At 33.4% G+C, this 57,671-nt stretch carries 51 protein-coding genes (1 of these 51 running past the window's edge); 18 read left to right on the top strand and 33 right to left on the bottom strand.

The window, feature by feature from the left end; translation table 11 throughout:
- Positions 1-415: 415 nt before the first annotated feature.
- From ABD745_RS21230 to ABD745_RS21295, 14 genes are all read right to left on the bottom strand, one after another.
- Complete coding sequence (locus ABD745_RS21230; protein ID WP_344834949.1) at positions 416-919, bottom strand: hypothetical protein; 504 nt, start codon at positions 917-919, stop codon at positions 416-418.
- Between the two features lie 12 nt (positions 920-931).
- Positions 932-1,429: a hypothetical protein gene (locus ABD745_RS21235; RefSeq protein WP_344834951.1), complete on the bottom strand. Its 498-nt coding sequence runs from the start codon at positions 1,427-1,429 to the stop codon at positions 932-934.
- Between the two features lie 35 nt (positions 1,430-1,464).
- The gene (locus tag ABD745_RS21240) at positions 1,465-4,209 is read right to left on the bottom strand and encodes a hypothetical protein (protein ID WP_344834952.1); all 2,745 of its coding nucleotides are present in this window, start codon (positions 4,207-4,209) and stop codon (positions 1,465-1,467) included.
- Positions 4,202-5,002, bottom strand: coding sequence for a WxL protein host-binding domain-containing protein (locus tag ABD745_RS21245; protein WP_344834955.1), 801 nt, complete (start codon positions 5,000-5,002; stop codon positions 4,202-4,204). The genes ABD745_RS21240 and ABD745_RS21245 overlap by 8 nt, the downstream gene beginning before the upstream one ends.
- A 101-nt stretch (positions 5,003-5,103) precedes the next feature.
- Positions 5,104-5,679 (bottom strand): hypothetical protein, encoded by a 576-nt coding sequence (locus ABD745_RS21250; protein ID WP_344834958.1) that lies wholly within the window; start codon positions 5,677-5,679, stop codon positions 5,104-5,106.
- Positions 5,680-5,915: 236 nt separating this feature from the next.
- Positions 5,916-8,261 (bottom strand): phosphocholine-specific phospholipase C, encoded by a 2,346-nt coding sequence (locus tag ABD745_RS21255; protein ID WP_344834961.1) that lies wholly within the window; start codon positions 8,259-8,261, stop codon positions 5,916-5,918.
- Between the two features lie 85 nt (positions 8,262-8,346).
- Positions 8,347-9,822, bottom strand: a complete 1,476-nt coding sequence (locus ABD745_RS21260; RefSeq protein WP_344834965.1) for a SusD/RagB family nutrient-binding outer membrane lipoprotein — start codon at positions 9,820-9,822, stop codon at positions 8,347-8,349.
- Between the two features lie 19 nt (positions 9,823-9,841).
- On the bottom strand, positions 9,842-12,982 hold the full coding sequence (locus ABD745_RS21265) for a SusC/RagA family TonB-linked outer membrane protein (protein ID WP_344834968.1): 3,141 nt from the start codon (positions 12,980-12,982) through the stop codon (positions 9,842-9,844).
- Positions 12,983-13,169: 187 nt separating this feature from the next.
- Positions 13,170-14,747 carry a BamA/TamA family outer membrane protein gene (locus ABD745_RS21270; protein WP_344834971.1) on the bottom strand — a complete coding sequence of 526 codons (1,578 nt, stop codon included), beginning with the start codon at positions 14,745-14,747 and terminating at the stop codon, positions 13,170-13,172.
- 186 nt (positions 14,748-14,933) lie between these two features.
- The gene (locus tag ABD745_RS21275; protein ID WP_344834974.1) at positions 14,934-15,734 is read right to left on the bottom strand and encodes an SDR family oxidoreductase; all 801 of its coding nucleotides are present in this window, start codon (positions 15,732-15,734) and stop codon (positions 14,934-14,936) included.
- 131 nt (positions 15,735-15,865) lie between these two features.
- Entirely contained in the window at positions 15,866-17,143 is a 1,278-nt protein-coding gene (gene aroA / locus ABD745_RS21280; protein ID WP_344835087.1) for a 3-phosphoshikimate 1-carboxyvinyltransferase, read from the bottom strand.
- 80 nt (positions 17,144-17,223) lie between these two features.
- A complete protein-coding gene (locus ABD745_RS21285; RefSeq protein ID WP_344834976.1) occupies positions 17,224-17,550 on the bottom strand; it encodes a nucleotide pyrophosphohydrolase in 327 nt (108 codons plus the stop codon).
- Positions 17,550-17,741: a hypothetical protein gene (locus ABD745_RS21290; RefSeq protein WP_344834978.1), complete on the bottom strand. Its 192-nt coding sequence runs from the start codon at positions 17,739-17,741 to the stop codon at positions 17,550-17,552. Before ABD745_RS21290 ends, ABD745_RS21285 begins: the two co-directional genes overlap by 1 nt.
- Positions 17,742-17,758: 17 nt before the next feature.
- Positions 17,759-19,168, bottom strand: coding sequence for a hypothetical protein (locus ABD745_RS21295; RefSeq protein ID WP_344834981.1), 1,410 nt, complete (start codon positions 19,166-19,168; stop codon positions 17,759-17,761).
- Positions 19,169-19,351: 183 nt separating this feature from the next.
- Here ABD745_RS21295 and ABD745_RS21300 point away from each other — a divergent pair, with 183 nt between their 5' ends.
- The 7 genes from ABD745_RS21300 to guaB all read left to right on the top strand — a co-directional run bounded on the left by ABD745_RS21300 (position 19,352) and on the right by guaB (position 25,684).
- Positions 19,352-19,603, top strand: a complete 252-nt coding sequence (locus ABD745_RS21300) for a type B 50S ribosomal protein L31 (RefSeq protein ID WP_002976190.1) — start codon at positions 19,352-19,354, stop codon at positions 19,601-19,603.
- Between the two features lie 166 nt (positions 19,604-19,769).
- Positions 19,770-20,930: a GlmU family protein gene (locus ABD745_RS21305; RefSeq protein WP_344834985.1), complete on the top strand. Its 1,161-nt coding sequence runs from the start codon at positions 19,770-19,772 to the stop codon at positions 20,928-20,930.
- A 97-nt stretch (positions 20,931-21,027) separates the two neighbouring features.
- Positions 21,028-21,537, top strand: coding sequence for an RNA polymerase sigma factor (locus ABD745_RS21310; protein WP_425549817.1), 510 nt, complete (start codon positions 21,028-21,030; stop codon positions 21,535-21,537).
- Positions 21,512-22,189: a hypothetical protein gene (locus ABD745_RS21315; RefSeq protein WP_344834988.1), complete on the top strand. Its 678-nt coding sequence runs from the start codon at positions 21,512-21,514 to the stop codon at positions 22,187-22,189. The genes ABD745_RS21310 and ABD745_RS21315 overlap by 26 nt, the downstream gene beginning before the upstream one ends.
- Before the next feature lie 65 nt (positions 22,190-22,254).
- Positions 22,255-23,523, top strand: a complete 1,269-nt coding sequence (locus ABD745_RS21320) for a DUF4252 domain-containing protein (protein ID WP_344834991.1) — start codon at positions 22,255-22,257, stop codon at positions 23,521-23,523.
- 26 nt (positions 23,524-23,549) lie between these two features.
- Positions 23,550-24,056 carry a DUF4252 domain-containing protein gene (locus tag ABD745_RS21325; RefSeq protein ID WP_344834993.1) on the top strand — a complete coding sequence of 169 codons (507 nt, stop codon included), beginning with the start codon at positions 23,550-23,552 and terminating at the stop codon, positions 24,054-24,056.
- A gap of 167 nt (positions 24,057-24,223) precedes the next feature.
- Positions 24,224-25,684 (top strand): IMP dehydrogenase, encoded by a 1,461-nt coding sequence (gene guaB / locus ABD745_RS21330; protein ID WP_344834996.1) that lies wholly within the window; start codon positions 24,224-24,226, stop codon positions 25,682-25,684.
- A gap of 158 nt (positions 25,685-25,842) precedes the next feature.
- On the opposite strand, the gene ABD745_RS21335 is transcribed toward guaB, so the two are convergent.
- From ABD745_RS21335 to ABD745_RS21345, 3 genes are all read right to left on the bottom strand, one after another.
- Positions 25,843-26,361 (bottom strand): DsbA family protein, encoded by a 519-nt coding sequence (locus ABD745_RS21335; protein WP_344834998.1) that lies wholly within the window; start codon positions 26,359-26,361, stop codon positions 25,843-25,845.
- 2 nt (positions 26,362-26,363) lie between these two features.
- The gene (locus tag ABD745_RS21340; RefSeq protein WP_344835000.1) at positions 26,364-26,831 is read right to left on the bottom strand and encodes a redoxin domain-containing protein; all 468 of its coding nucleotides are present in this window, start codon (positions 26,829-26,831) and stop codon (positions 26,364-26,366) included.
- Positions 26,832-26,949: 118 nt separating this feature from the next.
- The gene (locus ABD745_RS21345; protein ID WP_344835002.1) at positions 26,950-27,147 is read right to left on the bottom strand and encodes a KTSC domain-containing protein; all 198 of its coding nucleotides are present in this window, start codon (positions 27,145-27,147) and stop codon (positions 26,950-26,952) included.
- Positions 27,148-27,720: 573 nt separating this feature from the next.
- Between ABD745_RS21345 and ABD745_RS21350 the strand changes: the two genes are divergently transcribed.
- The gene (locus ABD745_RS21350; protein ID WP_344835004.1) at positions 27,721-29,595 is read left to right on the top strand and encodes an acyltransferase family protein; all 1,875 of its coding nucleotides are present in this window, start codon (positions 27,721-27,723) and stop codon (positions 29,593-29,595) included.
- A 408-nt stretch (positions 29,596-30,003) separates the two neighbouring features.
- On the opposite strand, the gene ABD745_RS21355 is transcribed toward ABD745_RS21350, so the two are convergent.
- The 7 genes from ABD745_RS21355 to ABD745_RS21385 form a co-directional block, all read right to left on the bottom strand.
- Positions 30,004-30,618: a hypothetical protein gene (locus tag ABD745_RS21355; RefSeq protein WP_344835007.1), complete on the bottom strand. Its 615-nt coding sequence runs from the start codon at positions 30,616-30,618 to the stop codon at positions 30,004-30,006.
- Positions 30,619-30,624: 6 nt separating this feature from the next.
- Positions 30,625-37,290, bottom strand: a complete 6,666-nt coding sequence (locus ABD745_RS21360; protein ID WP_344835010.1) for an RHS repeat-associated core domain-containing protein — start codon at positions 37,288-37,290, stop codon at positions 30,625-30,627.
- Between the two features lie 36 nt (positions 37,291-37,326).
- Positions 37,327-37,800 carry a hypothetical protein gene (locus ABD745_RS21365; RefSeq protein ID WP_344835011.1) on the bottom strand — a complete coding sequence of 158 codons (474 nt, stop codon included), beginning with the start codon at positions 37,798-37,800 and terminating at the stop codon, positions 37,327-37,329.
- Between the two features lie 6 nt (positions 37,801-37,806).
- Positions 37,807-38,670, bottom strand: a complete 864-nt coding sequence (locus tag ABD745_RS21370) for a cell wall anchor protein (protein WP_344835014.1) — start codon at positions 38,668-38,670, stop codon at positions 37,807-37,809.
- A 396-nt stretch (positions 38,671-39,066) separates the two neighbouring features.
- Positions 39,067-39,762 (bottom strand): T9SS type A sorting domain-containing protein, encoded by a 696-nt coding sequence (locus ABD745_RS21375; protein WP_344835017.1) that lies wholly within the window; start codon positions 39,760-39,762, stop codon positions 39,067-39,069.
- Positions 39,763-39,768: 6 nt separating this feature from the next.
- Positions 39,769-40,362 (bottom strand): phage tail protein, encoded by a 594-nt coding sequence (locus tag ABD745_RS21380; RefSeq protein ID WP_344835020.1) that lies wholly within the window; start codon positions 40,360-40,362, stop codon positions 39,769-39,771.
- Between the two features lie 121 nt (positions 40,363-40,483).
- The gene (locus tag ABD745_RS21385; protein WP_344835023.1) at positions 40,484-41,554 is read right to left on the bottom strand and encodes a DUF4407 domain-containing protein; all 1,071 of its coding nucleotides are present in this window, start codon (positions 41,552-41,554) and stop codon (positions 40,484-40,486) included.
- A gap of 169 nt (positions 41,555-41,723) precedes the next feature.
- On the opposite strand from ABD745_RS21385, the gene ABD745_RS21390 reads away from it, so the two are divergent.
- A complete protein-coding gene (locus ABD745_RS21390) occupies positions 41,724-42,134 on the top strand; it encodes a hypothetical protein (RefSeq protein WP_344835025.1) in 411 nt (136 codons plus the stop codon).
- A gap of 19 nt (positions 42,135-42,153) precedes the next feature.
- On the opposite strand, the gene ruvC is transcribed toward ABD745_RS21390, so the two are convergent.
- A complete protein-coding gene (gene ruvC / locus ABD745_RS21395; protein ID WP_047397391.1) occupies positions 42,154-42,708 on the bottom strand; it encodes a crossover junction endodeoxyribonuclease RuvC in 555 nt (184 codons plus the stop codon).
- Between the two features lie 102 nt (positions 42,709-42,810).
- Here ruvC and ABD745_RS21400 point away from each other — a divergent pair, with 102 nt between their 5' ends.
- Positions 42,811-43,299 carry a hypothetical protein gene (locus ABD745_RS21400; RefSeq protein ID WP_344835027.1) on the top strand — a complete coding sequence of 163 codons (489 nt, stop codon included), beginning with the start codon at positions 42,811-42,813 and terminating at the stop codon, positions 43,297-43,299.
- Positions 43,300-43,301: 2 nt separating this feature from the next.
- Positions 43,302-44,660, top strand: a complete 1,359-nt coding sequence (locus tag ABD745_RS21405; protein WP_344835031.1) for a T9SS type A sorting domain-containing protein — start codon at positions 43,302-43,304, stop codon at positions 44,658-44,660.
- Positions 44,661-44,722: 62 nt separating this feature from the next.
- Here the strand turns inward: ABD745_RS21405 and ABD745_RS21410 are convergent, their stop codons facing one another.
- On the bottom strand, positions 44,723-45,250 hold the full coding sequence (locus ABD745_RS21410) for a 2'-5' RNA ligase family protein (RefSeq protein WP_344835036.1): 528 nt from the start codon (positions 45,248-45,250) through the stop codon (positions 44,723-44,725).
- A 76-nt stretch (positions 45,251-45,326) separates the two neighbouring features.
- Here ABD745_RS21410 and ABD745_RS21415 point away from each other — a divergent pair, with 76 nt between their 5' ends.
- The 3 genes from ABD745_RS21415 to ABD745_RS21425 are packed head-to-tail and all read left to right on the top strand — an operon-like array spanning position 45,327 to position 46,989.
- Positions 45,327-45,650 (top strand): PadR family transcriptional regulator, encoded by a 324-nt coding sequence (locus tag ABD745_RS21415; RefSeq protein WP_344835039.1) that lies wholly within the window; start codon positions 45,327-45,329, stop codon positions 45,648-45,650.
- Positions 45,647-46,267, top strand: coding sequence for a hypothetical protein (locus tag ABD745_RS21420; protein WP_344835042.1), 621 nt, complete (start codon positions 45,647-45,649; stop codon positions 46,265-46,267). Before ABD745_RS21415 ends, ABD745_RS21420 begins: the two co-directional genes overlap by 4 nt.
- Positions 46,264-46,989, top strand: a complete 726-nt coding sequence (locus ABD745_RS21425) for a hypothetical protein (protein WP_344835045.1) — start codon at positions 46,264-46,266, stop codon at positions 46,987-46,989. Before ABD745_RS21420 ends, ABD745_RS21425 begins: the two co-directional genes overlap by 4 nt.
- Positions 46,990-46,992: 3 nt before the next feature.
- On the opposite strand, the gene ABD745_RS21430 is transcribed toward ABD745_RS21425, so the two are convergent.
- The 4 genes from ABD745_RS21430 to ABD745_RS21445 all read right to left on the bottom strand — a co-directional run bounded on the left by ABD745_RS21430 (position 46,993) and on the right by ABD745_RS21445 (position 53,172).
- Entirely contained in the window at positions 46,993-48,141 is a 1,149-nt protein-coding gene (locus tag ABD745_RS21430; RefSeq protein ID WP_344835047.1) for a serine hydrolase domain-containing protein, read from the bottom strand.
- Between the two features lie 217 nt (positions 48,142-48,358).
- Positions 48,359-49,069, bottom strand: coding sequence for a Dph6-related ATP pyrophosphatase (locus ABD745_RS21435; protein ID WP_344835049.1), 711 nt, complete (start codon positions 49,067-49,069; stop codon positions 48,359-48,361).
- Between the two features lie 57 nt (positions 49,070-49,126).
- Positions 49,127-49,741, bottom strand: coding sequence for a hypothetical protein (locus tag ABD745_RS21440; RefSeq protein ID WP_344835051.1), 615 nt, complete (start codon positions 49,739-49,741; stop codon positions 49,127-49,129).
- 65 nt (positions 49,742-49,806) lie between these two features.
- Positions 49,807-53,172 (bottom strand): methylmalonyl-CoA mutase family protein, encoded by a 3,366-nt coding sequence (locus ABD745_RS21445; RefSeq protein WP_344835054.1) that lies wholly within the window; start codon positions 53,170-53,172, stop codon positions 49,807-49,809.
- 186 nt (positions 53,173-53,358) lie between these two features.
- Between ABD745_RS21445 and ABD745_RS21450 the strand changes: the two genes are divergently transcribed.
- A complete protein-coding gene (locus ABD745_RS21450) occupies positions 53,359-53,691 on the top strand; it encodes a hypothetical protein (RefSeq protein ID WP_344835057.1) in 333 nt (110 codons plus the stop codon).
- Positions 53,692-53,730: 39 nt separating this feature from the next.
- Here ABD745_RS21450 and ABD745_RS21455 read toward each other — a convergent pair whose 3' ends face one another.
- Positions 53,731-54,849 carry a DUF3667 domain-containing protein gene (locus ABD745_RS21455; RefSeq protein ID WP_344835059.1) on the bottom strand — a complete coding sequence of 373 codons (1,119 nt, stop codon included), beginning with the start codon at positions 54,847-54,849 and terminating at the stop codon, positions 53,731-53,733.
- A gap of 272 nt (positions 54,850-55,121) precedes the next feature.
- Between ABD745_RS21455 and rplM the strand changes: the two genes are divergently transcribed.
- The 3 genes from rplM to rpsB all read left to right on the top strand — a co-directional run bounded on the left by rplM (position 55,122) and on the right by rpsB (position 56,935).
- The gene (gene rplM / locus ABD745_RS21460; protein WP_047397369.1) at positions 55,122-55,577 is read left to right on the top strand and encodes a 50S ribosomal protein L13; all 456 of its coding nucleotides are present in this window, start codon (positions 55,122-55,124) and stop codon (positions 55,575-55,577) included.
- 6 nt (positions 55,578-55,583) lie between these two features.
- Complete coding sequence (rpsI, locus tag ABD745_RS21465) at positions 55,584-55,970, top strand: 30S ribosomal protein S9 (protein WP_047397368.1); 387 nt, start codon at positions 55,584-55,586, stop codon at positions 55,968-55,970.
- 200 nt (positions 55,971-56,170) lie between these two features.
- Positions 56,171-56,935, top strand: coding sequence for a 30S ribosomal protein S2 (rpsB, locus tag ABD745_RS21470; protein ID WP_344835065.1), 765 nt, complete (start codon positions 56,171-56,173; stop codon positions 56,933-56,935).
- A 97-nt stretch (positions 56,936-57,032) separates the two neighbouring features.
- On the opposite strand, the gene ABD745_RS21475 is transcribed toward rpsB, so the two are convergent.
- Both ABD745_RS21475 and ABD745_RS21480 read right to left on the bottom strand, forming a co-directional pair.
- Entirely contained in the window at positions 57,033-57,491 is a 459-nt protein-coding gene (locus ABD745_RS21475; protein ID WP_344835068.1) for a DUF6759 domain-containing protein, read from the bottom strand.
- Positions 57,492-57,514: 23 nt separating this feature from the next.
- Positions 57,515-57,671 carry the final stretch of a DUF6759 domain-containing protein gene (locus ABD745_RS21480; protein WP_344835071.1) on the bottom strand. 494 nt of this gene lie beyond the right edge of the window, so 157 of the gene's 651 nt are visible here — the last part of the coding sequence; its start codon lies off the right edge, out of view; its stop codon occupies positions 57,515-57,517.

Consider the following 57,671-nt stretch of genomic DNA (forward strand, 5'->3'; position numbering starts at 1 on the left):
GGTTACCCCGCAGTAAGCTTCGGCTCTGAAAGAAAGTGTAGGAACGAGGAGTATGAGTGGATAGCAGGAGTAAGCTCCTTAAAAACTATTGCTTTGCTGACTAGGAGGGCATTAGAAATTAATAATTCCAGTGCAAAAAAATGATTACTGTTTTAAATAATGGAAATGTAAAAATTAGAAAAATAGCTCCTACGACTCTTCTACATATAAAAAACAATACAAGTCCGTGTAGATGGGACACAAGGAAGCGGAAAGATACTTACTTCTGATACAAATGTTAATACTTCATGGCAGATATTAGCTGTATCTGCAATTCCAGGAACTTGAGAAATTACAGTCAAAAATTTTACTTCTTACGGAACAGGAGCTCCTGCAAATATCAGTTTATATGAAAATAAATAAAATGTATTTTGAATTAAATAGCGCTTACGGTAAATATGATACTGCTTTGATAGGCTGTAGCAGGAATGGTCACAGAAACTCCGCTTAATTCCAGCTGTATATTAATTCCGGTATAGGAACCCAAAGCCAGAATTGCCTGTATTCTGAATAATTCAATAGCTGTTTGAGTAACTGTATGATAGGTGGTTCCCCCTGTTATAGTACATAAACCGCATGTAGTTGATCCATTATTTGTTCTTTTGGCGGATAAAATTAATGAATTGTGCCAAGTGGGGTTAGCTTGATAATGAACTGATACTTTTGCATTCCCTAATACTAAAGGAACAGTTACTGCCAGTATAATCTGATTGGTAGCACTTTCATAAAGACCTGCATAATTATTTCCTGCTTCTGTGATTGAAGGGATGCTTACTGTCCAGTTAGTGCCCGTAACTGTAACTGTCTGTGCCTTAAAACAGGATGTTAATAATATCAAAAAAATGATATAAAAATTATGAAATATAATATTTGTTTTCATTAGATTCTTCTTTTATTCAGTAATAGTATAGGTGATTATTACAGGAGTATTAGTTCGTGTATTAAGATTGGCATAATTGTTTACGACAAGGCTTATAGTCAATCTGTGACCGTTATTGGCTCCGTTCCCGGTAAAAGCTCCTCCGATTCCTGTGATAATATTTACCGCTGTTGTAGAAAGAGTAACCTGTGCTGTGGGAGTTCCTAATGTTCCTCCGCCTGAACCTGCGGCTGCAGCTGCCTGTAACCTGATGTCAACACCGGGAATAGTTTGGTTTACGGATGCTGTTACTCTTCTGGTAAGACCTGCCGGAGCGATGGCTGAAGTATAATTGATCCATTTAGTAATATTTTGTGCAGGAGCAGTTAAAGGCTGCCCTGCTTCGGTGGGAGCTGTAAAATTCATAGCAATAGTTCCGGTAGGTTCTATATCCAATAAAGTGACTATCGGTAAGGTTACGGCAACCGTTTTACTTCCCGTTGTTTGTGAGAATGATAAATTATATATCAAACAGAAAATTATTAATATTGTGTGAGTAGCTACTTTCATTTTTTCTTCTTTATTTCATTATACCCTACTTTTATACTTTCCTGTTGGTATTTAATTTCACTTTGTTGTTTTGTAATATGAATTGTTATGTTCTGTTTTTCTGAAGGTTTTAGAGTTAAATCAAAATTTTCTACGGAGATTTTATATCGTTTATCTAAACCGTTTCTGTAAATCTTCACTTTCCAATCTCCAGGGCGGAGATAAGTGAAATCGAAACTGTCACCGATAAATGCTATTTTTCGATAAGTCTGTTCACCGTTGTTTGCTTCAATGATAATGCTTTCCCTTTTCTTTTTATCTTTATTAAGCTGAAGTTTAGCAAAGCTATATGATCTTTCATTTTCAGAAAGCTGTATGGTTCCTTCAATGCTTGCTGCTTTCATTAATCCGAAATTAAAAATATTCTCTTTATTGGTAAGATTTAATGATACGGGTAAAGATATACTTGTAATGTCATTTATATCTGTTGTGGAACGATCTATTTCAAGATAATAATCTCCCGGAATAATATTTTTAAATGTATAATTCCCATTTTTATCAGTTATAGAAAGGTAACTTCCCAACATTAATTTTATTCCTTCAGTTTTGTTGACTCCTAAGTTGTTTATGTTTCCAGATAAGGAAGTGTAATCGGCAATTTTCTGTACCGGAACGCGAAGTCTTAATGTATATCTCAATGAGAATATGAAGTCTTTATTTCCTAATTCTCCTCTTTGAAGCGAATATCTGCCCGAAAGATCCAATTCATTTCCTAGAAAAATCTGCTGATGAAAAAGAAGTTCAAAAAGATTTCTGTCCTTAAAATATTCTTCCGGCATGTAATTATTCTGATAAAAAAGGCTGAAGTTAGTTTTGTCCGAAAATCTGCTGATAATTCTCGCACCGTAATATATTTGTTTTTGATTTTGTAATTGATAACGAGAGGTTATGGCATAGCTCGCATAAATAGTAAAAGAAGTTTTAAGTCTTTCAAAAGATAAATTAGCTGTATAAAAACTTGAATTTCCTGAAAATCCTGTGAGATAATTTTCTGTTTTTCCGAATTGTCCTTCAAGATTTACCTGAAATATTCCTATTTTCTGGTCTATACTTACCTTAAAAAAACGATCGTGATAATCAAATTGTTTCGGTTCGAGACGATCCTGATATTTTTGAAATCCATTATAAAGCATGAGGAATCCATTCGCAAGATATTTATATTGTAAACCGTATTGTAAGAAGTTTCTGTAAGGTGCTGCCAGAAATAAAGTATCCCGCTGGAAATTTTTGGCATCGCGCATATAATTAGCAAACACATTAAGGTTACTGGAAATTCGATATTGGAGGTTTCCATTGAAGGTACTGGTATTTGTAAAATAACCCGCAAACTGGGGACTGGATCTCATATACATAATATTTCCATTAAGCTTTTCGAATGTAGCTTGGGTTTGCACCATATAAGCACTGCCTTCCATTGTATCGGTCTTACTGTATGCGAGTTCACCTGATACCATTATATTTTTTGATATTTTAAATTTTCCTGAGGTGTAAGGAAGATGAGCTTCGGAGTCAAGTCGAATGTTTCCGAAATTCATTTCTCCTTTTCTGGGTATTTTGTAAAGATATCCTGCTGTAATTTCTGATTCCTTATGAATTTTAAATATTGAATACACATTCAATTCATCTTTAATATCGCGAAAAAACCTGGGATGATTATAAAATCCGCCCAGACTTACCTTTTTGAAATCATATCGTATTTCTGCTCCTCTTCCGTACCGGGCAAATTCCGTAAGGTATGAGGCAGAATAATTTTTATCTCCTAAATGAACAAAGAAATTCTCTCTTTTATAATTAATAAAATACTCTTCATATTGTGTAAACGAATTAAATTCCACAGGATTCTTAGTTACAGCATGAAATTCAAAATTGTTTTTATTTTCTTTATCAAGACTTCCTTTACCGTAAATTTCCCCCTGAAAACCATCCTGAAAAACTCCCATATTTTGCATTCCGATAAAAGACAAGGAAGTGGCAACTGAAAGTCTGTGGTAAATATCATCTTCAACAGGTTTTACGGAAATGATTTTTATACTTACATAAGCAGACTGATTTTCTGTGGGGTTTTCTTGAGAGGAAACGGAAAGATTAAGGTTCTGATATTCATTTTGTCCAAGCTCGGCACTTGTTACTTTGCGTATTGTAATTATTTTTGCTTCACCGGGTTGCATGTTTAAATAAGTATCATGATCAACTATTGCATTTTTACTTTCAAGGATAAGATTCTCAACAATATTTCCACTGTTTTTTAAAAGAAAAGAAGCTTGAATAGTTTCTCCTGCTCTGATGAATTCCGGAGCCTGAAGAGCCGTTAATGAAAGCTTTCTGCTTCCTGAAACAATAATATCCACATTTTTTGTGAAACGGCTTCCGTCATATTGATCAGTTCCATTAATGATAATGGAATATTTTCCCTGTGGTGCTTCTGTCGCAATGCGTAACGGGACAATGTAAGATTTGTTTTCACCAGCCGAAATGCTGAATTCTCCCTTAGATAAAATCGGGATTATATTCGGATTAGAAGTGGTAACTTCAATTGTGTATTTTTTATTTTCGGATTTAGGATTTTCTAAAATAAAGGAAATAGAAGTAGATGTTCCCGGTAGCAGACTATCTTTTTTATTAACAATTTCTCTGGATTGTTGTTGAGAAAAAATAAGTACAGGGAATAATAAGGAAATATATATAAACCAAATTTTAATCATTTTTTACTTCTAGTTCCACATTGAGGGCGAAAGCATTTTCGTTTTCATCAGTAGCTATGATGACCGCATTGTAATGATCAGGCGGTACTTTACTGATGTCAATAGGAAATGATTTGGAGGTATAAGGTAGTAATCCCATTTCAAGACTGGAAAAACTTCCTATCTTTTCTCCGGTTTTACGATTATAGATTTCAATGGTAGCGGAAGGTTTGCAATATAAGTTGCCGTTATTGGCTATGGCAATTTTTGCTAATTTAATTCCTTCTTCTTTATCAATTTTCACACTTTCAAATTTAAGATCCGGCTTTGCCTTTTCAGAATCGTAGTCCGTAATGACCTGAATAGCATATCGTACAATAGATGTGATGCTCACTCCTTGCTTACTGTCGCTTGGTTTTATATCATCCACAGGTTCTACCATGATTACGCTCCAATAGCTTCCCGGCTCAGAAATTTTATTGGGAACGGTAATTTCATAATAGACTTCAGTTTTTTGCTTGGCTTTAATTGTAACTAAATTTGTATTGAATTTTATCCAGTCGATATTCGTCCTGTTATTGGTATGTGGAACTGAATAATTGATCGTTCCATCAGATTTATAGCTAAAATCCTGAAGAAATAATTTTACATTTTGCGGTTGATTTCCAGTATTTTCTATAGCAATTTTTCCTTTGTAAACTTTTCCGTTTTCTACTTTGTAAGTATGAGAAAGACCATTAAGAATAACAATACTTGCTCTCAAAGAAGCAAACTGAAGGCTGAAAATTAGCAATAAAAGAATACGCTTTATCATGTTTATGTAAAGTTTAGGGTTTAAAATGATGATACAAGGCAAAGAAGAAACTTTTATGAGATTTCTTCTTGCCTGTACTTAAAGATGAAACTGGACGAGTATTAGTTGTCCGATATTGTGTAGGTAACTGTAGCTACAGTGGTAGCAGTTGCCTGCAAGTCAGCATACACTGCAACTCCACCAGGACCACTTCCCGGCGCTAATGCATACGTTAAATTATGACCATTATTGGCTCCGTTACCAGTATAAGCACTTCCGATTCCTGAGATAATTGTCTGCTCTGCAGCACTCAATGTAAGCTGAGCAGATGGAGTTCCCAAAGTTCCTCCTCCTGAACCTGTAGCTGCCGCTGCTGTTACATGGATATCAATTCCCGGAATAATAGCATTTAATTTTACAGATACGTTACGGGTAGGATCAGCAACAGATTTAATAGAAGAATAATTTAGCCAAAGCGTATTATTGGCAGCATTTGCCACGACAGGATTACCGGCTTCTGTAGGAGCTGTGAATCCTAAAGTAATGTTTTTGGTGGCAGCAGGTTCAATATCTACCAATGCGACTTCCGGTACAGAAATCGTTACTGTATGATTGTCTGTGTTTGTGTCTTGTGCGCTAATATTCTCGAATGTAAACGCAAATAAACATAAAGATAAAGTGAATTTAATTTTTTTCATGGTGGTATATTTAGAATGAAGTGAAGTTAATAAAATTCAACATACTATGAAATATTTTTAACAATATATTTTCATGTCTATCAGTTCGTTAATAATATTTTAATGCATGTTGTGTGAAAATTTTTTTGCATATTAATCAAAAATAAGGTTAAGATTTTATGACTATACTCAGTAAAATAAAAAGCCTTATACAAATTCTGCATAAGGCTTTAATTATTTCTTTACTGATGAGCTGTTTACCCCCAATGAGGATCTGAAACAGTAGGTTTTCCAGTTTCCAGCCTTCCTGCAAAGCACCAGGTATTGTTTTCTGATGTAATTTTCAGATCGTACCAGCCTTTCATTTTATTAACATTGATAATTACTTTTTCTTCATTTAGCTGTAATGGAATTTTCTTCTTATTTTTTAAATAGAAATCTTCTAAAGTGATGGAAATGTTATTTTTAGTATTCTTTTTAATAATTAACTCCACTTCATCGTTAGATGGATTATTATTCAACGAAATTTCTAGTTCGGGCTGGTTTTCTCCTTTAAAGTTTCTGTAAAAACCATTCGGACCGAAAATCTCATAATCATATTTTCCAGAATTTACAGGGTGTGATAATTCCTGTTTTGAATATAAAGCATAAGAAAAATGGAAATTGTCCGTATCAAATTTTGTTCTGTCATAAATTATCAACGGAACGGCTCTTTCTTTTAGATTGGTCATTTTAATTTTTCCATCCTCAAAATTGATATGATAATTATACGGAAGTGAGTTCGATGGCTTCAAGCCTCTCTCCTGAATTTCCAGTAAATTGTTATTCAATTCATTTTCGTCATACCATTTCAAATTCGGGACAGGTTTATTTTTCGCTGAATTGATGGTTTTGGCATAATCTTTTTGATCCAGATAATCCATCTTCGGAATTTTGACAGTAGATGAATTAAATGCTGAAATCAGATTTCCACAAATTGCCCTTCTCCAATCGCTGATATTATCAATCGTCACATCTTTATTAAATTTTTTCTGAATAAAATTTTCCAAAAACTGCAGCACAGAAGTGTGATCCGAAACCTCAGAATTCACAAAACCTCCTTTCGTCCACGGCGAAGCAATAATCATCGGAACTCTGAAGCCTAAACCAACGGTTCCTTCAATTCTTTCATGATCTTTCAGCTTTTGAGTCGACATGTATTCCTGAGTTTTATCCACATATTCTACACCGTCTTTTCCGTTCATATCAACAGGCTCACTAGGATTCATCGGTGGAGCAAAGGGTAAAACATGATCGAAATATCCGTCATTTTCATCATAATTAATAATGAAAATGGTTTTTTTCCAGGTTTCAGGATCTTTGGTTAAAATATTCAATACCTCAGAAATATACCACGCTCCGTACCAAGGCGAACCAGGATGATCGGAAAAATGTTCCGGAGCGACAAGCCATGAAACCAACGGCAATTTTTTATCTTCAACATCTTTTCTGAACTGAAATAAAACATCACTTTTCGGGACAACTAATTTTTCTCCTTTTTTATCTGTTCCGATTTCTAAATTCCAAAAATCGGGATCATCAGAATTGGTGGTGAATGCTTTTTCGTGAAGATTTTTTTCTGTCTGCGAAAGTTTTGCGTAATTATCAGGATGATATTTAATTTTATCTTCTTCAAGTTCTGCAATCATTCCTTCGAATCTTTCTTTTTGCTTCGGATTTTTTTCAATTTCTGCTTTTAAATAAGAAATGATATTCGGAATGTTCTGATAATATCCTTTAGAAAATTTTACATTAAATTTTGAAAACCATTCGATCGGATTGTCTGTAAAGTTGCTCAGCCAGGCTTCCTGTTCACCAGACATTCCTTTCGGAAGACTGATTTCATTCTGATAAATTTTCCATGAAATATTTTGCTCTTCCAGAATTTCAGGAAAGCTTTTCCATTTTGCCTGATGGTTTTTATCGTAATCGATATTTTCATTATAAACGTTGGCTTTTACTTTACCATTTTTCTGTTCACGCAACGTTCCCGACCAATGAAAAAGTCGGTTGGGTGTTGTTCCCGTTAATGATGAACAAAAATATTGGTCAAAAATCGTAAACGCATCCGCGAGCTGATAATAAAAAGGCAAATCTTCGCGATTATAATACCCCAACGTCAAAGGGATATCTTTGTAATCTTTATTTCCCGAAGCTTTTGCTTGAAGCCATTGATCGTATTTTCCTTTATTCAAAGCTTTTTGTTGATTGTCCCATGAATGCGGGAGCGAACTCATCCACGTAGATTTTGTATTTCTTAAATCTAAACGGGCAGGAGCTGCATATTTTCCGCCGTCATTTTTTTGAAAAAAAACAGAATGACCGTCTTGCTTTTTAAATGTTCTTTGATCTAAAAAACCTCTTACTCCTTTCAAAGCTCCGAAAGCATGATCGAAAGAGCGGTTTTCCTGCATCAAAATCACAACATGTTCAGCATCATAAAATGTTGACTGTGCAGTAGGTTCAATGGTTAAAGCTTTTAAAATAGCAGGATGTAAAACACCTGAAGTTCCCAATCCGGCTAATAAAATGCTTGATTTTTCTAAAAATTCTCTTCTGTCCATTTTATATTGTAATACAAAGAAACCGCAAGTTAAGATGAATTTTCCTGCGATTTCTTTTAATTGTTGTTAAAAATATCTTAGATTTTTATTGCAGCCACCACGGTTTAGAATTGATATTATCGCTTCCGCCGTATTGTGCAACCAAAGCAGCCTGAAGATTTGCATTGTTGTAATTGTACTCAGCTTGTGGATATCTGAATCTGAAAGGAGCAGAAACTCCCGTTTGTAAAGGATAATTCGGATAACCTGTTCTCAGATAATCGTAATAAGAAGTCCATTGCGACTGGTGGAACATCGTCATGTATTTTTGCGTCATGATTTGTTCTAATTGCGTTGCCAAAGGAGCAGAATTATTATAAATAACCAAAGGTGTAGCGAGATAATTATTCACATCAAATCCTGCGAAATATTGATTTGGGTTTTTAACATACGTTTGATAAAAACTGAAACTTGCCTTAACTGCATTGTCGTAATGTGTCTTTGCAGATCCGGAAATCCAGCCTCTCGCGGTAGCTTCAGCCAAAATAAATTCTAATTCGGAATAGCTTAAAACTGATGAAGGTTCATTGGTTGCATCCTTGTAGAAACGGTCGTTTACTTTAGAAATATTTTTTGCTGTGATCAAAGCAGCGTTGTCAGAATAAGGAGATATAGGATTTCCTCCGTTATATCCTGTAAAATCGGTAAGTGGCTTTCCTGCTTCTTTTGCACCCGTCGTCTGTGCTGCAAAAGTGAATAAACGCGGATCCTGTCTGGCTTTAAATAAATCAATGAAATAATTCGCCATATATAAACTCGAACCGTAACCACTGTTATTAAACATCGTGTATCGACTGTCTGCAGCGTCTGCAAATTTCAATTCTCCGTTGTCTGTAATCGAAGTCATTAAGGTTTGACTTCCTGTGATGGATGCGAATTCTGTCGCAACATTGTAGCTTCCGATTGTTGTTTTTTTAGACATTGTAATTAATATCTTTAGACGGAAAGAATTGATTAATTTTTTCCATTTTGTAGCGTCACCGTTGTAGATAATATCTCCTTCGATTTTATCGTTTGAGTTAATTAAATCGTTCGCTTCTTTTAATTCAGTTAAAATTCCTGCCATCACGGTTTCCTGAGAATCATATTTTGGCTGAGTGATTCCAGATTCCCCTTTTACAGCCTCAGAATAAGGAATACTTCCGAATTTTAAACTTAAATTAAAGAAATAATATGCTCTGTAAAATTTACCGATCGCCTGATAATTTTTATTGTTGATCTTTTCTGCTTCCTGCACCATTTTTACTGTATTCAGAAGACCTTTTGTGTAAACATCGAAAGAAGCATCGCTCCATTTCATGTACTGATAGGTGTTTTCTCCGTCTGTTCCGATCATCATTCTTGATGCGTACATGTTGTCGCCATTCACCTGGAAAGCATTGGAAGAAACGTAGGTCAATAAAAATTTAGGATCTACACTTGCCTGATCATTTGGGTTTTCGTTGATCGTGTCAAGATTGGATTCACAAGAAGTCAATGCCAATAATCCTACCACAAAAACTGATTTTATAATATTTTTCATTTTGATTTTCTGCTTTTAATTAAAATTTAAGATTAAATCCAACTCCGATCCATCTGCTTGAAGGATCCTGAATGTCATTCCCTGTTCCGATTTTGTAATCCGGATCTGAATACAGATTTTTAGATTTTTTCCATATTGCAAGATTATATCCTGAAATATTTGCGGTGAAACTTTTTATCATTCCTTTCGGATTTAAGAGATAAGAGAAGTCATATTCAAGAACAACGGATCTCAATTTCACGAAAGTTCTGTCGAAAACGTTGGCAAATAATTCACTTTCATCTTCTGTTACTCTAGCCTGATAAGGATAATTCTGTGCCCAATCCTGGAAGCTGATTGCTTTTGTGTGTGGAGTGTAAGTTCCGGTTGCAGAGTTATAATTCACACCATCCGGTACGAAATAATAAGTTCCCGGATTTGCGTATTCAAGATCTCTGTAAGCTGTGGAATTCGGATGTTTTCCGCCCCACCACATTTTTTCTACTACCTGCGATCTCATTACACCACCGACACTTCCGTCGATTCCGACATTTAAAGTAAACTTTTTATATTTGAAGGTATTGGTAAAACCAAAAGTCCAGTCCGGATTGAAATGCCCTAAATTTGTAGGAGTTGTTGCTCTTGTCGGCATTCCTGTATTCGCATTCAGAATTACTTTTCCATCCGGAGATTTTTGCCAGGTGTAGTCGTAGTAACTGTCCATTCTTTCGCCTAATTTGATGTTGTTGTAATTTGGCATGTCTGCATAAATGGAAGTCAGCTTTTGTTCGTACGTGCTCCAGTTGATTAACGATTTCCAGGTGAAATTGTTTGTCTTAACCGGTGTTAAGCCTAATGAAATTTCAAGACCTTGCGTTGTATATTCGTTTCCGTTTACATATTGAGAAGTGAAACCTGAAGATTGTGCGGCTGGAAACTGAAGAATATTATTATAATCTAACGTTCTGAAATAAGTAGCATCAAAAGTAATTCTGTTGTTGAATAATCCTGCGCTCAAACCTAATTCATAAGATTTTGTCTGTTCAGGTTTTAAGGTGTTTTCAACATTTAAAGTAGTAGGATAATAATACGTCGGATTTCCATTGAATGTAACTCCGCCATTGTTTACATAATAATTTCTGATCGAGTAGGGCTGAAAATCATACGCCACTTTTGCCCAAGAAGCGGATAATTTTAACATGTTAACAGCTTCCGGCATTTTAACTAAATTCGAAATCATGGCACTTAATGAAGCAGAAGGGTAGAAGTACGATCTGTTGGCTTTTGGTAAGGTTGAAGACCAGTCGTTACGTCCTGAAACATTCAGGAAAAATGCGTTGTACAAACCAACGTCAATCGTTGTATAAGCACTGTAAATTAATTTTTCTTTTAAATAATCATAATATTTTACAGCTCCGATTGAATTGTCTAATGTATATAATTCAGGAATTTTCAATCCGTCTGTGGAAGCATTATCAATATCATTTTTGTAATAAAAAGCTGAACCTCCGGCATTGATTGCAAAATCAAAGTTTTCTGAAATTTTCTTTTTATAGGTTGCTAAAACATCGTAGTTAAGATTCCATGTTTTGGTATCGTTCAAAATATAACCGCCACTTCTCGGCGCACTGTAATTGAAGTAAGAATAGGGACTCAGGATTTCCTGCTTGTTGTGATTTTCAACTAAGGAAATTTTTCCTTTTACCGAAAGATCATTCGTCGCTTTGTATTCTAAACCGGTTTGGGCATTGATAACGTTGGTTCTGTTTTTATTTTTATAATATTCAGCGCCGAACCAAGGGTTATTGTACCATGCGTAATTCCAGTTGGCTTGTGCAGTTCCGGTTTGTCCCGGAATCCACATATGGTTTTTAAGATCTCTTCCGTCTACATCACCTCCCATCCAAATCAAAATCGTGTACATGTGACCACTTGGATTGTAGTCGTAATTAGGGATATTTGGCGTAAAAGTCTGAGTAAAATTAAATTTAGTATCAAAAATTAATTTTTCACCCAAATGATTTTCAGAAGAAAAGTTCATTCCATAACGTTGTAAATAAGACTCAGGAACTCTGTCATCATAATTCATGAAATTCCCCGAAAGCCTGTAAACGTCTTTGTTATTTTTATAACTGATGGAAAAATTGTTATTGTTAATTACCGCAGGCTTCAGAAAGATGTCAAGATTGTCATGATATTGCCAGTCAATCGGAACTCTTTCATATCTTGATTTATCATTATACTGACTTCCAGATACACCACCATACCAAGGAATTATCTGTCCGGTAACTTTATCCCTGATGGGGCTGTTCCATTGAGCGATTTTTAAACCCGGAACGAATTTCGGTCCCCAAATCATATCTCCATCGTTTACACCTCCGTCTGCACCGTCCCAGAATTCATACTTTCCGTGAGATCCATTTCCGTATTCGGTCTGTGTTTTCGGAAGATTGGTAAATCCGGCTGTCACCATAGTGTTTTGAGAGAATTCAACGGTAAATCCTTTCTTTTTAGCACTTTTTGTAGTAATTAAAACAGCTCCGTATCGACCTCTTGAACCGTAAAGAGCAGAAGCTGTTGCTCCTTTTAATACGTTGATATTGTCAATATTATTCGGATCTAAATTTTGAAAAACTGTTTTCTCAACAATTACCCCATCGATAACGAAAACCAGATTTGAATTTCCTCTTAAAGTAAATTCCGGAGCCTGCTGCATTCCTGTGGGGTTTGAAACATTCAAGCCGGCAACCTGCCCTGAAAATAAATTTCCGATACTCGGCGTGGTAATCGTTTCAAATTGTTTTGTCCCGACTTCCTGAGTAGAATATCCGATTTTTTCTTTCTTTTTCGCGATACCAAGAGCGGTAATTACGACTCCTTCAATCTGTTTTTCATTTACCTTTTTCAGAACAACAGAATAATTTCTTCTGTTTGAAACTTCAATGGTGTAGGAAGAAAACTCAGGTGAAAAAAATTCAAGAATATCTTTGGGATTGGCTGAGATCGTAAAATTACCGTTTTCATCAGTAATGGCGGTCTTCCCTGTATTTTTATCAGTAATGTTTACCCCGGAAACACTGGTGCCGTTTTCAGATTTTACATTTCCGGAAATATTGACTTCCTGAGCGGTAAGATAGAGGGGGAGCAAAAAAATTGCAAAAGTAGCTAAAGTCTTCTTCATTTTTTTGAAGGCAAATTTAGCCCGACTCTGTTACCTCAGTTTTAATAGGGTATTACGATAAATATATCATTTGAAGGTGATACAAGAGAAAAAATTAATATAATAATAAAGCGAAAAACTGTGGTAGGTTCACAAATTTTTAGTTTTTTTTAATATACTATTATATAGAATTGATGATACTTTGAAGCTAGAATCTACTCAGAATTCCCCAGTGGATTTTGATATCATTAAATTTAAATGGGTTTCCAAATTCATTACCATTGGAAAGCTGGAAGCTCATCAAGCCGATCGGAATGAAGAAATTAAAACCGAGCCCGACACTGTAGAGTTTGGGTTTTACATTCAGAGATTTGTTGTTGAGCTGTCCGTATTGTCCGAAAACATCAAAGAAAGCCTGATTTCCGATGAGATACCGGTATTCTAAACTTCCGTAATAATAAAAGTCGGCGGCGAGAGAATTTTCATTGAAACCCCGCATGGAATTCCAGCCTCCGAAACGGTAGAGTTCGTTGGCAGAAAAATCAATTTTTGAATCCATCATCGCACCTTCCGCTTTTATATTGAGGAAATGATTTCCGTTGATATGATAATTATGTTCCCCGAAAAAGTAAAACTGATTTTGCGGAGATTTTATATTGTCTTTCGTGTAAGTCGTTGTCAGATAATCATATCCTGCGTTGATCTTTGTTTTGTAAAGGAAAAGATCAATATCGGTTGGTTCAACCATTTCAAACCAGATTCCGATTCCTTTTTTGTTATAATCTTTACCCTGAACGTATAAAGTGTCGATAATACTTGAGCTTTCGAATGTTCCTCTCAAACCAATTTTATTTCTGGAATTAATGTGATAATAAAGAGCCGGAAGTGCTTTTACATTGGCATAAGTAGAATCCTGTCTGAAAATATTTACCTTCATATTCAATCCGACATTGGATTTAAAAAGATAAGGAACATCGGTCTGAAGATCAAAAGTCTGCCCTTTATCAGGGTTTCTCTGCCAATATAAATTCACCGTTTCAAAACTGTTGAATATGTTTCTGAAATTAACATTCAGCGTTCCGTTTAAGGTAAATTTATCCGTTTTATCATTTCCGAAACCGATCACACCGTCAAAACTGTTCGTCTTTTTCTTTTCCATGAAAAGATAAATACTCGTAGAATCTTTTGTAAACAAAGTTTGTGGAGGTCTTTCCAACGTGACGAACTGATGACTCTGGAAAGATTTATTAATAGCAATAAGGTTTTTGTCGTCGTAAGTTTTACCCTTGAATTCCTTTTCAAGATTTTTCATAAATCTTTTGGGAACACTGGTATAACCTTTTACCACAAAATGATCGATAGTTCTCTTGTCATTTTTATTAATATCAAGTTCTACAATCGGATAGCCGTTTTTCTGACCTTTATATTTCGACTTGATTCTACTGAAAGCAAAACCGTCATCAATATAGACCTTGTTAATCTTTTTCTTGGTCGAGTCTAAATTTTTAGTAAAAAATTCTTTCTGAATTTTAGTTTTCTGAGAAATTGAATCGGAAAGATTAACATAAGTTTCGTTGAAATTTTTGCCTTTGTCGTAAATGATTTCTGTACTGTCGCCAATTTTCTTCACTTCTTTCAGTTGAGTAAAAAAGTAATTATTCTGAGCCAAAGAATCCAGAAATTTCACAGCAGAAGTAGAATCTTTTACCTTTTTTCTGACCTTCGTCTCCGAATCAATAAGAAAATAATGCTTCTTTTGCGCTTGGGTGAAAACGCAAAACAGCACAAAAAATATTTTTAGAAATAACTTCAACTAATACAAAATTTTAAATCTTGTTTTTGTCATTCCGTAGGAATCTCAGCAAAAAATTTAACATAAATTAGTTTAGATTCCTACGGAATGACAAAAATGCTGTTTTATTTAAGAAGATTTATAGTTAAAAATAAAAAGTTTAAATAAGTTTAACTGAAACTAAGCCAGCTTATTATATTTCTTCATTAAATTCTCATAAGTTCCCTGTGGAAGAATCCATTTCAAAGGCACTCCGATTTTCTGCCCGAATTTACCAAAATAATAATGAGCTTTCCATTTATTTTTATTTAAAAGTTGATTGACGTATTCTGCAACTTCCAAAGGTTCGGTTCCATCACCAACATGAGAATTCATCAAACCATACACTTTGTCGAAAACATTTTTATAGGGTTCAGAAACTTTTGTTCTTACTCGGTTTTCTGCAATATTGGTTTTAATATCACCCAAATGAAGCGAACAAACATTGATATTCCAAGGATAAACTTCATATCTCATTGCTTCAGTTACTTTATCCAAAGCTGATTTTGAAGCCGAATAAAATCCACGGAAAGGCAATCCCATTTCGCTTCCGATGCTGGAAACGTTGATGATCTGTCCGAATTTATTTTCACGCATTTTCGGCATCACTGCGCTCATCATCTGAACTGAACCGACCAAATTCAGATTGAATAACTTTAAAATATCTTCTTTTGAAGAATCTTCCACGGCTCCTACCATTCCCATTCCTGCATTGTTGATCAGAACATCGATTCTGGTTTCTGTTTTTAATACTTCAGCAATTGCATTTTGAATAGCTTCATTATCCGTAACATCTGTCGGAATAGATTTGAAATACTGACTTTCGGTATGTTTTCGGCTCAAACCATACACCTTGTGACCTTTCTTTCCGAAATATTCTGCTAACACGAAACCGATTCCTGATGAGGTTCCTGTGATGATTATAGTTTTATTTGATGACATTTTATTTCTGTAAGTGATATTATTTTTTCAGTCCTTTTGTCATTCCGAACGTAACGAGTGAAGAATCTATGCTTTTGAGATTTCTTCTTCGTTGAAATAACAACTGCAATATTGATATTCTCGAGTTAATTTTATTCTTTAATTAATACATTTTCCAAATCCTCCCAAAACATCGGGTAAGACTTTTCCACCACATCTTCATCTTCAATATTCAATTCTTTAATTAAACAAAACGGCGCAAAACTCATCGCCATTCTGTGATCCTGATAGGTTTTGATGGAAATATTGTCTTCCGGATCATTAAAACTGATGGATTTGATCGTTAAATCTGTGATTTCAGTTTCTGTTCCCAGTTTTTTCAATTCATTGTATAAAGCTAACAATCTGTCGGTTTCTTTTACGCGTAAAGTTCCCAATCCTGAAATTTCGAAAGGAATTTTCAACGCTGCTGCAGTTACACAAAGAGTTTGGGCAATGTCTGGACAATTATTCATGTCCAAAACGATTTTTTCCGGAAATTGAAAATTAGAATCTGACTGAAGCGTCAATTTATGTTCGTCTTCTGTGAAAGTTGTTTTAATCCCGAAAAACTCATCATAAATTTTTGCAATCGCAGAATCTCCCTGAGTTGATTCTTTGTAAAAACTTTTCAAGTGAATAGTTTCTCTTCCCAACGCTGCAAAAGAGTAGAAATAAGAAGCCGAACTCCAGTCACTTTCTACTTCATAGTTGATGGTTGATAGTTTATGGTTGATGGGTTCTATTTTGATCGTATTTCCTATGAAGCTGCTTTTAATTCCGAATTTAGTTAAAATGCTCAATGTCATTTCGATATAAGACCGTGAAGTAACTTCGCCAACCAAATTTATTTCCAATCCATTTTCTAATTTTCCTGCAATTAATAGAAGAGAAGTGATAAACTGGCTTGAAATATTTGCAGGAACATCCACTTTGATTTTGGTGATTTTTCTTCCTTTGATTTTAAGTGGGGGAAAACCTTCATTTTCCATATATTCGATCTCGACTCCCAAGTTTTGCAAAGCTGTGACCAGATTTTTAATTGGTCTTTCTTTCATTCTTTTCGAACCGGTAAGAATTGTTGTTTTCCCCTCTTGGATAGAATAATAAGAAGTAAGAAAACGCATCGCCGTTCCTGCATGATGAATATCGACAATTTCCGTGTTTTGTTCAGAAGATTCTTGCTTTTTTTCAAGGTCTTCACGAACCTCTGACGAGGTTTCAGACAATGCTTTTTTTAACAATTGCGTATCCTGAGAATTAGATAAATTCCCGATTTGTATGTTTTTAAACAAACTTTCTAAAATCAACAAACGATTCGAAATGCTTTTCGAACCGCTGATTTGTATGGTTTTGTTTCCTGTTAATTTTGATTTTTCAAGCTTCTTCATTATTTCTTCAGATTTTAGATTCAAGATATCGGATTTCGGACTTTTAATGATCTGGTGTCTGAAATCTGACATCTCATATCTTATTTTAATTTCTCATTATTCTGATGACGGTTCTTGTCGCGATCAGTTTTTATCTTCATTTTTTTATCGAAAGCTTCCTGCAGATTGACTCCGGTTTGATTGGCCAAACATAATGTTACAAATAACACATCCGCCAATTCTTCACCCAAATCTTTATTTTTATCACTTTCTTTTTCGCTTTGTTCGCCGTATCGTCTGGCTATAATTCTTGCAACTTCACCAACTTCTTCCGTCAACATTGCCATATTGGTCAGCTCATTAAAATAACGAACGCCAATTGTTTTTATCCATTCATCGACTTGTTGTTGCAGATTTGTGATTTCCATTATGGTATATTGTTAACTTTTTGTTCCAGAGTGATGATTTTTGTTTTTAATCTTTTTAATTCTTCTTCATTATTGGCTGATTTTCCAATGTTTTCAGTGAAATCTGCAAACTTTTTGAAAAGTTTTCTTACAATAAGATAAACTAAGATTAAAGAAATAAAACCTATAATTTTCACAATATTAAAATCCATCTTCTTTAGATATTATATTAAAAATACTGATAAGCTCCGATTGTCGGATTTGAAGTTCTTGAAACATTCGTAATATCTGTAGGAACCGTCGCTGCAACAGTTGTGCTTCCTTTTCCGATTGCCGGAGAATTCTGTTTTACTCTCAAATTCATCTGAGCCGCAAAATAATTAACAAACAAAGGATCCTCATTTTTAATCGACTGAATTACACTTGGCAATGTGTAATCAAAACCAGCTTCTGATGTGTTAGAATATTTAATTAAGCAGTTTTGAATTGTATAATTGAATAAGCTAGGCGGTACGTATTCAAGATTTATAGAATTATCTCTGTCAGAGTAAACAATACTATTTCTTATATTAAGAATAAGTGCGCCGGGATCACTCTGCCCGGATTCGTTCTTCCATTCATTGGTAGCAAAAATTCCTAATCTGTTATATGAATGGAGAAGATCAGAATAATTGGCAATTGTACAATGGGTAAAATTGTGGGTTCCACCTTTGACAATTCCTATTGCTGATTCTCCGCAATTATTCATAACAACGTTATTGGCAGTAATAGTGGAGCCGATAGCATAAATTCCGTATTCCTGGAAAGTATGAATGAAAGAATTGTTGATTGTAGCATTGGCTTGTTTCATTTCCAGACCTTTTGTACCTCCGAAAAGTCTTGCGTAGTTCATATTAATTGTAGAACCGGCATCCATTTTAATAGAATTCCAGTTTTTAGGAATTGTATCATAAGCAGGATCGTTTCTGTCGCCCCGAAGAGTTACGTTATTTGCAAGAGTTCCATTTATATTTAAAGTAGCACCGGTCAAGACTTTCATACCACTGTTTTTATGAAAGTAAACTTTTGTTCCCTGCTGAATATTTAAAATAACGTTTTGATCAATGGTAAGATCTCCGTAAATAATTTTAGCTTTATTATTTGTCCACGTTGCATCAGAAGTAATGATATTAGGATTTGTTGGGCTTTTGATAAAGAATTCCGCATCCTGAACCACAGAGAATAAAACAACCTGTTGCTGCCCTAGCGGACTCTGGAACAAAATTTTGTCTTCGGCAATAGCTTCCGGTCCGGTTGCTTCTGGTGCAATTTCAACGAAAATATATAAACTGTCTTTTTTTCTTAAAGGAACATCTTTAAAATCATAGCCGGGTTTTCCGTCTACATTGATCTTATATAAAGAGGTTGCCCCTTTTTCCAGATGAATTCTTGGGATCAGAATATCCTTGTCTTCATTATTGTATACTTTTACAGCATAGGTTTCAGAGCGAACCTGATGATAAACGGTGTCACAAAAAACCGTATCTCTTGAAAAGCTTAATTCCTGTGAAGGAGCATCAAAGCTAATGTCGTCCTTATTACAAGATACAGTCATGACAAGCATCCAAAAAGAAAAAGCCAGTAATAATTTGAATTTCATCGAAATTAAAGTTTAAATAGATTTCAAATTTAACGAAAATACTTTGAATTTCTTATCTAGAAAAAAATATTGAAAGCTTATTTGGAAATTTAAAAAAAAATTGTATTTTTGCACCCTAAAATTAGCAGAGAAATATCCATTACTATTTCGAAAGCAAACCTTAATTTTTTTAAAAATTGTATTATGAAAAACGGAATTCACCCAGAAAATTATAGACTTGTTGTTTTCAAAGATATGAGTAACGACGAGGTGTTTCTTTGCAAATCTACTGCAGAAACAAAAGATACTATCGAGTACGAAGGACAAGAGTACCCATTAATCAAAATGGAAATCTCTTCAACTTCTCACCCTTTCTACACTGGTAAAGTAAAATTAGTTGACACTGCAGGTAGAGTTGATAAGTTCATGAACAAATACAAAAAATTCGCGAAGTAATTTTTTGTCATTAAAATATTAAAAGTCTTCCAAGTTTTTGGGAGACTTTTTTATTCGTATTTTTGTTGTGACTAGAAATAAAAGTTGGAAATTAGAAGTTAGTATATCCAAAAACTTCAGGTTTCCATTCTCTAACTTCTAGTTTCTAACATCTAACTTCTATCAAATGCAATTAGTATTTTCAGATGCGCAATATTGGGAAGATTTTCTTCCGCTTACATTTACCCGTCCTGTTGCAGAAATGCGATGCGGAATTCTCACTTTTTCCGAAAGATGGCAGAAAATTTTAGAGAACACGGAAATTTCTTACTTCACAGAAACTTATCTTCAGAATAAATTTCAGGAACCTGAAAAAAAAGAAAGTCTTTTTTTGGTAACGAACTTTTTGCCGACGGAAAATGTTATCAGGCAAATTAAAGATTTGAAACAAGGAGAAGCTTTGGTTTATGAAGATGAATTAGTCGCGGCAAAAATTAATATGGATGGTTTTTCTTTGCATCAGATCGAAAAAATGACTGATATTAAGGAAGAACTTACTTTTTTTAAAAAACCGACTGACCTTTTTACTTATAATGATAAAGCCATCGATTTTGATTTTGAATTATTAACAAGAGGGAAAACTTCACAGGAACTTTCTCCAACCAACGGATTTTTGGGAGATAAAAATCATTTATTCATAGAAGAAGGTACTCAAATCGAATTTTCAACGATCAATACCAAAACAGGAAAAATTTATATAGGAAAAAATGCTGAGGTGATGGAAGGTTGTAATCTTCGTGGTCCGATTGCACTTTGTGAAGAATCTAAGTTTAATTTAGGATCAAAAATTTACGGTGCGACTACAATTGGGCCCCATTGTAAAGTAGGAGGTGAAGTTAACAATATCATTATTTTCGGTTATTCTAATAAAGGACACGATGGTTTTGTAGGAAATTCTGTAATCGGCGAATGGTGTAATTTAGGAGCAGATACAAATTCTTCTAATCTTAAGAATAATTACGGTCACGTAAAATTGTGGAATTACAGGACAAAATCTTTCGAAGATACAGGGCTTCAATTTGCAGGTTTAATCATGGGGGATCATTCTAAAACGGCAATCAATACCCAATTAAATACAGGAACAGTGATTGGAGTTGCTTCCAATATTTTCAAAGAAGGTTTTCCTCCTAATCTTGTAGAAAATTTTTCGTGGGGCGGTTTTAAAGATGATGAAAGATTCAAATTAGACAAAGCCTACGAAGTTGCAGAAAAAGCAATGGCAAGACGAAAAGTGCCTTTAACAGACGATGATAAGGCGATTTTTAAATATATTTTTGATACGTATTAATATAATTATATAAAAACTTCAAAATTTTTTGAAGTTTTTTTGTTTTTAATGTAATAAAATGTAAAATCTGGTTGTCTTACTAATAGAAACAAAACTTATGACTCAGGAAATTTTCAAGAATACGGTATTTATTCTCAAAAATGAGATGTATCGCTTTGCGAAAAGGTTTGTCATGAGCAGTGATGAGGCAGAAGATGTGGTGCAGGATCTGATGATAAAATTCTGGCAGAAGAGGGAAGAGCTGGAGCAGTTCGGGAATTTAAAATCCTATGCGTTGAAATCCGTCCGGAACGAATGCCTGAACAGATTGAAACATCACGATGTAAAGTTGGGTTTTGCAGATATGCAGCTTCATCGCTCAGAGCTTTACAGTATGGAGGTGAATAATTTAAAAGAACACATTATTGGTTTTATTAATCAGCTTCCGGAAAAACAAAAGACAGTGATCCATTTGAAAGATGTAGAAGAATATGAAGTCCCGGAAATAGCAGAAATGCTGGAAATGGAAGAAAATGCAGTAAGAGTAAATCTTATGCGGGCTAGACAAAAAGTAAAAGAACAAATTTCACAATTGATGAATTATGAGCAACGACAAATTTCAAGATAAATACGACGAAATCTTCCAAAGTATAAAGGAAGAAAAAATGGACTGGGATTTTGAAGATTTCCTGAAAAAAGCAGAAGGAAAAGATGATGAGGTTCAGAATGATGAAGCGCCAATTATCCCGATTGACAGTAAAAATAAACCTTCGTTTCCAAAATGGTTCTGGATGGCTGCAAGTGTGGTTTTGCTATTGAGTATCGGATTTATTTTTAATTATAATAAAGATTCTGATGTAGAAGATCAGGCGCAATTGGTTGAAAATCAAATTAAAAAACAGAAAAATGATTTCATCGAAGAAAATAGTGATCATCAGGAACAGGTAGCTTTGAATCATACTTCTGATTCTATTGCCGGAGCGAAGAAAGATTCGATTTTCCAGGAAAATACGGTTGCTGAGAAAGATGTTTTAGATGAAATTCTACCAAAAAGAGGAAGACTTAAGAAAGAAAGAAAACCAAAGTTTGTTTATAATTCCTCTTATAATAAAGCTTCAAAAGATTCTACAGGATACAAAGATTCTTACGTGATCGTAAACGGAAAAAGAATCGAAAATGTAGAAGAAGCCATTAATGTGACTAAGTATTCATTCCAAATATTTGCAAATAACGTCAGTGAAAAATTAGTAAAACCTACAGTCGTTGACGACGATTATTAATTAACCTTAAAAAAAGATTATGCACCTGATCAGGCAATAATAATCAAATAAATAAAAATTGACTCATGAAAAAAATATTCATACTATTCGCACTCGCTTTTACTCATTTTTTCAATGTGTATGGGCAAAAAGATAAACTAGACCAGCTTTTTGACAAATATCAGGAAGTGGAAGGAGTAACTTCCATCAAGATTGCAAAACCGATGTTCGGAATGTTAAGCAGCCTGGATTTGGGAGATGCAGAATTGGATCAGATCAAACCTTTATTGTCAAAAATTAATGGGCTAAAAGTTTTTATTGCCGAAAAACCTCAGGACGGAAGTTCTGCAAAAGGGCAGAAGCTGTCCCAGATCAGTAAAGATATTTCTTCTTATTTAAGCAATCTGAACTACAGCGAAATCATGACCATGAACAGTGGTGGTGCTAAAATAAAATTCCTTTCTGCGGAAGAAAAAAATGGAGTTCTTGATGATCTTTTGTTAAGCATCGACAGCGGTGGCGAAGAAAGCATCTTGGTAAAACTCGACGGGAAACTGTCGATGGATGATATCAACAGAATTGTAAACTCCTCTGAAACAAAAATTAACCCTGTTACCAACATAAGAAATAGCATTACGTCAGAAAATAATTCTTCTTATCTGAATGGTGAATCCAGAAATGTAGGCGAATTCTCAGGAATTCATGTGAGTACAGGTGTGAATTTGGTATTCAAACAGGAAAGTCCGACGAATGTAAAGGTGATTGCTGATGCGGATAAACTTCAATATATTATCACTAAAGTTGAGGACGGAGTTTTAAAAGTGTATGTTGATAATAAAGGACAGAAAAACTTGAAATTCAAAAATATCAACGTGAATGTTTCTTCTCCAAGAATGGATAATCTTAAAGCATCTTCAGGAGCGACCTTTACAACAATCAATTCTGTGAATGAAAATAATCTTACGATTGATGCATCTTCGGGTTCTGTGGTAAAAGGAAAATTCAATATTGCAAACAATACGAATGTTGAAGCAACTTCCGGAACAAATGTGAAAGTTGAGGTAAATTCTAAAAGTTTGGTCTTCAAAGGTTCAAGCGGATCTGATACAATTATTGGAGGACAAGCCGGAACGGCGACTTTCGACATCAGCAGCGGTGCACTTCTTAAAGGCGAAAACTTCAGAGTGAATCAGGTGGAGGCAGAATCAACCTCGGGAGGAAGCCTTTCTGTAAATGTGGTTGAAAAATTAAAAGCAAAAGCTTCTTCAGGAGGTTTGATCAAATACAAAGGAAATCCGGAAATCACTTCCGATATCAGCAAAATGTCCGGCGGATCTTTAAAGGAAATTAATTAAAAATTTAACAACAAATCCAAATTGCCATGAAAACAATAAAAAACATTTTTCTTATCGTTTGTACGATGTTTATGATGCAGTCCTGCATAGTTTCTTCAGGAAAAGGAAATATGGCTTATTTTTCAGATTCCGGGAACGATTTTAAAGGAGCGAAATTTACAAGCATCAATGTTCCTATGTTTTTAGCAAAGCCTGTTATTAAAAAAGCATTGCGGGAAGACGGAAAAGACAATGAGGAAATTATTCAGATGATTAAAAAAGTTTCTAAAATTAAAGTCCTGACAGTAGAAAATGGAGACAGAGAAATGCTTAAAGATTTTGCTAATTATCTAAATGATAATAATTACGAAGAATGGGCAACGATAAAACATGATGGCGACAATGTAAACATTCGAGTGAAACAAAAAGGAGATGCGATCAAAAATATGCTCATCACTGTAAATTCAGATAAAGAGTTGGTTTTTGTGGATGTCAGAGGAAATTTTACAGCAAATGATATCTCAAAAATGATTGCTTCAGCAACAGATAAATAGACACTTCATATTCATATCATATACTAAATTTTATTTTGTACAAGAAGACCGTTCCTGAATTTGGAGCGGTTTTTCGATTTAAGTTATTGATTATTAAGTTTTATTTAAACTATCAAAATCGATTTTCGTATCTCGCTGAAAAGTCTTAATTTTGCAAGAAAGTAAAGATGTCTATTCATAACAAAATTGTAGAGACAGCCATCACTTTCGATGACGTGCTTCTAGTTCCTTCTTATTCTGAAGTTTTACCTAATCAGGTTTCATTAAAATCAAGACTTACCGACAAAATTACGCTTAATGTTCCGATAGTTTCTGCTGCGATGGACACGGTGACAGAAGCTGAATTGGCAATTGCATTGGCAAGAGTCGGCGGTTTAGGATTTATTCATAAAAACATGACAATCGCTGAACAGGCTGCACAGGTTAATCGTGTAAAGCGTTCGGAAAACGGAATGATTTCAGATCCTGTTACCCTTTCTAAAGATCATACTTTGGCTCAGGCTAAAGAAACAATGGCGAAATATAAAATCTCCGGTCTTCCTGTAGTTGATGCTGAAAATACATTGATCGGTATCATCACAAACAGAGACGTGAAATATCAGGAAAACCTTGATATGAAGGTTGAGGAGATTATGACGAAAGAAAACCTTATCACTTCTGATAAAGATACCAATCTTGAAAAAGCGAAAGAAATTCTTCTTAAAAGCAGAATTGAAAAGCTTCCTATCGTTGATAAAGACAATAAGTTAGTTGGTTTAATTACGATTAAAGATATCGACAATCAATTAGAATATCCAAATGCAAACAAAGACGAAAACGGTCGTTTGATCGTTGGAGCCGGAGTTGGAGTTGGTGAAGATACATTGGATAGGATTGCTGCTTTGGTTCAGGCTGGAGTTGATATTATCGGTATCGATTCAGCTCACGGACATTCAAAAGGAGTTTTAGATAAAATTTCTGAAATCAGAAAGGCATATCCTGATTTGGATATCGTTGGTGGAAATATTGTAACGGCTGAAGCTGCAGAAGATTTGATCAAAGCTGGAGCAAATGTTCTTAAAGTAGGTGTTGGTCCCGGTTCTATCTGTACAACGAGAGTTGTTGCGGGAGTTGGAGTTCCTCAATTATCTGCTATTTATAACGTTTACGAATATGCTCAATCTAAAAATGTTGCCGTAATTGCTGATGGAGGGATAAAACTTTCTGGTGATATCGTGAAAGCGATCGCAAGTGGAGCAGGAGCAGTGATGTTGGGTTCTCTTTTAGCCGGAACTGATGAAGCTCCGGGTGAAGAAATTATCTTCCAGGGTAGAAAATTCAAGACATATCAGGGAATGGGAAGTCTTTCTGCAATGAAAAGAGGCGGAAAAGAAAGATATTTCCAAAGTGAGGCTAAGAAATTCGTTCCGGAAGGAATCGAAGGAAGAGTTCCGAGTAAAGGATCTTTAGAAGAAGTAATTTTCCAGTTGACAGGAGGGTTAAGAGCGGGAATGGGATATTGTGGAGCTAAAGATATTAAAGCTTTACAAACAGAAACAAAAATGGTAATGATCACAGGAAGCGGCTTGAAAGAGTCTCACCCACATGATGTTATTATTACGCAGGAAGCTCCGAATTATTCTTTATAATAATAAATTAAATATATTAAATAAGGCTATCTCAGTTTTGAGGTAGCCTTATTTTTTATCAATAAGAGCGGGCTTTAGCCCGCTTTCATTAATGGATGAACGAATTTGGCTTTAGCCAAAACTTATATTTTATTAAATTATTTAATAAAAATCTTCAACTAAGAAATTAGGTTAATAAAAGAATCATACGTTCCATCATAATCTTCCCACTTTTGGTTATTTACAAAAAATGATGGAGTTCCGTTTACACCGCTTCTTACGCCACCTTCAAAATCATTCTCAATTTTATCCTGAATATCTCCGGTGTTGATATCATTTTCAATTTTATTAAAATCTAATCGTAAACTTTTTACACACTCTTTCAGCATTTCATTGCTTAATTGATCCTGATTTTCATAAATAAGATCGTGCATTTCCCAAAACTTTCCCTGATTTCCTGCTGCTTCGGCAATCGTTGCGGCTGCCATTGCAAATTCGTGAGAATCCGTCAAAGGAAAGTTCCTGAAAACAAAAGCTACATCATCACCATATTCTTCAACGAATTGTTTCACCAAAGGAAAGGCATGACCGCAATAAGGACACTGATAATCTCCATATTCAACTAAAACGATTTTTGCTGTTTCCGGATTTCCCTGAACATGGTCGTTTGGACCGATTGGGATTCTTAATGTCGACATAGTTATGAGTTTTTATTTAAATTTTCTAGTGCATCGATAATTCCGTCAGCTCCGGGATTGATTCCGTCGGGTGAAAGGTAACTCCATTGAATCACTCCGTCTTTATCAATGACGAATAATGCTCTTTTTGAAGTTCCGTTCTCTTCGTTGTAAACGCCATATTTTTTTGAAACCTCACCTTTAGGATTAAAATCGGCAAGAAGAGGGTAGTGTAATTTCCTGTCTGCCATAAAAGCGTCGTGACACCAGGAGCTATCTACTGAAATTCCTAGAATATCTGCATTGTATTTGTGAAAAATGCTTAACATTTCATTATACAAAGCAACCTGATCTCCACAAACAGGGCTCCAGTCTGCAGGATAAAAAACTAAGATGAGGTTTTTGCCTAAAAAATCAGAACGTTTCAGTTTCTGATCGGGAGTAGAGCGGAGTTCAAAATCCGGTGCTGAGGTTCCTTTTTCTAATATCATATTTGTAGTGATTTTTGGTTAGAAGAATATTGAGTTTGATTATTATAAAATAAAATTAGCGATAAGTATTTAATTACATGCAATCGGTTTACTTAAATTAATATTAAATCAAACTTCCTTATTTAATCTTCGTGTATTTAAATTTTGGTTTGATAACATAGTTTAGAAATCTTCCTTTGGATTGTACGGTTTTGAATCGGTCAAAGGTTTCCTGAGGTACTTTCAGATAATCATAAACTGCTCCCGACTGATATATAATTCTCAATATTTCAGTCTCCGGAAAGTATTTATAATTATTAATTACTGAGGAAGGCATACGAAATTTTGTACAAAAAATGTTCCTTGATTAAAATAAACTTGTTTTATTTCTTTCCAGATATGAAAAAATGTAACTAGAACCAATGATTTTATAATCAAAGGAAAGAAAATCATCATCAAAGTCGCTAAAAGTATAAGTAAAGTCAGGAGTTTTATATTTACAGGAGCAAGAATATAAAACAAAGGTGTAAGAAGTATAATCCCAGTCGGTAGTTTTATACCCACAGGTATAAGAATTTAAATCGCAGGATGACACATTATCATCAAAGTTGCTAAAAGTATAAATGAAGTTGAAAATTTTACACTTAGCTGTGGAATATTTTTAATTGAAATTCTTTTTGTGATTTTGTAGAATTATTTTAAGTAGTCATAAATCCCCCCCTCCACATTTATAATAATTTTTTCTCAATCAAATGAAATATACTTTTTAGATTGTTACAATTTATAATAACAACTAATACGGGTTTATGGTTATATTTAAGATTTTATTTTATAAATTTTGAATATATTTGAGTTAAAATTAAATATTAAACCTGCATTTTAATATTTAAACATTCTTGTTAAATAATTCATGAAATTTAGAGACGATATTTCCTTTCTTCGAGCGATATCTGTAATTGCTGTCATATTATATCATTTTAAATTTACTTTTTTTAAAGGAGGTTTTATTGGTGTAGACATTTTTTTTGTGATATCAGGTTACCTGATGACCCGAATCATTCTAACCGGATTTTCTAAACATAATTTTTCTATTCTTGATTTTTATAAAAAAAGGGTTATAAGGATTTTTCCTGCATTGCTGGTAATGATAACTTTTTTTGCGATATCGATTTATTTTTTAATTCCGACTCAATTCCTTAATTATATTAAATTTTATTTTTCAAGTAGTTTATTTTTTTCCAATATTTATTATTATTTCAATGCAGGCTATTTTAATGCTCCTTCGCAGGTCAATTTTCTTTTGCATACTTGGTCATTGTCTGTAGAATGGCAATTTTATATGGTGTATCCATTGGTCTTGATGACTTTCAGGAAAATTTATATAAACAATAAAAAATTATTTCATTTGATTTTTTTGATGTTAATTTTCCTATCTATGGGATCAATGTATTTCCATTATATATTTAACAGGACTTATTCATTTTATATGTTTTACACAAGAGCATGGGAAATGATGTTTGGAGGATTGGCATTTTTATTTGCGAACTTATTTAAAGAAAAAAAAAGTATTACAAAAAAGATGTTTTTCTATTCCTCTCTGATAATTATTATCTTCTTTATCATATTTACAGATCAACATTCTGTAAGATGGCCATCTTTAATAACTATAATACCCGTTGCTTGTATAACACTAATTTTATTATTGAATCTGGAGCTTAAACTTTTTGAAAATAAAATAATACAGTACATTGGAAATATTTCCTATTCTTTATATTTGTGGCATTGGCCTTTATTTGTTTTCAGTTTATTTTTTGGATTGAATGAAAACTTAACATATAAAATAATTTTTATCTTATTTTCTGTAATTTTTTCGATAATATCTTATCATTTCATCGAAAAAAGAAATTATCAACATAATTATAAATGGATTTTAGGCTCTGCTATTATTCTTTTTTTATCATCATTTTTTATTTCGAAATTAAATCCGAAATATTTATTTAATGATAAAATTGCTAATTTGGCGTATGCTACAACGCATTATAAAAATAGTGAAGAAGCATATCGACAATTCAGTCATGGAAATAAGCATTTATTAGATGTTCAATCTTTTAAAGATTATGATTTAAATAATTTGAAAATTAATAGGGACCAAAAAAATATAATTTTACTGGGAGACAGTCATGCTGGTATGTTCTCTCAAACAATTAATAATATTTTTGATAAAAATAAATATAATCTGATACAAGTTACAGGAGATGCAACCTATCCGATAATAGACGCAGAAATAGGATACCCCGGTCCGAAAGCTCTTTTTAATTACTTTTTTAAAGATTATTTTCCTAAGAATTATAAAAGCATTGATCTTGTGATTATTAGTGCAAATTATTATGATTTTTATAAAGATGACCTGATAAAGAAGATCAATTTTAATGAAAGCTATTTTAATAAGTATAATGTTCCTGTGGTCTATTTAGGCCAAACTGATAATTACGCTGTAGATTTTCCGACACATTTTTATTTGAAAAATAGGTTTGGTGTAGAAAATGTAGAAACAGCTCATCTAACAAATAAAGTTCGTTTGGCAAATCAATATTTGCAAAAAAGGCTTGGAAATCGTTATATAAATCTGCTTGATTATAAAATAAAAAGAGTGGATGAAGCGGGGAGGCCTTATATTAACGATCAAAATCATTTAACGTATTATGGAACGGAGTTGTATAGGTGCCTTATTGCAAAGTTGTTGTTATCGAATTGTATTTGTCATCATGTCGTTAGTAAAAAGTGAAGATTAAAAATATTTTTTGCATGACCTGTTTCGCTCACGGAGCTTTTTGTGTTTTTCATATTTGTCTTTTTTATTGTAAAACAAATATATAAGATTATTCTATTAATTTGCCGAAAACGAAAATTAATCATTTAATTAACAGATAGTTGCAAAATTATTATTTGATATTATTTTTATTATTAAATGGATTAATTGTTTTTTGAAATTTTATAGAATAATTTTTTACAATGGATTATAATTCTTTGATTTTTATGAGATAAAAGATGTCTAGTTTTTGGGGAGACTTACAAATAACAAACCCCACCTTTTTTCGGTGGGGTTTGTTTTTATCCGCTCAAAGTCGGGAGACTTTGCGCAGCAGGCAACATTCGCTCCAATGAGGCTGTTCATTACATAAATATTTCTATTTTATCTATTGATATATAATGAATCTTTTAAATATATATTCTTTTTGTATATCACATAATTCAATTTATTATAATTAATTAAAGAATCTATACTTTTAACATCTTCATTTGTATAATTATCAAATCTTATTTTTGTGTTTTCATCGTTAAAAATCTTGTTACAATAAGATTTATTATCACAATATTGATAATTATTAAAAGCTAAGAATATTTCTCTTTTAGAATTTTTTGGGAAGAAAAATAACGAATTTGAGAATTCTTCATAATTTTTCATTATCGCCATTTTATAAGCTTCATGAGAAATCCCCTTATATAGTCTTTTTTCAGTAAATTCTTGTAACAAAAATTCCATCTTACTATCTAACTTATTTGTAGAATCTGAAGTTATAATCTGTGAAGGAATTGACTGTAACATCTTATTATCTAAATAAAAAGTTGGAGTTATAGGAATCAAATAATTTTTATTACCGTTGTTTTTAATAATTAGTTTGACCAGCAAGCAATGACTATTAAGTTGTTGCTTGCTTTCTACACAGATTTCTATATCCTTTTTTTCTTTTTCATTACACGATAAAACGAAAATTAACAATAATATTATTAAACTAAATTTTCTCATAATTTTCTATTTTACTAAATCTTTAATAGCATTATATATATGATTATATTGTTGACCTGGGGCATAATGATCACTCCAATAAATACCCCATGAATCATGTATTAGTCCAGATAAACCCTTTGAACCGTATTTATTTATAAAATCTCTTTCTATACCCCATATTGCGCCATGTTCAATACTGACGCCTGTCTTAAGTCCATTATGTAGTAACATTTCTGGCTCATAAACTTCTTTGCCATTTTTCTGAACTTTAACTTGTAGAAAGAATCGTAAAGATTCATTCATAAAAATTTTAGCATGAGCCACTTCATGTGTCATAACATATTCTAATCTTAACTTTGAAGCAAAGGCTGTTTTTGCTAAATTCATGGATGTAGTATTATTCCAATTATTAAATCTCGTATACCCACCTGCTCTACCTTTATCTACAGTATCATAATACCAGTCACCGTCTCTAATATACCTCTTAGTTGGATGATCAGCATAAAAGCTACGTGCTCCTGTACCATCTTCGTTCCAATGTTTCTCATAGAAAGTTTTCCACATAGTACGAGGTGATGCATCTACTGGAAAAGAATTATCTGATTCTAAGAATTTAAGATCCTCCTCTGTAATATTATGGTAACTATAATGAGGTGTTGTTAACATCATTAATACTTTACTAATACCGTAGCCTATTCCTGCCATTGCACCACCCATTATAGCACCTCTGTATAATCCTGTAAAGAAGTTTTGATGATTAAACAATGCATCAACTCCTCCACTAACAGCCCCATTCATACTTCCTACAACAACAGCCCCATTAAAACTACTGGCAGACATTCCGCCGGTTAATCCTCCTGTTGCTGCTCCCGTAACTGCACCTATCAGTAAGCTTTTGGCAAAGCCACTCCAAGACCATGTACCATTAACAATAGATTTCAATATATACATTCCTGCGGCAACCATTGTTCCTACGATTGCTCCTGCAAGCCATGATGCCATTAACACACCAAACAAAGGAACAAAACATTCTCCGTTAGGATCATTAAACATTAATGGATTGTTTAATACATATCCATATTTGTTATAGTTTTGGGTATTTGTAGGATCCTGAATATTTTCATCTGCATTTAAGAATCTTCTTAATAGCGGATCATATAATCTACCATTCATGTGAATAATGCCTACTTCAGGAAAGTATTCATGACCTGTATACCCTCTGTCTATTAATAAGTTTCCATTAGCAATAATCGTATTAATTTGATTACGATCCGTGACAATCGCGTTATTTCCTTTTTTATAATGGGTCATATTACCCCACGCATCAAAATGCTTTTGCTCTAAATTGTTTCCTGCTTCATCAGTTATAGCTAATATACTTCCAAGATAGTCTTTATGTAAGAATTTATATGAACCTGTTGTTTCAGCATAATTTTTAACAAAGATAATATTACTTTCATAAGGTGATCCTCCTATATACAGAATATGTTTTTCCGCCCCTGTTGTGTTATTTACCTGTACTTCAAAACTTCCGTCTTCACTGTAGAATTTGGTAAAGGTTCCGTCTCCGTCTGCAGAAAAGTTTCCTCCATAGGTTACTCTTTGTCTCATACTTGTCAACCCATACTGGAAGGCAATGTCACCTTTCATACCGTCAATAAATACAGGATCATTATTTTCATTATAAGTAATGGTCTGGATTAAATCATTATTATAATTTTGCTCTCCTGCTGTATTTAGAGTCATTCCGGTAGGCTGATAAATCTTCGAAGAATTTTCGTACTTCATTGTTCCCACCTGATCATTCTCTGTTATTCTTCCTTTAACATCATATGTATTGTATGACATTTGTCCGGTAACAGGATTCGTCCAGTTTACCAGTCTGTTATTATCATCATAATTAAATAATTCTGTGATGTTAAAATCTCCTCCTCTTGTTCTGCTTTTCAACTCGTTTTTAATAATATCAAAAGAATAAGTCTGCTGAAGGATTCCTCCATTGTTTTGAGTTGAATGAGTAATATTGACTAAAGATCTGTTATTAATATCATAACTATTACTAATATCAACTGCTCCTAACTTAGCGCTTAAAACCTGACCTTTTGCATTTGTTTCGTTAAGCTGCCAAAGTATTTTTCCTGAAGTCTGGTCTTTCAATTGATATAATTCTCCATTCCAAGGACTATAAACATTTTCGATCTTTACTTTTGTCATTGTCCCTGAAGAGTATAGCTGTTTTTCGTACGAAACTACTCTTCCTTTGTCATCATAAGTAATACCTTTTTGTATAAAATATTTTCCATTGCTACTTTCTGATGAAGAAACTGTTCTACCTTGTGGATCAAAAGTAATATTTGAGCTATATGCTTTCCCTTTTGATATCCCTGATTTAGAAATTACTCTTCCTTTATTATCATATGTGAAACTAATTGTTTTATTAGTAGCCTGTCCGCCGTCTAATGTTGATAAATCTTTTTGAGTAACAAGCTGACCAAGATTATTATAAGTAAATTCTTTGGTTCCTTTAGGGCTAATTATTTTTTTAGTTTCCCCTAAGCCATCATACTCATACTTATAAGTTCCATTTGATGGATCACTAAACTCTGATTTTCTTCCCCATACATCGTACTTTGTTGTTACAATATTTTCAGCATACTGAGCCTTAATCTGCTCTCCAGCTGCATTATATGTAAATACAATTGTGCCTCCTTTGTCTGATGAAGAAATTACATTCCCTAAGGCATCCGAAGTTTTCGAAGTTGTTCTAGCGTATCCATTATTCTCAGTTGTGGTTACTGTGTTTCCGGTATTAACAACTGTTAATTGTTTTCCAGCAAAAGACGTCATTACATCCTGATTACTGAATGTGGCTAAAGACGTTGTAGTTACTTTTGCGGGATATACAGAATCATCGTATGCTAAAGCATTCCATTGAGTGGGTGCCTGCCCTTCAAAATATGGTTCACTCTCTCTAAGCTTTCTTCCTAAGATATCATATTTAAAGTCTTGTGAAACAAATTGTCCTTGTACAAACGCTTTTGTCGATACTTTATATTCCTGACCTAATTTATTAGTATATTTTATGGAAATATCGCCGTCAGAATCATTTTGAGTTATTGCTATATTAGAATTACTATCTCTATTATATTGATAGGTAACTGTTCCAGACAAATTACTTTTGGATGTTAGTGTTTTTCCCCAATCATCATAAGTATTGGTAATGGTATTTCCTAGTGGATCTATTTGTGTTAAAATCTGTCCCCTATCATTATATGTGAAACTTGTCTCTAATCCTAAGTTATCTGTTGTTTTTTCAACAAATCTGCCTTTTGAATCATATGCAGTTTTTGTAGTTTGTGATTGTGAATCAATACTATTACTTAAAACTTTTTGTATAATATTTCCCTGACTATTGTAATCATAAGTTTCTAATAAATAGCCTGTATTATCTCTATTCCAAGTTTTTAATGTTTTTAAAAGATTATTTTCATAAATATATTCTTCTTTTGTAGATTTTGTATCACCATAGGCTTGTGTTACATCTGTCTTAGATTTTGGTCGACCAATATAATAATCTGAACCTAATCCTGAAGGATTATGAATATATTCAAAAAATGTATTTATAGTAGAAAAATTATTATTTAGATTTATCTGCGTACTAGCCGGCAGATAATAATTATCATACGTCACAGATTTTGTAGATACAATATTCCTTAGAAAATCTTTTTCAATAATTGTCTCCGGAAGAATAACATCAACTTTATTTGGCAGTTGCTGAATAGAGTAATTATTCTGTTTAAATGATAATAATTGTGTATTATTAACTGATAAATCTGTTGGGAAAACTAGATTTTCATCGTTTGTTCTTATAGTCCATTCTTTTACAGGCTGACCAAATTTTTGAGCGTCTGTTTCCACTCCACTCCAAATTTTTGTATTTTCCATACCATCGGCATACCATGAAGAACGAGCCATTTGTTGATATCCAATACTTCCTCGACCTTGTAGATGCCCGGTCATTCCTCTATATCTGAAATCCTGTTTCCTACCAACTTGTTGAAGCTGAGAAACTACAAATGTCTGATCTACTCTTTCTAATGAAAAATATGGATAGAACTCTTTTTTAGTCTTCTTATAGACATTATTTCCAGAAGCGGGTATAGCTTCTGTATAAAAAACTCCAGTAATAATACTTCCATTTCCTTGATTAATAGACTTAATTCTTGCTAATTCAGAAAGCGGAGTTGGTGCTTTTATTCTATGTAAATGCTGTTTCCAATATAAAAATACATTATAATAGTTATTATTTGCTTTTATAGGGTTAGTAAGAGGGGTAAACAATGTTAAATCTTCAATATCCTGTACTGCATATGTAGGACTTGAAAATGATGGAGCAGATGCAAAATTCAGCGTTCCATCGGATGCCGATCCATTTGCTAACCTCGTGCTTATAACATATCCGAAATCCCTTTGCCCTTGCGCACTGAAGTTATTAATTTGATTATATGAAAATATCTGAATAACATCCGATTTACCATCTTTATTCATATCTGCTACAGAAAAGAAATATTGTCTGGCAAATTGAACATAACTATTATTTGCTTGTGTCTGACGTTTTCTATATGAAAAGAACTCAACTTTCAGAAAATTGGTAAAACCTGTACCAGTTCCTATATAAAATCTCCAGTTATCTGGCTTTCCAATGGCATTATCTGTAACCGGAATAGTAAAATCAAGTTTTCCGTCCCCATTAAAATCCCCAAATAATACAGGAAATTCAGGATCTTTTGTCTCAACTAAATTATTTGTAAATCTAATTTTTTTAAGATATTGATTCAAAGCTGTTTTTACGAACTCCAATACCGTATAAGATGAATTAGAAACGTTAACAATTTCAACTTTACCATCTCCATCTATATCCATATATTGCTGGCTTTGGTAAGAACTTTCATTTACACCAAAATCATTACTAAAGGTAGATATAGGGTTATTAACATTCTTTAGATCAATTATAAAACTTCCTACTTCAGAATTATAGCATTGGGTTCCTATAGGAAGTTTACTTTCATCTTCAACTGGTTCTAATCCTATATCTGGTCCACCAGAAATATAACATTCTCTTTTGGTTAAAGTCAAAAATATATCTTCAATTCCATCTCCATCAAGATCTCCATTTTTAAGCTTTGTTGTAATACTACATAAAGCAGTGCCTGGATTACATTCTTTTTGATATACAAATTTGTTGAATACTTTTACAAAAGCATTGTTTCTAAAAATATATCCACAAATATATCCATCTTCATACTGTACAATTCCGTTACCATTATATATTTGCCCTTCTTCATCTAATAAAGTGCTTACAACTACTGCTGTACTATTAAATATTTTATTGGTAGCTATGGTGGCAAAACTATCATTATTAAATGCGCCTAATTTTAAAGACCCATTATTCATTGCAAAATCTATATAAGAATCTCCATTAAAATCTCCTGTTAATTTCACATTACTAAAAGGATCATCACTTTGCAAATAATCATAATCTACAGATATTTGTGTCTGCGATGGATATTCAAATGCTATTGGATTAGCAGATGCTCCCTGTGGGTTGGATTCTGTAATTTTATTTACAAATTGGTAATTAGTTCCATTTTGCCCATATTCTATAGCATATTTTTTAAAAATATTACCATTTGTTTTTACAGTGATATCTGTTAACAATTTATTTTGAACAAACTTAGATCCAGCTATATAAAATTCCTCGGCCAAATTTCGGGTTGTATAATTAAAATCTATTCTATTAAAATTTGGTTTATTTAAAATATCATTTCCTCCCCATTCTATTGCTGAAATACTAGAAACATTGTTTGCTTGGGAATACTGATAGTTGATATAATTTCCTTGAGCATCACGCCATTTAATAATATTATATTCTAAGGGTGTACGACCAGTACTAAACTCAACATTACTGTCACTTGCACCATACCATGCTTGAGATCCATCTTCAAATGTTACTTCCCAATATTGAGGTCCATTAATATTTTGAACTGGAAAGCCTTGCAATGATCCAATTGATTTTATCTTAACATTAGAATATTTCTCTGTCATGTACTCTGCACCGTCTTGACCATAATTTCCAGATTTTAAAATCAATCGTTGACCATTAAAGCTAAAATAATCAGAGTAATCTAATTTTATACCTGTAAGTTCTCCATCTTTTTCAATAGTTTTTCCAATTCTTGAAATACTTGTAACCGCAGACAATGTCCAACCAAACCCTGCTATACCGTTTCCTGAATTACTAAAGTAAATTAGACTTACATTAGGGGATACATTTTTTACCCCAAATGGTAAAGCGATAGGTAAAGTAAATTGCAACTGACCAGCTCCTGTTACTTCAATATTTCCTTTAGTATCATGGAATTTCTGTTCAGAAGAGGATGTAGTTGTTCCAGTGGGATTATTAGCTCCTGCATTTGAATCTATAGGTCCTCCTCCCGGACTTTCCGTGGTAGGTCCAATCTTAGCTATAAAAGGATTCGAAACATTTGAAGTAGCATAAAATCCTTGAGCTAGCAAAACAGTCTGCGGATCCTGTACTGTTCGGGTTGTACTTTCTGCCTGATACAATATGGTCTGCGAAAAGCCCATGACTGAACATAAGGACAGTATAAATGATGAAAATAATTTCATATTCATTGTTATTAGTAATATTTTTTAGTTATTAGTTTATCGTTTTGTGATGTTTCTGCTGAACACCCTTCCATCCTTCAGAGTGAAATTCAGTACATAAACACCCCAGTCATAACCGGTCATATTGATTTTCAACTGTCTGTTTAGGCTCGGAATATTTTGCTGCTGGAATTTCCAGTGAACGGTGCTGTGCTGATAAAGCGAAACAGATTCAATAAGGCTGTCAACTTCTTCCGTCCAGTCAATGGTAAGATAATCGTTAACCGGAACCGGATATAATCTGATTTGCTTCCAGAAAGCTTTTTCATCCATAACGGGGTCTTGTTTTACAGAAGCTACGGTCTTGATTTCTTCCACTTTTTTTATTTCCTCAGGAGCCGTTTTACCTGCTGAATTAGTCCCTCTGTATCTTTGGTTTCCGGCTTCGTCATACTTGAAGTAAACTTCTGTTTGGGAAAAGCCGAAGAAACCTATCAATAAAGAAAAAAGGGAAAGTATTTTTCTTTTCATGGGTGTTTATTTTTTTGTTGATAATAATTCCTGAACCTGTTTTTTAAGTTCTTTGATATCTGCAGCTTGAGATTTTAAAATTTTATTTTCTTCCTGAAGCTGTTTTATATGCTTGTTTTGCTCAATAGAATAAAGTGTCAACTCTTCGATTTTTTCAAGAAGCTTAGCGTCCATTTCTCCCAGATTAATCCCATTTTTCACCACATCCTCCGCTGCCGGAATATTAGGCAAATGACCCTTTTCTTCAATATGTTTTTCAACTTCTTCTAAGCTTCTAAGTTTGTATTCTTTTTTAAATACATAATCAGCCCAACCATTGGCAGATGATAATTCAACTTTGACTTTTTCAGCCTTTATACCATTTTTTACAAATAATTTATATTCCACACAATCAGCACATCCAGCTAAAGTATAATCTGTTCTTGAACCAATAAATACATTACCATTTGCTCTTACTGAAAAAATAGGTTTAGCCCAATCAGAAGCACTTGACGCAGATGATAATGTTAGCATCCCAATTTCATTTGGTTGATAATATTTGAAAGAAAGCCACATTAAATCTGACCCCGTTAAAATATTAGGAGCATCATTGAAGAAAATAAAACTATCTTCTGGTCTCAGTGAAGTAAACATAGTCTTTCCCTGTAGATTAATTGCCCAGTTAGGTTTAGCTTGAGCTCCAATTCCTATTTCACCACTTGATGTAACACGCATTCTTTCAATATTATTTGTTCTAATAACCAAATCTTTAGAGTCAGAGGTACCCATAAAATTAGTGGATGGATCTGTACCAGTATTTCCAGTTAGATTCCATTGTCCAAATACAAAAGACGATGCTAATAAAGCAAACGATAATAATTGTTTTTTCATAAAAGTTAAAAATATGTTAAATTTAATAAGTTGCAAAAGTATATTTTTTAATCCTCACTAAAAAGATCTATTAATGAGATTTAACGTGAATATTGTTATCTTTTTGCAAAGATATATTCACAAGGCGACGGAACTTGTCGTGTTATTTTTAAAGTGACTATTAATGATCATATAGAAAATCCATCTCTATAATAGTAGGTATGTAATTCATTTGTGTATTATTTAATTCTGCAAATTAAAAAAAACTATAAAAATATATTATAAAATAAATATATAATCATTTATTTATAATATTATACAAATCTAATAATATTCAAATAATTGTATGAAATTCAAAAATAAATAAAGCCTTCGAATTTTCGAAGGCTAGTATATAAATTAATAATCTTTAAAATATTACTTTTTCACAAACTTAAATTCGTGAGTCTGGAAATTCTTCGTATTAATTTTCAGCAAATAAACTCCTGAATAAAGTTCAGAAACATTTATTTTCTGATCAAATGCCTCAGATTTTACCAATTGACCAGCCATATTATAGATCTGAATCGATTGCCCGTTATTAATACCAGAAATTCTAATCACTTCAGCTACGGGATTCGGGAAAATCTGTATTTTTGAATTATCTGTTTTTACATCAGATGTTGCAAGAGATGAAGCATGCAGATCTCCTGTCATTGTGGAATTGGAAGTAGTAAGATTTCCTCCGCAAGCTCCGGATGTGACTGCAGTATTTTCAATCCAAGTTCCAAAGGTGATGGCAGGAGGGTTGGGTAGAAAATTATTATTTCCGGTAGAATTATAATAAATCAAATTTGGACTTGCAAAAGTTCCATTTCCTTCATCTGCAAGGAATTCCCATCTAGATAAGGTATTATTCCACTGGATTTTAAATTCACATGTTCCCAATCCTCCGCAATCCTGATCTCCGGTGACAGGGGTAGTAATGTAAATACTTTTATTATAGGCATCAACTCCTGTTTTGTTGAAAACATAAGTATTGTTGTCAAACAAATTATGACAGCCATTGAATGTAATGGTCTGCGCGAAAGCCAAACTTCCGAGAGCAAGACATAATAAATATAGACTTTTCATAATATTTTAAAATTGTGATGGGAAAACTCCTTGTAAAGAGATAATACATTTTAGTGTAATAAACGGTGGTCTATTTTCGTGAGGCTGGCTTCCTCCAGTTGGATTTACCATTGTTGATTTCATTGTTGTATTTGCGTTCGCATCGGAATATTCTTTGTCCAAAACTTTTGTATCTGCCGGAAGTGTGTTGGTAGGAGAGTTTTGGTTTCCGTCAGACGTTACAGCGTTTACTGTATGTGAGTGAGCCGGCATTTGTGTTACTAGTAGGGTAACAGATTCTGTTCCGCCGGTTTGTCCCATTGTGTAGTTAGTTGGTCCTCCGGGAGCCTGTCCTTCGTGAACAAGTACTCTTCCTCTCATATCAGGTAATGCAAATGTAGTTGTTCCATTTCCTCCATATTGAGTGCCTAAAAGAGAAAAAAGTGCTTGGTTTTGTGCAATTGATAATAATTGTCCGTTGCAGGCTGCCCAGTTTTTGGGTACAAAATTGTAAGGTACGAATGCGATTTGTCCTAGAAAAGGTTCAGAAGCTTGTGCTTTTAAAGCAGATGTAGATGCAATGCCCAAAAGCAATGTGCATGCTAGTGCTAGTTTTTTCATGATAAAAATTAGTTTTAGTTAGGTAATGCTAAGTTAAATATTATTCTACATATTTTAATTATGAAAATAAAAAACCTTTCAGAATTGCCTGAAAGGTGAGAATATAATAATATGTTTCTTGCTATTTATATAAGTTATCCTTAAAATCATCGATCCTGAAATCTGTTAAAGCATTTCCTTTTTCCACTTTTTCTTTAGAATACAGTCGGAAATCGTTTTCTGTTTTTTCTAAAAGATAATCATAAGGTCCGATATGAGAAATTAACTTAACCAAAACCGGAGAAATTTCCAGACAGATAAAAAGTCCCATAATGAAAGACGCTGCCAAACCAATGATCGCAGAATTTTTCCCCAATTCATCCAAAGCCTGCAGTCTCGCTGCAAATCCGTTGAATTTATCTTCAAATGTTTCCGTAGATTTTCTTTCTGTTTCTAAATTGGTATACACTTTCGAAATTTCTTTGTCCAAATATTCCATTCTTGAGGCAACTTGTTTTTGATAGCTTTCAAGATCCTGTCGTCTTTGTTCTTTCAGTTCCTGCTTGCGTTTTGCATTAGGTCCGAAACCTTCTTTCCCGCTCGTTAAGCCGGATTGCTTTCCTAAAATTTCTTTTTCAAGTTCTACGGATGCAGAGTCATAAGATTTTTGATAATTGGCAATTTTGTCGGCAATCTGTTTTTTTTCCGTTTCGAAAGGTCCGCTTTGCTGAAGAATCCTTCCGTTCATTTCACCCTGAAGTTGTTTTTTATTCCTTTGAATGATGGTGTTTAATTGTTTATTAACTTCCTTTTCAAAAATTTTAAGCTCTAAAGGTTTAGAAATAATAATTCCTAAAAAAGTTGCCAAAATCAATCTGGGAATTGCCATTAAAATCTGATTCCACCAGGTTCCTGTTTTTTTGATGGATGAAACAATATAACGGTCTAGATTGAAAATCATTAAACCCCATAAAACGCCAAACCCGATTGCTGTCCAGATGTCATCAAAAACGGTGTACATTGCATATCCTGCAGAAAGCGTAGCAAAAACAGCCGTAAAAAGAACGATTCCGCCGATTCCTGCAAACTTGTTCCATTCGCTCGGTGTTTTTCTTAAAATATGAATATTTCCTCCGGAACAGACCATCAGAAACTTCTGGAACCAATTTATTTTATGATTCACCTGATTTATAGTTTGTTGGTTATTTTTCATGATAGAAAATTTATACAAATGTAATACTAAAAATCATACCAATGTTAAAGATAGTATTATGTTTTACCAAGTATAATTATATGTAAATTTAAATTATTGAATTTCAATGATTTATTTTCATTAATTAAAATAATCTTATCTTTAAGTATCAATCCACAAAAAATTAGTTATGAAAAATGTAATCAAGCTTTCATTAATGTGCATGACATTGGTTTTAGTTTCATGTAAAAAAGAAAAAACTATTGACGATGAATTGAAAGAAGCTGCCGCAAGTATGAATAAACTGACACCGCAAATTCTCAATGACGGAGTTCGCCTCGACAGCGTTTCAGCGTTACCGAATAAAGTTTTTAAATATAATTATACTTTAACCGACGATGTGAAAGAGAGTGTAACGCCGGAAGAAATAGAAACTTTTAAAAGTCAGGCAAAAGAAGGTGCAATAAAGGTTGCGAAAACTTCTGCAGATATGGAAGAATTTAGAAAAAATGATGTAACTCTGCAATATTTTTATTCAGATAAAAACGGAAAACCAACAGCAGAATTTACAATCACTCCTACAGAATATAAGAGTAAATAATTGCAATATTAAATTCTTATTACTTTAAACGATTCGGATTTTGTTTTAAAAAACTTTCCCAACCGGTGTAAGCTTTTGTGTCTGCAATTGTTCCGGAATTAAAATGATGACAAACTGCCACCGCCAAACCATCGGAAGCATCAAGATATTTTGTCGGAAATTCTTTTAGGTTTAAAAGACTTTGCAGCATTCCGGCAACCTGCTCTTTACTAGCATTTCCGTTTCCGGTAATTGCCATTTTTATTTTTTTCGGAGAATATTCTGTGATCGGAATATTTCTGTGTAGGCTTGCTGCCATCGCAACACCTTGAGCGCGACCCAATTTTAACATACTCTGAACATTTTTCCCGTAAAAAGGAGCTTCCAATGCTACTTCATCAGGATGAAACTCGTCAATTAATGCTAAAGTTTTGTCAAAAATATATTTAAGTTTGGTTTCGTGATTCGGATATTTTTTCAACAACAATTCATGGATGGAAATCATTTCCATTTTGCCTTTTTTTACGGAAATAATTCCAAAACCCATTATGGTAGTTCCAGGGTCGATTCCTAAAATAATTTTCTCTGCGATCATTGGGTCAAAGATATGACTTTCTAACATTTTAAGTCATGAAAAAAATGAATACGGTTATATATCATAATTAAAATTCTTCTTAACTTAAACAAAATTATAGCTATGAGAAATTTGATTATTTTTTTAACCTTACCTTTTTATTTCTGCTGTAACATTTTGCAGGATAAATATTTAAATGGAAAATCTGAAAATGAAACTATCAGTATATTGAATAAAAATGCTCAGATTGTTTATCTTTTTTTTAAAATAGAAAAAACGGATTCCGGTTCTGAAAAAATTACTTTACAGGAAAAGAAAATCGTAGATGGAAAATTAAAATCAAATCCGATTTTTGATGAAAATGAAGGAAAAACGGGAGATTTCGTAGTTTCTATGACCGATGCAAACGGAAAAGAAATCGTAAAACAATTGGTAGAAGATCCGTTAAACCCAACAAGAGAAGTATATGGTGATAAAATCAGCAGACAGACGATTACATTACAAAATGCTGAATTCAGTATAAGATATTCACATTCTGCAGAAATTCAGATGGTGAGAATCGAGAAAATTACCAATTCCGGAAAACAATTACTATTCACTCAAAAACTATAACCATGAAAAAGACTTTATTATTACTTTTTATCGGAAGCTTTTGTTTTGCTCAGGTTTTTGATGTGGTTCCGGTTTTGCAGAACGGAACGAATGATAAACGAATCAATATTGCAGTTTTAGGAGACGGATTTACCTCGGCTCAGCTTCCTGCTTTTGTAACTTCGGCGCAGAATACAGTCAATTATCTTTTTACAAAAAGTCCTTACACGGAATATAAAAATTATTTTAATGCGTACGCCATCAAAGTAATATCTCTAGAATCTGGAGTAAAACATCCGGGAACTGCGACAGATGTTACAGAGCCTGTTTTTCCGGTTTCCAATCCCAACAATTATTTTAGTTCCACTTTTGACAACGGAGTTCACCGATGCTATTATGGAAATACAACAAAAGTTACACAGGTTTTGGCTGCCAATCTTCCGGATTTCGACATTGCCTATATCTTAGGAAATACTCCTGAATATGGTGGTTGTGGCGGAACGTATGCTTTTGCTTCACTAAATTCTTCTGCGAATGAAATCGTAGTTCATGAATTAGGGCATTCTTTTGGAAGTCTGGCCGATGAATATTGGTTTTCAGGGACAGGGGAAAGGGCTAATAAAACTCAGGTTTCCGATCCTGCAACGATAAAATGGAAAAATTGGGTAGGACTGAATGGAGTAGGAGTTTATCCTCATGCTGAAAGTCCGACTTGGTACCGACCGCATCAGAGCTGTGAGATGAGGTATCTGAATCAGCAGTTTTGTTCGGTTTGCAAAGAAGCTATTATTGAAAAGATTCATGCTCTGGTTTCCCCTGTGGATTCATATATTCCGGCAAATGGTTCGGCTGTGAGCGGTAATTCTTCAGTAACTTTTACCGTTACGGAAATTCTTCCGATCCCGAATACTTTGGTGAATTCCTGGACGTTGAACGGAACGGCGTTAGCTTCTACAAGCAATTCGATCATGATTGTTCCGGGACAATTGAATAATGGAAATAATACACTGATTTTTTCGGTGAATGATAATAACCCTTTGATAAAAGTAAATAATCACAGCACAGTTCATTTTACGAATATTACCTGGACTTTAAATAAATCAACATTGAAAACATCTGAAGTAAAGGCTGAAGAAAGAAGATATGCCATTTATCCGAATCCCGCTGAAAACGAGTTTTATATTAAAGGAAAACAGGATTTTTCTAAGAATATCAATGTTGTTTTATACGATGCTTCAGGAAAAATAATTCCTGTGAAGTTTGATTTAAGAGATTCTTTGACATTATTTGTTGATATTAATAATTTACCTTCCGGAACTTATACTTTGAATGTTGCTGAAAATAAAGGGCTAATCATTTCTCAGAAAATCATTAAAGAATAATCTTTTACTTAAAATAATAAGCTGAAAACCGATTCTTAGAGTCGGTTTTTGTATTTTAATAATTAAATGCTGCCCAGTTTTTTCTCTGCAATCGGAACCCAGTTTTCATCATGACGAAGCAAAATTATTTTGTCAACTAAAAATTTAGTTTTGTAATCTTTGTCCTTATAAATTTCCCATGCTTTTAGATAATTCTCATAAGTCAGATTTCTGTAGCCGACTGTCATATGAGGATTAAAAGTGTATTTCATGAAATTAAACCTTTGATGAACTTTTAAGTATAATTCTTTTAATCGATCATTGTTTTCCAGCTGTACAAAAAGCACAGGATTCTTCGGATTTGCAAAACTTCCGAAACCATTTAATTCAATTTCAAATGGAGAAATAGTAGTGTCAATTTTTTGAAAGGCTTCATGAATATCATTTTCTAAATCTAGCTCTCTGGAAAATGGAGGAAACAAAGTTATATGTGCATCATTTTTCAATGCTTTTGAATTTTCGTAGTTGACGGCAAGATCTTTTTTAAAGATTTTTATCTCTTCAATAATTTCCTGTGGTGGATAAATCGCAATGAAATATAGTTTCTTCATCCATTGAAATTAATAAAATTAAAAATAAATTTCATACATAAGAAAATTATGTATAGATTTGCTAGGTATAAAAGATATGAAAAAGAACAGTCTTTACAAAGGAACCCTGCAAAACATCATTCTAAAGCTACTCGCAAAAGAAGTGAAAATGTATGGTTATCAAATCACTCAGCGTGCAAAAGAACTCACGCAAGGGGAACTTGAAATGACGGAAGGCGCGCTATATCCGCTTTTGCATAAACTGGAAGCGGAAGGAATGATTATGTCCGAAATTCAAAAAATAAATGGAAGAGACCGTAAGTATTACCTTTTGACCGAAAAAGGAAAAAAACAGCAAGTGGAACAGGAAAATGAAATGAAAAATTATTTATTCAACCTAAACACGATTTTTAATATATGATAACCATAGAACAAGACAGACAAATTACATTATATCTGAATTCTAAAAAATTGGATTCACAATTGCTCATCGAAGTTAAAGATCATTTTATTTCCCAAATTTCTAACCTGATGGAAAGAAAAGATCTCAATTTTCAGGAAGCTTTTTTGGATACTAAATTAAGCTGGGCAAAAGAACTCGAAATGGTAAAAGCGGATCTTTTTTCTTTCAGAAAAATTGCAAAAATAGAGAAAGAAATTCTTCACAGAAGATTTCGAAAAATGATGATGATTGCGTTTTTGTGTGCGCTAATTTTAGTCGCTGTTTTCAACTTAAATGAAAATGTTTATTTGTGTTTACAAGGCAGTCTGATTGTTCTGCATTTTGGATTTGTTTTATACAACTTTATCTTCAAAAAGATGAAATTTACAGAATACCGACAGATGAGTTTTCATCCTTTATTATTACGAAACTTATTGTTATTATTGTTTGTTATTCCGGCTTCCAATATGTTGTTTTCAACAAGAGAGGGTTTTTGGGAATTTCCGTTGAATCATGTTTTTATCACTTACGCAGTGATTATCCAAATTCAGTTACTTTATTTTAGAATTAAAAAGATAAATGTTTTATTGACATGATAAATAAATTGCAAGAGCAGCAAATAACAGATTATCTTATTCTTCACAGACTTCCGTTAGACATTTTACTGGAAGTAAAAGATCATATGATTTCGCAGGTTTTGGATATTCAGATCAATGAAGATCTGAGCTTTGATGAAGCGCTTCATAAGACCCAGAAATTGTGGGAAAGTGAATTTAAAATGACCAAATATTCCGTATTTTACAAAGAGGAAATTCCTGTGATTGTAAAGAAAATTATAAGAGAGAAGTATAATAATATCATTAAAAAATCTTTATTCTTTGGATTAATTTCTTTTGCAGTAAATCTATTATTTGTTTATTGGTCGGCTGATCAGGAAGTTTATAATGAACTTTCCAGAATGCAGAACTGTTTATTTGTTTTGACTCCTTTTTTGATTTGGATTTTTAATTCTAAAATGAGAAAATATGTAAGGCAAGATTTTAAATATCAAGGTAAATTATTGTACACAATGTATCAGCAAAATTTAGGTTTATTCGTTGTAAGCATGAATGTTATGTTTCAAGTGGTTATTCGAGATGACAAACATGTATTTAAGTTTTTCAGAACACAAGCGCCCATAGAAATATTTCCGTTAAGTATTGCTTTAATCGTACCTTTTATTTTACAGGTAATTGTCATTTTTGTTTTAATTAATTTTTTCGAACACAAAAAAGCATTAGCCAAAATGCAAAATTTCCTGAATATTTCAACACAATAATCTTTACATTTTTATCAGTGTGTTTTTTGTGCTATGTTTCATTTCAGCGATTGTATTTTCAATGGCATCTGTGATTTTTTTGATCTCAACGTGAGGTTTAAAAGTAAATACTTTTCCCTTTTCTTCATCGGCAATATTCGAAAGAATAATGACAGACGTTTTTGTTTCCGGATAGAAAATATTCAGGGAAGGAGAACCTTTCACATAACCACTGTGAAAATAAGCAGAAGGCTTTCCTGTATTGGACATAATTCCGTAACCATAACCCATTTTCCCGAAAATAGGATGATGTCTTTCTGCACTTTTGGTTTCGAATTTTTGTAAAGTTTCAGAATTTAAAATTTTCCCATTATATAAAGCATTATTCCACATGTGAAGATCATCAATTGTAGATAAAATTCCACCCGCAGGAATTCCGATATCTTTATTGCCTAATCTTTTGGGCATATTTTGGATTTTTTCAAAAACTTTTCCATTTCCAAGATAAGCTCCTGCGAAATTTTCCCCTTCAAATAAATTTCCTGTGGAAGAATGGCTCATTCCGACTTTTTTGAATAATTCCAAAGCATTTTCATCGTAAGATCTACCTGAAACTTTTTCTACAATTTTTCCAAGCGTATTAAAACCGTCATTAGAATAAAAGAAATCCGATCCGCTTTTAAACTGAAGTTTTCCTCCCAAAGTATTCAATCCGGAAGTGTGATTCAAAAGCTGATGAATGGTGATGTTTTCGTAGTCTTTATTTTGAAAATCTTTTAAATATTTTGAAACTTTATCTTCAACACTCAATTTTCCCTGTTGCATTTGAAGTAAAACCAAAACTGCCGTAAATTGTTTACTTACAGAGCCAATTGCAAAAACGGTGTTGCTGTCAATTTTTATTTTATCCTTAAAATCAGAAAACCCCTGATTTTTTCTATACAATTCTAACGAATCTTTGAAAACAGCAATACTTCCGTTAAATTCATACTTTTTGAAAACAGAGTCAATTTGATTTTTTAAAAGATTTTTTTCAAAAACAGTAATTGTACTGTCGATGATGGCTTTCTTATCAACATTAATGGTTTTTACTGATTTAATCTCCTGTTGACATGAAATTAAATTAAGTAATAAAAATGTTATCAGGATGGGAGAGAGTAATTTTTTATTCATTTAATGTTTTTCTTTTTGTAAGCAATTTGTATGCCTTTAGAACAAAAAACTTCTAATTCTGATGAAGAGGTTTAGTATAAATTATATAAAATATTAATTAAAAAGAGACCGTATTGACATTGTTTGTTTCTGAAGTTGTAAAAGTATTTTTTTAGTTGGTAAAAATGTGTCGGTGAATGAGAAGTTTTTAATTAAATTGAAATATTTTGAAACATTCTTATTTTGAAATCAAATCACAGAACCAGAAAACATATTCTCCGGCTTCTTCATTTTCATCAGCCTTTGGCCTTGGATAAGTTTTCTTTACCGTTTCTCCAATTTCAAACTCAATTGGGTTTTTAAAAATCGGTCCATCAAAAGTAAAGGTGTGAAATTCTCCATTTTCTCCGCAAGGATCAACATTTTCAGGTAAATCATTAATAAAATTCTTATCAATAATTCTTCCGGCAAAACTTTTATCGAGATACGTTTCGTTAACGCAAGTGACAATTGTTTTAAAACCAAGATCTAAAAATTCATTGATGAGGTCGGTTGTATCAATTTTCCAAAGCGGAAAAACGCCTTTCATTCCAATTGCCTCTAACTGATCTTCACGATATTTCTTTAAGTCTTCCAGAAAAATATCTCCGAAAATCGAATGAGTAACGCCCTGAGATTGTATTTCCTCCATTGTTTTACTCATAATTTCACGATATTCTTCCATGGATGGCTCTTTCGGAAGCTCCATTTTAATTAAAGGAAAGCCTAAACTTTCAGCCTGCTTTTCTAAAAGCGAAACATGAACACCGTGCATTGAAATTCGCTGGAATTCTTTATTAATGCTTGTCAACAAAGAAGTAACCTCAAATTGGTCTTCTTTTAAAGTTTTGTATAAGGCAAGAGCGGAGTCTTTTCCGCTGCTCCAGTTGAAAATGGCTTTTGGTTTCATTTTGTAAATATTAAACCTTCAAGGTTTTGAAAACCTTGAAGGTTTGAATTATACGAGTTAAAATTCAATAATAAATTCGTTAATATCTGAATAATCCTTTTCCCCAAGATGGTAAAGTTTAAAATAATCCTCATTTTTAAAAAGTTCGGTTACAAATTTCCTGTTGAGTTTGGTTGGCTTATGAGAAATAATGCTTTGATAAGAGCTCCAAGGATAATCCCAAATATAATCTGAAAAACCATGTTTTACAGGATTGAAATGAATATAATGGATGAGTTTTTTGAAATATGCTATTGTAGGAACTTCTTTTCTTTCAAAGTTTTTTTCAAACAAACTGCCGGTTCTGTTGTATCGCTTATTAATGGCTTTAGCATAAGAATTAAAAAAATGTCCAAATTGTAGATGGACATCAATCTTTTTAGGAATTTCGGTTGCCGTGTATTCTAATTTTTCAATCTTTATTTCTTCAAAAGGCTTCACATAAACCAAAATGTGAAAATGATTTTTTAATAAGACCCAGGCAATTGTATCGCAAAATGGAGAAATGTATTGATGAAATCTATTCAGAAAAAAGGTGTAATTCTCAGGATCAAAAAAAATATTCTGTCCATTATTACCTCTATTATAAATATGATAGTATTTACCAGATTCTAGTAAAGGTTTGTTGTTCATTTTATCATTTGTGTGTATTATAAACCTTCAAGGTTTTTAAAACCTTGAAGGTTTGTTTTATGTGACTACATATTTCTTCTATACTTCCCACCCACTTCAAACAAAGCATTGGTAATTTGTCCAAGAGAGCAATATTTCACGGCATCCATCATTACATTAAATAAATTTTGCTGATTGATAGCAGCGTGTTGTAATGTTTTTAAAGCGGCTTCAGATTTATCTTCATTAGATTTTTGGAAATTATGAAGCGTTTCAATCTGAACCTGCTTTTCTTCCTCGGTCGAACGGATAACTTCTCCAGGGCGAACCGTTGGCGAACCATCTTTTCCTAAGAAAGTATTTACTCCAATGATCGGATATTCTCCTGTATGCTTCAACCATTCGTAATGCATGGATTCTTCCTGAATTTTAGAACGTTGGTACATTGTCTCCATTGCTCCTAAAACGCCACCTCTTTCTGTGATTCTGTCGAACTCTGCATAAACAGCTTCTTCCACCAAATCCGTTAATTCTTCAATAATAAATGAACCTTGAAGCGGATTTTCATTTTTCGCTAATCCTAATTCTTTATTAATAATCAACTGAATAGCCATTGCTCTTCTTACAGACTGCTCAGTCGGAGTCGTAATCGCTTCGTCATAAGCATTGGTGTGAAGTGAATTACAGTTGTCATAAATTGCGTAAAGCGCCTGAAGCGTTGTTCTGATATCGTTAAAATCAATTTCCTGAGCGTGAAGCGAACGTCCTGAAGTTTGAATATGATACTTCAACATTTGGCTTCTTTCGTCTGCGCCGTATTTCAGTTTCATCGCTTTTGCCCAGATTCTTCTTGCCACACGTCCAATCACTGAATATTCAGGGTCGATTCCGTTAGAGAAGAAGAACGATAAGTTTGGAGCGAAATCATTGATATCCATTCCTCTTGACAAATAATATTCAACATAAGTAAAACCGTTTGCCAAAGTAAATGCCAACTGAGAAACCGGATTTGCACCCGCTTCTGCAATGTGATATCCTGAAATAGAAACCGAGTAGAAGTTTCTTACTTTTTCTGTGATAAAATATTCCTGAACGTCACCCATTAATCTCAAGGCAAATTCAGTAGAGAAGATACAGGTATTCTGAGCCTGATCTTCTTTTAAAATATCGGCCTGAACCGTACCACGAACGGTCGCGATCGTTTTAGCCTTAATTTCAGCATAAGCTTCAGCAGGAATAACTTCATCTCCCGTGATTCCTAATAATTTCAACCCTAAACCATTATTGGAAGGAGGTAATTCTCCGTTATATTTTGGTCTTTCTAAGCCTTTGTCATCGAATTTTGCTTTTAAAACAGCTTCAACTTTAGCTTCTAATTTATGTTCAGCAATATATTTTTCAACATTCTGGTCGATGGCAGCATTCATGAAGAAAGCCAACAGCATCGGAGCCGGTCCGTTGATTGTCATTGAAACTGAAGTCATCGCATTCACCAAATCAAATCCGGAATACAATTTTTTCGCATCATCTAAAGTTGCGATAGAAACTCCCGCATTTCCGATTTTACCATAAATATCCGGTGGTAAAGCAGGATCTTGTCCATACAATGTTACAGAGTCAAACGCTGTTGAAAGACGTTTTGCATCCATTTCCGCAGAAACGTAGTGAAATCTTCTGTTGGTTCTTTCTGGTCCTCCTTCTCCTGCGAACATTCTTGTCGGATCTTCTCCTGTTCTTTTGAATGGATAAATTCCGGCTGTGTAAGGAAATGCTCCCGGAAGATTTTCCTGACCTTTCCATTGGATCAAATCACCCCAATCATTATATTTTGGTAAAGAAATTTTTGGAATTCTTAAGTGGGATAAAGATTCTGTTGAGGTTTCAACTTTAATTTCTTTTCCACGAACGAAATAGGAATAAAACTCAGCTTTGAAAGCCTGTTTCGTATCATCCCAATTTTTTAAGAAGTCGATATTTTCCTGTTGAAGATCTTTTTCTGCTTTTTGGTATTCAGAATCTAAAGTTTCATTGGAAAGGAATTTTTTCACTCCTTCAATGTGATACATTTTTCTTGCTAATCCAGCCTGTTTTTGAACATTAGCATCGTATTGTCTGTTGTTTTCAACGATTTCTGATAAATAACGAACTCTTTTTGGAGGAATGATCGTTACTTCTTCCGTAATTTCCTGTTCAACAAAACCTTGAAACTGTGGAGCGTTGTCACCCTGAGCTTGTCGAAGGGTTTCATTAACTTTTGAAATTAATCTGTTGAATAATTCAGTTGTTCCATGATCATTGAACTGAGAAGCTTTTGTTGCGTAAACCGGCATGTCATCCAATGGACTTTCCCACAACAAATGATTTCTCTGGAACTGCTTTCTAACGGCTTGAAGCGCATCCAAAGCGCCACGTTTGTCAGATTTATTTAAAGCAACCAAATCCGCGTAATCCAACATGTCGATTTTTTCCAACTGAGTGGAAGCTCCGTATTCAGGAGTCATCACGTACATGGAAACATCCGCAAAATCAGAGACTTCCGAACCTGATTGACCGATGCCCGAAGTTTCCAAAATGATAACATCAGGATGAGCCAATTTCAATACATTCAATGCTGAATGAATAAACGGAGAAACAGAAACGTTGTTTTCCCTCGTCGCCATCGAACGCATATAAACTCTCGGATCATTGATCGCATTCATACGAATTCTGTCACCCAACAATGCACCTCCGGTTTTCTTTTTCGAAGGATCAATTGAGATGATGGCAATCTTTTTATCTGTATTGGAACGTAAGAAACGTCTTACCAATTCATCTGTTAAAGAAGATTTTCCGGCTCCACCGGTTCCTGTGATCCCGATAATCGGAATATTTAAGTCTTTTGATTTTTCGTCAATGGCTTTTACCAATTCCGGTTTTTCTTCTGAGAAGTTTTCAACCGCAGAAATGATCTTAGCAATGCTTATAGAATTTTCAAAACTAATTAAATCTAAATCATTTGCTGTAACATCTTTTCCTGTCGCGAAATCTGATCTTTTCACCAAATCATCGATCATTCCCTGTAAACCAAGCTCACGACCGTCGTCCGGAGAATAAATTCTGTCGATTCCGTAAGCCATGATATCTTCGATTTCTTCAGGCAGAATTACACCACCGCCACCGCCGAAAATTTTGATCTGCGGAGAGTTTTTCTCTCTTAAAAGGTCGTAGATATATTTGAAATATTCGTTGTGACCGCCTTGATAAGATGTTAATGCAATTGCGTTGGCATCTTCCTGAATCGCTGTGTTTACAACTTCTTCAGCAGATTTATCGTGACCAAGGTGAATAACTTCGCATCCTGTTCCCTGAATGACACGACGCATGATATTAATCGCAGCATCATGACCGTCGAATAACGACGCAGCTGTCACGATTCTTACTTTATTTGTTGGAGTATATTTTTGGGTTTCCATAAAAAATCTAGAAAATTTCTGAATTTCCAAATATAATAATAAAATAAGAACCTGTGTTTTATATTTAAATTATTGAAAATTAATTGTTTAAATGTTTTTTAAGAATGGGTTGTTCCCCAGCAGAACAAACATTCGTTTAGAAATGATAACTAAAATCTTTATTTTTGCATCATATTATATTAAGGTATGAAAAAAGCATTACTGTATTTTGCATTGGGAACTGTTTTAAGTTTTTTAATTAATTATTTCTTTTACAGTTCTGAAAACCTTGGTCTGGATATTTATTATGCTTTGGCTTTCGGTATAGCATGGGGAATTGCTTATTATCTGGATACACCCAATTTTACATTACCCCAAAAATTAGGTTTGTCTTTCGTGGCAATGGGGATTTTGGTTCTTGTCGGTACTTTATTATTCGGTTTAGAATTGGCGATACCTTCGATTCTTAAATTTTCAACTGTTTTTGTGGCTTATTATTTAATTGCAAGTTTTAGAGGAAGCAAGTCATTGAGAAAATAAAAAAAGAGACTGCCTTTTATAAGACAGTCCCTTTTTTATTTAATGGATCATCAGAAAGCTTACTAAAGCAAGACCGATGACCAAAAGCATAAATGCAAAGAAATTTATTGTAAATAATATGATCCCAATTATAAAGCTTACTGCTCCGTGGATGTGATAGACTCGGCGATGGGCAATAAAGAAGTAGACCATACTATACAGCAGTAAAACTGCTATCAATAAATATAATAGAATATTAATAAAACCAATATTTATTATACTTGTCAATTTTGCAATTAAAAATATAAATAAAATATTCAGCAAAAGAAAAGAGAAGTAATGCAGCGTGAAGATTCCATGATCGAAATACCACCATTTTTTTTTGCTGTGAAAAATCCAGAGAAAGAAAGCAAACAACGGAAGATAAATGAAAAGAGCCTTCGGCATATTATGGAATGATTTTTCTGCCAGATTTTTAAAGATTTCGGATTTTTTGACCCCATTTTCTTTTAATTCGAAAAATTTGTGAGCCAATGGATTTTGTATAAAATCAATAACTGATGGATTTTTAGCTGCTGCAGAATCATAGGACTTTCTTGTTTTAAACCCTTTATAATTAATATCTGCATCAATTTTCTTATCCATTTCGAAAGTTTCTTTGAAATCATTTATTTCGGAAGAATCGGACAATAACGCATTAAGTTTTTTAACCGTTGCGGAATCTTCCTGACTTAGATTTTTTTCTGCTTTTATACTGTCGAGTATTTTCTGTACCTCTGCAGCTTTTATTTTTTCGAAAAAACTTGTTTTATTGTGGTTTCCGGCATCTTTCTTATCTGGCTTATCTGATAAATTAATATTTATCATCGGAAAAAGAGCAAACATAAAAAAAGTGATGAAGCTGACAAAAATATAAAGCTTTACAGGCGGTACGAATTTCTGTCTTTTACCTTCCAGATAGATACTTGTCAATTTTCCGGGTCTGAAAAGAAGATTTTTAATGGTACCCCAGAACTGTCCGTCGTAATGTGTAAAATCTTCTACAAAGTGCGTGAAAAGATAATGGAACGGCTGTCTTGTCTGTATGTTTTCCTGTCCGCAGTGTGCGCAGAACCTTTCCTCTACGATATGTTCGCAATTCAGGCAGTTTTTTTCATCTCTCAGTTTTCCGTGACTCATGTTTTTAGTTGTTTGGGCAAATATAATTATTTCAGAAAATAAAAAATGATTTTTAATTTTAAATATACGTAAGAAAACATAATTTATTCATTTCTATTTGATTGATTATATGATCTTAAAGGGTTTTAGCTTGGCCAAATTGTATTGGATAAATTCTTAATAATACTATTTTCAATACATTAGATGTGAATATGTTTTTGCATTCCGAAAATAATTTGTACCTTTGCACACCCTTTTAGGGGGAAATTATGTTTAATCTTTAACTAAAACGTGTGAATACATTAAGTTACAAAACTGTTTCAGCGAACAAAGCTACTGCTAATAAAGAATGGGTTGTGGTAGACGCTGAAGGACAGCCGTTAGGAAGACTAGCTTCTACGGTTGCAAAGATTTTGAGAGGTAAGCACAAAACGAACTTTACACCTCACGTAGATTGTGGTGATAACGTAATCGTTTTGAATGCTGGGAAAGTTACTCTTTCAGGAAACAAGTGGAACGATAAGACTTATATCTGGCATACAGGTTATCCTGGAGGACAGAAGTCTATGACAGCTCTTGAACTTCAGAAAAAAGATTCTTTAAAAGTATTGGAAAAATCTGTAAAAGGTATGCTTCCAAAAAACAGATTAGGATCTGCATTGCTTAAAAACCTTTATTTATATGAAGGAACTGAGCACAAGCATGAAGCTCAACAGCCTAAAACAATTAATGTTAACGAATTTAAATAATTAATTATGTCTATAGTTCACAAAATCGGAAGAAGAAAAACTGCTGTAGCAAGAGTTTATGTAAGACCAGGTTCTGGAATCATTACAGTAAACCGTAAAGATGCTAAAGAATATTTCTCTACAGACGTGATGGTTTATAAATTGAACCAGCCGTTCATCCTTTCTGAAACTGTTGGTCAGTATGACGTTACCGTAAATGTTTTCGGTGGTGGTAATACAGGTCAGGCAGAAGCTATCAGATTAGGTATTTCAAGAGCTTTATGCGAAATCAATGCTGAGTTCAGATTAGCTTTGAAACCTGCTGGTTTACTTACAAGAGACGCAAGAATGGTGGAAAGAAAGAAGCCAGGTCAGAAAAAAGCAAGAAAGAGATTCCAATTCTCAAAACGTTAAGAATTGCGGAAAGCTTAAAGCAATATGCAATAAGCTATTTGAAAAACTTATTAAACTTTTTAACTCGCTTGAAGCTTGCAGCTTAATGCCTAAGGCCGAAAGCAAATTGCCCGTTACGTTTAGCATCCAAACACTTCTCCCATCTAAAGAAGTTGTTGATTGTTTAAGAAACGGAAAGTAAACTAACAAAAACAGAAAACATGGCAAAAGCAAATGTAAAAGACCTTCTAGAGGCTGGTGTACACTTCGGTCACATGACTAGAAAGTGGAATCCAAATATGGCTCCATACATTTTTATGGAGAAAAATGGTATTCACATTGTAGACTTACATAAAACAGCAGTTAAATTAGATGAAGCTTGTAACGCTTTAGAAAAATTAACTTCTGCAGGTAAAAAAGTTCTTTTCGTAGCTACTAAGAAGCAAGCGAAAGAAGTTGTTGCAAAACACGCTTCTGAACTTAATATGCCTTATATTACAGAAAGATGGCCAGGTGGTATGTTGACGAACTTCGTTACTATCAGAAAGGCTGTAAAGAAAATGAACCATATCGACAAAATGAAAAAAGACGGTACGTTCGAAACTTTATCTAAAAAAGAAAGATTACAGGTAGACAGACAAAGAGCTAACTTAGAGAAAAACTTAGGTTCTATCTCTGACATGGTTCGTCTTCCTTCTGCGATCTTCGTTGTAGATATCATGAGAGAACATATCGCTGTAACTGAAGCTAAGAAATTAGGTATTCCAGTTTTCGGTATTGTTGATACAAACTCTGACCCTAGAAAAGTTGATTTCGTTATCCCAGGAAACGATGATGCTTCTAAATCTATCGATATGATCTTGAGCGTTGTTTCAGAATCTATCAAAGATGGTCAGACTCAAAGAAAAGCTGATAAAGAAAAATCTAAAGAAGAAGGAGAAGTAGTATCTGCTGATAAAGATGCAGATTTCGATTCTGCTGAATAATTGAAGATTTATCTTTAAAATAAAAAAACGCTGAACTTTTGTTCGGCGTTTTTTATTTTATAAAATTGTAGATTAATAATTTTCTATAGTTTTTTATTTAATTCGAAACTGTCACATTATAAGAGCTGGTAACAAACTTTGTTTTCTGATAAACAGAATTACAAACCATCCCTGAAATATTGTAATTTTGGTTTTTTAAAACCATTGCCGAACCGATTTTATTGGCTGCGATCGGAATTTTCTTAAAATAGTTATTTCCACTTATTGTTAAAACCATGTTACATCGGGAATTATTTTCTACGGTGATTGATGTTTTTGGGCTGTCTTCGGAACCGTTTAATAAATCTGTTAAAACTTCTGCTGTTTCGGATTTATACGTCTTAATTAAGGCTTGATATTCTCTTTCAGTCTGAGTTGCGGAAGTGTTACTGCTTCCTGTATTTGAAGTAGGAGGATAGGGCTTTCTTACAGGATAATTCGTCTTATAAGTTGTTGTACTGCCACAACTGTTCAAGAATGTAATAAGAGCTATTGAATAAGGCAATAGTTTTTTCATATTTAAATTTTCGTTGTGTAAATTTAATCAGTTTTTCTGATAGTATTTTTATTTTCAGCTACTTTAGGGTTATTTATAGTTAAAAAAATACTCTTTTTAATGTCTTTTTGAGAAGAATATATTACATCACAAATGTTGCTTGTTAAAGTATAAGATCCTTTATTAATAACAATAAAGTTT

Source organism: Chryseobacterium ginsenosidimutans (genome assembly GCF_039536845.1).
GTDB classification, from domain to species: domain Bacteria; phylum Bacteroidota; class Bacteroidia; order Flavobacteriales; family Weeksellaceae; genus Chryseobacterium; species Chryseobacterium ginsenosidimutans_B.

Coding starts and splice junctions, on each gene's coding strand:
- ABD745_RS21230 (WP_344834949.1), bottom strand. CDS start 919: ATGAAAACAAATATTATATTTCATAATTTTTATATCATTTTTTTGATA.
- ABD745_RS21240 (WP_344834952.1), bottom strand. CDS start 4,209: ATGATTAAAATTTGGTTTATATATATTTCCTTATTATTCCCTGTACTT.
- ABD745_RS21245 (WP_344834955.1), bottom strand. CDS start 5,002: ATGATAAAGCGTATTCTTTTATTGCTAATTTTCAGCCTTCAGTTTGCT.
- ABD745_RS21250 (WP_344834958.1), bottom strand. CDS start 5,679: ATGAAAAAAATTAAATTCACTTTATCTTTATGTTTATTTGCGTTTACA.
- ABD745_RS21255 (WP_344834961.1), bottom strand. CDS start 8,261: ATGGACAGAAGAGAATTTTTAGAAAAATCAAGCATTTTATTAGCCGGA.
- ABD745_RS21260 (WP_344834965.1), bottom strand. CDS start 9,822: ATGAAAAATATTATAAAATCAGTTTTTGTGGTAGGATTATTGGCATTG.
- ABD745_RS21265 (WP_344834968.1), bottom strand. CDS start 12,982: ATGAAGAAGACTTTAGCTACTTTTGCAATTTTTTTGCTCCCCCTCTAT.
- ABD745_RS21275 (WP_344834974.1), bottom strand. CDS start 15,734: ATGTCATCAAATAAAACTATAATCATCACAGGAACCTCATCAGGAATC.
- aroA (WP_344835087.1), bottom strand. CDS start 17,143: ATGAAGAAGCTTGAAAAATCAAAATTAACAGGAAACAAAACCATACAA.
- ABD745_RS21285 (WP_344834976.1), bottom strand. CDS start 17,550: ATGGAAATCACAAATCTGCAACAACAAGTCGATGAATGGATAAAAACA.
- ABD745_RS21290 (WP_344834978.1), bottom strand. CDS start 17,741: ATGGATTTTAATATTGTGAAAATTATAGGTTTTATTTCTTTAATCTTA.
- ABD745_RS21295 (WP_344834981.1), bottom strand. CDS start 19,168: ATGAAATTCAAATTATTACTGGCTTTTTCTTTTTGGATGCTTGTCATG.
- ABD745_RS21300 (WP_002976190.1), top strand. CDS start 19,352: ATGAAAAACGGAATTCACCCAGAAAATTATAGACTTGTTGTTTTCAAA.
- ABD745_RS21305 (WP_344834985.1), top strand. CDS start 19,770: ATGCAATTAGTATTTTCAGATGCGCAATATTGGGAAGATTTTCTTCCG.
- ABD745_RS21310 (WP_425549817.1), top strand. CDS start 21,028: ATGACTCAGGAAATTTTCAAGAATACGGTATTTATTCTCAAAAATGAG.
- ABD745_RS21315 (WP_344834988.1), top strand. CDS start 21,512: ATGAGCAACGACAAATTTCAAGATAAATACGACGAAATCTTCCAAAGT.
- ABD745_RS21320 (WP_344834991.1), top strand. CDS start 22,255: ATGAAAAAAATATTCATACTATTCGCACTCGCTTTTACTCATTTTTTC.
- ABD745_RS21325 (WP_344834993.1), top strand. CDS start 23,550: ATGAAAACAATAAAAAACATTTTTCTTATCGTTTGTACGATGTTTATG.
- guaB (WP_344834996.1), top strand. CDS start 24,224: ATGTCTATTCATAACAAAATTGTAGAGACAGCCATCACTTTCGATGAC.
- ABD745_RS21335 (WP_344834998.1), bottom strand. CDS start 26,361: ATGTCGACATTAAGAATCCCAATCGGTCCAAACGACCATGTTCAGGGA.
- ABD745_RS21340 (WP_344835000.1), bottom strand. CDS start 26,831: ATGATATTAGAAAAAGGAACCTCAGCACCGGATTTTGAACTCCGCTCT.
- ABD745_RS21345 (WP_344835002.1), bottom strand. CDS start 27,147: ATGCCTTCCTCAGTAATTAATAATTATAAATACTTTCCGGAGACTGAA.
- ABD745_RS21350 (WP_344835004.1), top strand. CDS start 27,721: ATGAAATTTAGAGACGATATTTCCTTTCTTCGAGCGATATCTGTAATT.
- ABD745_RS21355 (WP_344835007.1), bottom strand. CDS start 30,618: ATGAGAAAATTTAGTTTAATAATATTATTGTTAATTTTCGTTTTATCG.
- ABD745_RS21360 (WP_344835010.1), bottom strand. CDS start 37,290: ATGAAATTATTTTCATCATTTATACTGTCCTTATGTTCAGTCATGGGC.
- ABD745_RS21365 (WP_344835011.1), bottom strand. CDS start 37,800: ATGAAAAGAAAAATACTTTCCCTTTTTTCTTTATTGATAGGTTTCTTC.
- ABD745_RS21370 (WP_344835014.1), bottom strand. CDS start 38,670: ATGAAAAAACAATTATTATCGTTTGCTTTATTAGCATCGTCTTTTGTA.
- ABD745_RS21375 (WP_344835017.1), bottom strand. CDS start 39,762: ATGAAAAGTCTATATTTATTATGTCTTGCTCTCGGAAGTTTGGCTTTC.
- ABD745_RS21380 (WP_344835020.1), bottom strand. CDS start 40,362: ATGAAAAAACTAGCACTAGCATGCACATTGCTTTTGGGCATTGCATCT.
- ABD745_RS21385 (WP_344835023.1), bottom strand. CDS start 41,554: ATGAAAAATAACCAACAAACTATAAATCAGGTGAATCATAAAATAAAT.
- ABD745_RS21390 (WP_344835025.1), top strand. CDS start 41,724: ATGAAAAATGTAATCAAGCTTTCATTAATGTGCATGACATTGGTTTTA.
- ruvC (WP_047397391.1), bottom strand. CDS start 42,708: ATGATCGCAGAGAAAATTATTTTAGGAATCGACCCTGGAACTACCATA.
- ABD745_RS21400 (WP_344835027.1), top strand. CDS start 42,811: ATGAGAAATTTGATTATTTTTTTAACCTTACCTTTTTATTTCTGCTGT.
- ABD745_RS21405 (WP_344835031.1), top strand. CDS start 43,302: ATGAAAAAGACTTTATTATTACTTTTTATCGGAAGCTTTTGTTTTGCT.
- ABD745_RS21410 (WP_344835036.1), bottom strand. CDS start 45,250: ATGAAGAAACTATATTTCATTGCGATTTATCCACCACAGGAAATTATT.
- ABD745_RS21415 (WP_344835039.1), top strand. CDS start 45,327: ATGAAAAAGAACAGTCTTTACAAAGGAACCCTGCAAAACATCATTCTA.
- ABD745_RS21420 (WP_344835042.1), top strand. CDS start 45,647: ATGATAACCATAGAACAAGACAGACAAATTACATTATATCTGAATTCT.
- ABD745_RS21425 (WP_344835045.1), top strand. CDS start 46,264: ATGATAAATAAATTGCAAGAGCAGCAAATAACAGATTATCTTATTCTT.
- ABD745_RS21430 (WP_344835047.1), bottom strand. CDS start 48,141: ATGAATAAAAAATTACTCTCTCCCATCCTGATAACATTTTTATTACTT.
- ABD745_RS21435 (WP_344835049.1), bottom strand. CDS start 49,069: ATGAAACCAAAAGCCATTTTCAACTGGAGCAGCGGAAAAGACTCCGCT.
- ABD745_RS21440 (WP_344835051.1), bottom strand. CDS start 49,741: ATGAACAACAAACCTTTACTAGAATCTGGTAAATACTATCATATTTAT.
- ABD745_RS21445 (WP_344835054.1), bottom strand. CDS start 53,172: ATGGAAACCCAAAAATATACTCCAACAAATAAAGTAAGAATCGTGACA.
- ABD745_RS21450 (WP_344835057.1), top strand. CDS start 53,359: ATGAAAAAAGCATTACTGTATTTTGCATTGGGAACTGTTTTAAGTTTT.
- ABD745_RS21455 (WP_344835059.1), bottom strand. CDS start 54,849: ATGAGTCACGGAAAACTGAGAGATGAAAAAAACTGCCTGAATTGCGAA.
- rpsI (WP_047397368.1), top strand. CDS start 55,584: ATGTCTATAGTTCACAAAATCGGAAGAAGAAAAACTGCTGTAGCAAGA.
- rpsB (WP_344835065.1), top strand. CDS start 56,171: ATGGCAAAAGCAAATGTAAAAGACCTTCTAGAGGCTGGTGTACACTTC.
- ABD745_RS21475 (WP_344835068.1), bottom strand. CDS start 57,491: ATGAAAAAACTATTGCCTTATTCAATAGCTCTTATTACATTCTTGAAC.